Raw genomic sequence first — 57,671 nt, 5'->3', positions numbered from 1 at the left:
GTATAATATTGAAGGAAACCCTATTTCTAAATTCATAGATTTAGTATTGGAGGTAAAGCCCACTCAAGTAACATTGGTGCCAGATGCAATAGATGCTATTACTAGTAATGCGGGATGGGATACAAAAAAGCACAAAGATTTTTTAAGTGAAGTAATTTCAGAGTTTAAAAGAAATGGAATTAGAACTTCGATTTTTGTAGATCCGGTAGTTGAGATGATAGAAGGAGCAGCCAAAACCGGAACAGATAGAATTGAATTGTATACCGAAGAATATGCATCGCAATATGCTTTGGGTAATAAGGAAGCAGTAAAGCCATATTCGGCTTGTGCACAGTTATCGATAGATTTAGGTATGGGAGTGAATGCTGGACACGACTTGTCATTAGACAATATTAAGTTCTTTAAGGATAATATTCCCGGACTATTAGAAGTGTCTATCGGGCACGCGTTAATAAGTGAGTCTCTTTATCTAGGTATAGAGAATGTAATTAATATGTACTTACACCGTCTTAAATAATTTTTTTATGCAATTACACGCTAACGTATTCGGGGAGGGTCAACCGTTTATTATTCTTCATGGCTTTTTGGGTATGGGAGACAATTGGAAAACACTCGGTAAAAAAATTGCCGAGCAAGGCTTTCAGGTACATTTAATAGATCAACGAAATCATGGCAGAAGTCCTCATAGCGATGAGTTTAGTTATGAAATTTTGTCAAATGATCTATTGGCATATTGTGAAGCTTTACATTTGGATGAAATACATCTTTTGGGGCATTCTATGGGAGGGAAAACGGCAATGTTATTTGCGGTAAACCACCCTAATAAGATTCGCAAACTAATCATTGCAGATATAGCTCCAAAGTACTATCCTCTTCATCATCAGGATATTCTTGATGGTTTAAGTGCTTTAGATTTTAATGTTCTGAAATCAAGAGGAGAAGTTGATAAAGAATTAAGTGCATATATACCCGATATGGGGGTGAGAATGTTTCTTATGAAAAACCTATTTTGGAAAGAAAAAGGAGTTTTAGCATTACGCATGAATCTTGAATCTTTAATAAATAATGTATCTGAAATTGGTGTAGAACTACCCGAAAATAATGCGTTCTCTGGTCCTTCATTGTTTTTAAAGGGGGAGAAATCTAATTATATTTTGCCCGAAGACGAAACACGAATACACCAACAATTTCCTTCATCTAACATACAGCAAATTTCTAACGCAGGGCATTGGTTGCACGCCGAAAATCCTACCGAGTTTTTGTATAAAGTATTAGAATTTCTTAAAAATTGAATAAAAAATACTATGTATGCATAATATTTTCCCGATTTCGTTGGATAATTAGTATTTTCTACTATTTTTGGTGATTCAATTTTACAAATCCTAAAAAACAAAAACAATTCTAATTTATTATGAAAAAACTTCTATCGTTAGTTCTATTCATCACGATGACTTCTGTCATTTATGCAGGTGGATATAGAGTTAGTGTGCAGGGTCAGAGGGCAATTGCTATGGGGCACACTGGAGTAGCTGTAGTGAATAGTGCTGAACTTGTATTCTTTAATCCGGCAGGTCTTGTGTATCTGGAAAATAAGCTAAACGTAAGTGTTGGTGCCAGTGGAATTTTTACCGATGTAATATACCAAAATGAAGAATTTGGTACTTCTTTTGAGACCGATAATTCTGTAGGGACACCTCTTAACTTATATGCTTCTTATAAGGTAAATGATTGGATGTCTGTTGGGTTGGGAGTATATACCCCATATGGTAGTGAAGTAACTTGGCCTACAGATTGGTCTGGTTCTCATTTGGTCAATAATATTGATCTTGCAGCTATATTTGTTCAACCTACAGTTTCATTCAAATTATCAGATCACTTTAGTATAGGTGGTGGACCTATTTATGTTACAGGTTCTGTTAATTTTAATCGTAATTTAAATCGTACGCTGTCTGATATAGACGGAAACCGTGCCAATGTTACTATAGATGATTCTGGTGTAAATAACTGGGGATGGACTATTGGAGCTATGTTTAATCCAGTGGAAAATTTACGAGTTGGATTTAACTATAGAAGTGAAATTATTTTGGAAGCCGAAGGTGGAGATGCAACGTTTACAAATGTACCAAACTCTCCTGCAGTTCCTTTTGCAAATGGATCGACGAATTTTAATGCAGAGTTACCGCTTCCGGCTGAGTTAACAGTTGGTCTTTCTTATGAATATAAGAAATGGTTATTTGCTTTTGACTATAATAGACAATACTGGGATGTATATGAGTCGTTGGATATTGATTTTACCAATACTCCTACCGGTCCAGATTCTGTAAACCCTCGTAATTATAAAAACTCTTCCGTTTATAGATTTGGATTACAGTACCAGGCTACCGAGAAAATTACGCTTAGAGCTGGTTATTATAGAGACGAAACACCTGTGCAACCAGGTTTCTTTGCTCCTGAGACACCACGAAATGATTCAGATGGTTTCTCTGGAGGGTTAAGTTTTGCTGTTACTCCTAAGTTAGCAATAGACGCTTCGTTTTTCTACTTAAGATTTGATGAGGTAGATGCATCTTATGATTCTTATTTAGAAAACGGACAAAGTGTTCCTTTTGGTGGAACCTATAAATCAAGCGCTTTTGCGCCAGGACTTGGTTTAACTTATAAAATGTAAGAAATGATGATTAAAAATATAAAATATTTAGCGGTTCTGGCTCTTGGATTAGTAGCGTGTGAGCCTGAATTCGATAATCCGATTGAAGAATCGGCAACTATAACTAGTGGAGAAGCAGATTTTAGCAATTATGTTGCTTTAGGAAACTCTCTTACAGCAGGTTTTGCAGATGGAGCATTATATATCACGGGACAAGAAAACTCTTTTCCTAATATATTGTCTAAACAATTGGCTCTTGTTGGAGGAGGTGAGTTTACGCAACCTCTTATGGCAGACAATGCCGGTGGGTTTAGTAATGATCCTGTAACTTTCCCTACAAGATTTGTATTAGCATTTGATGCAGAAGGAAACCCAGGTCCAGCAAGGTATACCGGTGCGGCTCCTTCTACAGACTTTACAGTCAATTTAGGTAGTTCGTTTAATAATATGGGAGTTCCTGGCGCAAAAAGTTATCACCTGGCAGCTCCAGGTTATGGTAACGCTGCAGGAGTAGCTGTCGGATTGGCGAATCCTTACTTTGCAAGATTTGCGTCTTCACCAGACGCAACAGTAATTGCAGATGCGATTGCTCAAAACCCAACTTTCTTTAGTTTATGGATAGGGAATAATGATATTCTTGGGTACGCTACTTCTGGTGGTGTAGGTGAGGATCATAATGTTACTAACAATTTAGATCCTACTACTTACGGAGGAGATGATATTACCAATAATAATGTATTTGCTTCAGTTTATAATGATCTTATAGGTGCACTTACAGCTAATGGAGCAAAGGGTGTAGTGTTAAACCTGCCAGATGTAACGTCACTTCCATTTTTTACCACTGTACCAAATAATGCTCTAGTGTTAGATGAGGCTACTGCGGCTAGTTTGACAGGGTTTTTTCAAGCCGTTGTGGGTATCGTAACTGCACAGGTTGCAGGAACAGGTGCTCCTCTGGCTCAAGCGCAAGCGTTGGCTTCTCAATATGCTTTTACATTTAATGCTGGACCCAACAGGTTCCTTATTAAAACAGAGGTGACTACTACAAATCCTTTAGGTGTAAGACAAATGACTGAAGAAGAATTGTTATTGCTTACTATAGATCAAGCAGCACTGGCGCAAGGATATGGTTCTGTAGTTCTTACCCCAGAAGTGCTTCAGGTGTTAGGAATTCTTCAGGCTGGAGGTACTCCAACGGCAGAACAAGGAGCATTGGTTATTGCGGCTATTAGTGGTATCGAAGATGCAGATGCGTTAGATGCTCAGGAATTAATGGCAATTTCGACTGCAAGAGATTCTTTTAATGCAACCATAGCAGGTCTTGCTGCTGCAAATGAACTTGCGTTTTACGATGTGGCTAGCGACTTAGCACAGGCTGCAAATGGAGGAATTCCTTTTGATGGGGGAGTTATTACTTCTCAATTTGTTACAGGAGGAGGATTCTCTCTAGATGGAGTGCATCCTACGCCAAGAGCACATGCATTGGTTACTAATGGAATTATTAGCGCAATTCAAGATACTTATGGTGCTAATATCCCTACTGTAAATCCAGGAGAATTTGGAACAGTTACCTTGAGTAATGAAGTTAATTAATACATAAAGTATTATTCTTATAAAAAAACCTGCTAAGTACTTAGCAGGTTTTTTTATCTTCATACTGTAATTTAATATCAGAAAATATGAAGTTTCTTTTAAAATTAATTTTGAGTGCGTTAGCAGTATTGGTTGTTGCTCAAATTCTTCCTGGAGTTCAAGTTGAAGATTATTTTAAAGCTATAATAGTTGCAATTGTATTGGCAATTTTAAATGCAATAGTGAGGCCAGTTTTAGTGTTTCTTACCTTGCCCGCAACCATTGTCACTTTAGGATTATTTTTGCTAGTGATTAATGCTGCTATTATTTTGTTAGCTGATTATTTTATAGATGGTTTTAGGGTAAATGGATGGATATGGGCACTGATCTTTAGTGTTTTATTGTCGATATTTCAATCTATACTACATTCTATTTTAAAGAAAGATAAAAGTTAACTGTTTTTCAGAGAGTTAAAAATTTGTAGTGATCTAAAAAAGTATTACTTTTGCAACCCAATTTTTAGTAGTAAAAGTAGAGATAATGAATATTTCAAAAGAGCAATTAGACGAATTAAATGCTGTAGTAACTGTAGATATAGCCAAAGCAGATTATAGTGACAAAGTAGAAAAAATCCTTAAAGATTATCGTAAAAACGCGAATATTCCTGGGTTTAGAAAAGGTCATGTTCCTATGGGGTTGGTTAAAAAACAATACGGTAAAGCAGTTTTGGTTGACGAAGTGAATAAATTACTGCAAGATGCTTTAAACAAATATCTTACTGAAGAAAAGTTAGATGTTTTAGGTAATCCGTTACCAAAGGAGCAGGAAAACTTTGATTGGGATGCCGAAAACTACTCTTTTGAATTTGAGCTTGGGCTTGCTCCAAAGTTTGAAGTAAAGCTAACTGGAAAAAAAGCAATTACACATTATAAAATTGTTGCCAATGATGAGATGGTGGACAATCAAGTAAAAACTATCCAAAAGCAATACGGAAAATTAGTTTCTAAAGATGCAGCCGAAAAAGAAGACTTGGTTGCTGGTACTTTTATGAATGAAGAAAAAGAGATCAATAATGACACTACAGTCTCTTTGGAGAAGATAAAAGGAAAAAGAAATCTTGATAAGTTTTTAGGAGCCAAAGTAGGAGATGTTATTACTTTGAAAACAAAAGGTCTTTTTGCAGAAGAACACGATCTTATCAGTGCTTTAAAGGTAAGTCATGACGATGCAAAGGATTTAGATGTTGAAGTTACTTTTACAGTTTCAGAAATTAATAAACAAGAACTTGCAGATTTAGATCAGGAGTTATTCGATAAATTATATGGTCCTGGAAGTATAAAGAACGTTACAGAGCTTAAAGAAAAAATCAAACAAGATGCTGAACGTCAGTTCGAACAGCAATCTGATCAGCAATTGCTTAATGCTGTTACTGAAAATTTATTAGAGAATACAAACTTCGATCTTCCTGTTGAATTTTTGCAGAAATGGATTCGTACTACTGGAGAACAGCCTTTAACTGAAGATGAAGCGAAGGATGAATTCGAAAAAAGTGAAAAAGGATTACGTTACCAGTTAATTGAAGGCAAAATAATTAGCGATAATAACCTTCAAGTTACATTTGATGAACTTAAAGATTTTGCCAAAGATTTAATTAAAGGGCAAATGGCTCAATTTGGTCAAACTTCTCCTCAGGATGAAGAATTAGAAGGAATTGCGGCTAGAATATTATCTAATCAAGATGAAGTGAAGAGAATTTCTGAGCAGTTAATGAGTCAAAAATTATTGAATTTCTATAAAGAGAACGCTAAACTTAAGACTAAAGAGGTTAGCTTCGATGAATTTATAAAAGAAGTTTACAAATAATAATAGTTGTAATTTACTAAGGAATTTATACTTATATTTAGGGCGTTAAACATGAAACTGTTTAACGCCTTTTTTATAAATAAAATTTTTAGAAAAAGAAATATGGATTACGGAAAAGAATTCGAAAAATATGCTACTCAGCACCATGGTATTAACAGTAATTATTATGGTAAAATTATTAGTAGTATGTATCCAACCAATATGACTCCTAATATTATTGAAGAACGTCAAATGAATATTGCTATTTTCGACGTTTTTTCTAGATTAATGATGGATCGTATCATATTTTTAGGTACTGGTATCAATGATCAAGTAGCTAATATTGTTCAAGCTCAATTGCTCTTCTTAGAAAGTGTAGACTCTTCTAAGGATATCCAAATTTATATCAACTCTCCGGGAGGAAGCGTTTATGCCGGTTTAGGTATTTATGATACTATGCAGTTTATAAAGCCAGACGTAGCAACTATTTGTACCGGTATGGCTGCCTCTATGGGTGCAGTATTATTATGTGCAGGTCAAAAAGGGAAAAGATCAGGATTGCCTCATAGTAGGGTAATGATTCACCAACCATTAGGTGGTGCACAAGGACAAGCAAGTGATATCGAAATTACAGCTAGAGAAATTCTTATCTTAAAAGAAGAGTTGTATAAAATCATCGCTAAACACTCTGGGCAAACCTATGAGAAGGTCTATGAAGATAGTGATAGAGATTATTGGATGAAAGCTGATAAGGCTTTGGAATATGGGATGATAGATGAAATTCTGACAAGGGAATAAATTCATTTCTTTCGTTAACGATATGGGGCTTTCTTTTTATTAAAATATATGTAAATAGAAGGTCTTATAAACGACTGAAATGTTTAAAATTAGAAACTAAATAACAATGGCTAAAGAAGAATTAGAATGCTCTTTTTGTGGGAGAAAGAAGTCTGAAACAAACTTGCTTATCGCTGGCTTAGATGCACATATTTGTGATAGATGTATAGTTCAGGCGCATGGAATAGTGGTAGAAGAAGCCAAAGATGAAGAAACAGGTGAGCTTACTAATGAATTAATGTTACGTAAGCCAATGGCGATTAAAAAGTTTTTGGATGAATATGTGATCGGACAAGAGTTTACAAAGAAAATAATGGCCGTTGCAGTATATAATCATTATAAGCGATTATTGCAGCCTCAAACCGAAGATGATATCGAAATACAAAAAAGTAATATCATAATGGTTGGGCAAACAGGTACAGGTAAAACATTAATGGCCAAAACCATTGCGAAGATGCTTAATGTGCCTTTGGCAATTGTAGATGCTACTGTGCTTACCGAGGCGGGTTATGTAGGAGAAGATGTAGAAAGTATTTTAACAAGACTCTTGCAAGCTGCAGACTATAATCTGGAAAAAGCACAAAGAGGTATCGTTTTTATTGATGAAATAGATAAAATAGCTCGAAAAAGTGATAACCCTAGTATTACCAGAGATGTTTCTGGAGAAGGTGTACAACAAGCGTTACTTAAATTATTAGAGGGTACTATAGTAAATGTACCACCTAAGGGAGGTAGAAAGCACCCTGATCAAAAGTTTATAGAAGTAAATACTGAGAATATATTGTTTATAGCTGGTGGAGCGTTTGATGGAATAGAGAAAATTATCCAGAAACGCTTAAATATGCAAGCTGTAGGATATAGTGCTTCAAAAAGTGAGGATGCTATAGAAAAAGATAACCTGTTGCAGTATATTATACCTAAAGATCTTAAAGACTTCGGGCTGATACCTGAGATAATAGGTAGATTACCGGTACTGTCTTATATGAATCCCTTAGATGCGGAAACATTAAGGTCTATATTAACAGCTCCAAAAAATGCAATTATAAAGCAATATAAGAAGTTGTTTGAGATGGATAATATTAATTTCTCAATAACAGATGGTGCTTTAGATTATATTGTAGATAAGGCAATGGAGTATAAGTTAGGAGCTCGAGGTTTAAGGTCCCTTTGTGAGGCGATTTTGACCGATGCTATGTTTGAGTTACCGGAGAGCGAAGAAAACGAATTTAGAGTAACTAAGGATTACGCTGAAAAGAAATTGAATAAGTCTACTATTAAAAAGCTAAAAGCGGTTTCTTAAAAGTAATAGACCTAATAATGCATAAAAAAACACCTTTGTTATAAAGGTGTTTTTTGTTGGTTGAATAGTTGGATGTGATTTTCCTTATTTTTAATCAGTATAAGATATTCTTTCTTGATTGTTTTTGATAATGTCTTCGGTATTCTTTAAAACCAAATTAGCATTGTAATCTTTACTGTCTTTTAATTGAATGTCAAAGTTATTTTGACGAATAAGAGCTTCATAAAAAGTAACCTTAGAAATCTCACTATAACATACAGCTCTCTCATCTTCATTCTCTTTGGCTTCTGTAACCGTTTTATCTTTTTGGTCTTTATTATTTAAAGAAGTAGTATTTGCTTCTTGTGCGGTAATTGCAACTGTTGATAAGAATAAAAAAATAAATAAAGATAAAGTAGTTTTCATATTATGGGGCTTTACTTAATTTGTAACTAACTGGTAACAAATTTAATATGAAAAAGGGAGGTCAAAAAACGATTTACAAATTTTTAGATTAAACGCTTTTTTTGAACGATGAAAGACCACATTTTTTGTTAAAAATTGCAATTCTTACATAAAAAAAGTACGGGTAAACCGTACTTTTTTGCATATTTTTTTAAGCGTTTTATCAAAAAAACGTCAGATGATGCTGTTTAGTAGATAGTTAACTTAAGAGAACGAGTTAACATTATTTAATTCTAACAACTCTTCGATATAAGTTCGTTGGTTAGATAACCTTGGGATTTTATGTTGTCCACCCAATTTGTTCTTTTGTTTTAGCCAATCGTAAAACAAACCTTTTCGCGCTTCTCTAATTTGAAGAATGTTCAATGTAGTGTTATTATAACGTTTAGCTTCATAGTCACTGTTAACCTCTTGTAGGTGTTTGTCTAAAACAATGGTAAACTCTTCAATACTTTTCGGATACTTTTTAAATTCTATGACCCACTCATGTGCTCCTTTTTCTCTGCCTTGCATAAATATAGGGGCTACTGTGTAATCAACGATTTCACAATTTGTCGATTTGGTTGCTTTGCGAAGTGCCTCTTCTGCATTTTCTATAATTAGTTCCTCGCCAAATACATTAATATGGTGTTTTGTTCTTCCGGTAACCTTTATTCTATATGGATTGATAGATGTAAAACGAACAGTATCGCCAATTTTATATCTCCATAGTCCAGCATTGGTAGTAATTACTATGGCATAATTTTTATCAACTTCAACCTCGCTCAATGGAATGATCTTTTCGCTCTCGCTGCCATAGGTGTCCATAGGAATAAATTCATAAAATATTCCATAATCAAGCATCAATAATAATTCTGAAGAGTCATTACGATCTTGAATAGCAAAGAATCCTTCAGAAGCATTGTAAATCTCATAATATTTGAAGGAACTTGAAGGTAAAACCTTATGATATTGATCTCTATAAGGCTCGAAACTTACACCACCATGAAAGTAGACTTCTAGGTTGTTCCATATTTCAAAAAGACTTTCCATATCTGTAGTTTCCAGTACTTCATTTAAAAGTACTAGCATCCATGAAGGTACACCGGCTAGACTGGTAACGTTTTCCTGAATCGTTTCATTAACGATTGCTTTCATTTTAAATTCCCAATCACTCATTAAAGAGATTTCACTGTTGGGAGTAGAACTAAAATCTGCCCAAAATGGCATATTGTCTATAATAATCGCCGATAAATCACCAAAAGAGGTTCCGTTTTCTTTATACAGTTCTTTACTACCACCAAGTCTGAGACTTTTACCTGTAAACAATTTAGAGTTTTCATTATTGTTTAGGTACATGCACAACAAATCTTTGCCAGCAGCAAAATGACAATCTTCTAGTGATTCTTGACTTACTGGGATAAACTTACTTTTGGCATTAGTGGTACCGCTAGACTTTGCAAACCATTTAATTGAGGTTGGCCAAAAAATATTATGCTCTCCAAGCCGACTTCGCTCAATCATAGATTCATAATCCTCATACGATCGCACGGGTACGCGCTCTTTAAAAGTTTCATAATTATTTATAGATGCAAAATCATACGTCTTTCCAAATTCGGTGTTTTTTGCCGTTTCCAATAATATATGTAGTAATTCTAGCTGTACTTCATTAGGGTATTTAAGAAAAAGTTCCATTTGGTGGAAACGTTTTTTTAAGAACCAGCTGGCAATAGAATTAACTAGTGGGATTGGCATTTTTTGATGTATATTTATGCGAAAATTGTGTTATTTTATTTTAAAAGATGATTGACATCTGAAAACTAAAATAATAAAAAAAATTACATTCTTCTTAGAAGCTTAATTTATTACTAAACTTTATGCAGTATCAAGGGGTGCTTACCAAAATGCAAACTGAAATAGGGGATCCTATTCAATATTATCTTGTTTTTGATTCAGATTTTATTCATGTTAATCAATTATTGAATAAACATTTGACTATTTCTTTTGAAAGATATCAATGCCTGGGTTCTGGAGAGAATAAAAAGATATATAGACAAGGATATTGCTATGAAGAATTTTATAAGCAACCCGCCACAGGTGATTGGGTAATGCGCCCAGAGCTAAGTAAAGCACACTTAGATATTGAAGATAGAGATCTTGAGTATGAAAAAAAGGTACAATTACAGCCTCATATCGTGTATTTGGCAAATTCTAGTAACGTTAAAGTAGGTGTGACTAGAAAAACCCAAGTGCCTACCAGATGGATTGATCAAGGCGCACATGAAGCTATTGAAATTGTAGAGGTACCTAATAGATATTTGGCAGGAATCACAGAGGTTGCTTTGAAAGAACATGTTGCAGATAAAACTAATTGGAGATCGATGCTTAAGAATGATATTAAAGACGAAGACTTGGTCATCCATAGAGAGCAATTAAAAGACTTTATCCCCGATGAAGTAAAAGAATATTTTATCGACAATGGAAAGGAAACAGCATTGCATTTTCCAGTACTACAATACCCAGATAAATTGAAAAGTTTAAACCTGGAAAAAACACCCGAATACTCAGGTGTTTTAAAAGGTATAAAAGGTCAGTATTTAATTTTTGAAGATGGTACGGTTTTTAATGTTCGAAATCACGAAGGGTATGTGGTTAACATAACGGTACTTTAGATAGAACTAGTTTTTTCAGTTTTTTGAAGCTCTAGTTGGCCATATTCTTCACATTTTTGTAAGGTGTCTTGTATGTGCTTAATGGTGGTTCTCGGATTGATCAAACACATTCTAAGAACCACTTGATTTTGAAGCACGGTGGTTACCAAAAGTGCTTCTTGAGATGCAATTATTTTTTGGGAAATATTTTGATTTATTTGATCCAACTCTTTTTCAGAAAGATTTTCTCCAATAGGGTTGTACCTAAAGTTTATGATGGCAAGCGTCGCCGGAGAAACGATTTCCCATAATGAACTTTTTCTTAAAATAGATTCTGTTTGTTCTGTGAGATCAATATTATAGGCAATAGCACTTTTGAAAGATTCTAATCCAAATGTCTTTAACGACATGTAAAATTTTAAAGCTCTAAATCTTCTTGTAAGCTGTATACCGTGGTCGTAGAAATTAATTTCAGATTCGTTTCCTTCGATATCCCTTAGGTACTCTGGCTTTTCTGTGAATGTACTACTTAGCCAATTATGATTTTTTACCAGCAAGCAGCCCATTTCATAAGGTTGATAGAACCATTTATGTGGATCTACGGTTAAAGAGTCTGCTCTTTCTATGCCTTTCAAAAGTTTCTTTCCTGAATTTGATAATATTGCTGCTCCACCATATGCTCCATCAATATGAAACCATAGATTTTCTTGTGCACAAATAGTTGCAATTTCATCTAGCGGGTCTACGGTTCCTGTATTGGTAGTCCCTGCAGAGGCGATAATGCAAAAAGGTTGCAATCCTTCTAGTCTATCACGAGCAATTATGTTTTTGAGTTTGTTTAATGATATTTTAAACTCTAAATCTGTAGGGATGATTCTTATTTGTTCTTTTTTAAATCCAATAACCTTTATGGCTTTAATGTTTGAAGAATGTGCCTGATCTGAAAGGTAAATTGTAGCTTTCGAAAAATCATCTCCACATTTTATTCTTCTGGCAGTGACTAGTGCAGTAAGATTTGCCATAGAACCTCCGCTGGTAAATATACCACCTCCGTCTTTTTCAGGAAACCCAAATATTTCTAATAACCAATTCATGGTCACGATTTCTAATTCTGCTGCTGCAGGAGAAGCAGCCCATCCCCCAGAAAAAATATTAAAACCAGTGGCAATGGTATCGGCCATGGCGCTAATGTAATTGCTAGGACCTGGAACAAAAGAAAAGGATTTAGGATGAGAAACAATATTACTATGTGGAATGATTTGTTCCATTACAAAATCTAAAACTTCATTGGCATCAGACGGTAGATGAGGTATCTGTTCTGCAAGGAGAGCATCCATTTCTTTTCTAGATGCATGAGTTACTGGAGTTTTAGTGTTCTGATTTTCAAAGTGCTCAACAATATGATCCACAATCTTGTAACCATATTGTTGCATTTCTTCCTTAGATAACTTTAACTGACGATTAGGGCTAATCTTGCTCACATTTGTATTTTTTAAGAGGTACATCACAAAAATATGAGCTGTAAATTATAATTTACTTGTATATTTTATTAAAAAAATAGTATTCTTATTTACTTTCTATTCAATGATAAATTTTAAACCCTGAAATACAGAAATGGTAATTAAAGCGATACCAATAATTTTATGCAGTTTGGTTTCTGATCCCTCTTGTTTTTTAGATAATTTGTTGCCCCAACGTCCATAAAAGTATAATGTTCCTATTTTTCCTAAATAAATACCTAAAAGGAAAAGAGATAACGAAGAGACCGGATTTTTAACTGTTAATTCAAAAATATATTTATTGGTGAGGGAGATGGCAACGATCCAATATATAATTACTGGTGGATTAAGAAGTGCCAGTAAGAAACCGGTTATAAACTTTGAGTTGGGAAGCTTTATTTTGGGTTTTGGGATTGTTTTGTTTCTAGTTTTAAACATTGCAAAATAAATCCCTATGCTAAAAAAGAGTGCTATAAACAGCATTTGTATCCATTGGTTTTTCTGAAAAAAATCAGATAACTCCATACTACAGTGTAATGCGAATAAAGCTAATAAGACTTCTCCAATTCCCGCTGCAAGGGCTACATAAAATGCTTTTTTAAGGTTTTCTTTGATGGAAGTGTTTATAACCGCAATATTTACAGCTCCAATAGGTATTGCTCCTAATGATGCGGTTAAAATTCCAAAAAACAGATACAATATAATCATGTGGCTTTAGTAGTATTGAGTTGTATTATCTTACAAAATTGATTCACAAAAAATAAAGAAGCGGCACAAAGCCGCTTCCTACCCTAAGTAACTAATGATAATTTAAAACACATTACAATATCTTTAAAAACTTCCATTTACTCCGATTCTCATTTTTTTAATGATTTCTTCGTAGTAAAGTATCGTCCAAATAATTTTTTCGGTATCTGCATAAGGAACCAGTTCTTCTATAGCTGTTTTTGTGGTTTCTAAACCTTTTTCTACAGCTTCGGTATTACTTCTTAGTACTTTAAGATGTCTAGAATCTTCTTTGATTCCAATATCACTAAGTCGAACACCAGCTTCATTGGTAAGAGAAAGAAAAGGGAGGATGGTCATAATCTCTTCTACTCTGTCTGCGTATAGCTTTATTAGTTCTCCTTTTTTAAGCGATTCTAAGTCACTAATAGTATGAAATTTTCCTATTTGCTTATTTTGGGTAAAGAATATAGCTTCATTGGGTTTTTGCGCGAATATGGTCTGTGAAACAAAAAGTAAAATGAAACTTAAAAGTACTCTCGATGTCATTTGTAATTATTAAATTGATTTTTGACTAACTATCTGTATCAATCTACTGCATTACCATATAGGTATTCATAGACTGCTTTAATTTAAACTTTGGCATCAAATTATCTTTGGGGTTTTCAAACAGGTCTGCTACATCGATAAAATCTTTGGTGAATCTGTTATATTTTAGAATATCTAAAGAACCTTCTTTAATCAACTTATGTGCTACTTGCACTCCTTCGCTATGAATATTGAAAAAGCTATTATCCATCATAAATGCTTTTTGTATCATTGGCAAAGATGTATACGACTTGTCGAATTTAACGACATCAGAAAATCCTGATATTTTTGAATTATGAATATAGGTAAGTGCAGAATTTGCTGAAAATACCGCAGAACCAGTATGTTGGTAATTAGACTTGTCAGATAAATTAACAAGAGTAGCGTTGGTAATGGTTACATCGGTCACATTGCTTGGATCTACATATCCTGATTTATTATTGTACCCATCTACTTCAATAGCATGAGAACCTGCAGGACTTGTTATATATGGGTGACGTATAGCAAGTATATTGTTTAAATTTCCTTTAAAACCTTCAGAAACTTGATAATCATCTTCATAAGCTTTAAGAGAGATTAAATGCTGAATGTTATTTTTTCCTCCTTGAAAACTGTAAGAGTCTTGACCCGAATAGCTTATCATAATATGGTCTATAAGTGATTCAGATCCAATGCTATATAGAGAAAGCCCATCAGTTCCTTTTGATGCATTACCTGGGTATTCTATTCTTACATATCTTAAAATAGTAGTTTCTTCATAAGATTGATTTCCACCATATAATGAATATTGTGGATTAAAGTTGCCTTTAATAGTTCCATTACCAGATACGGTATTGGTTTTTCCTGCTCCTGCAATGATAATTCCTCCCCAATCTCCACTATTTCTTGATTTTGGAGCTTTGTTAGAAGTAAAAACTATTGGATATGCTTTGGTGCCTGCGGCAATAAGCTTTGCGCCTTGAGTAACTATAAGGTTTGCAGGATTGATATGATCACATCTTATAACGGTTCCTTCTTGTATAGTTAAAGTTGCTCCGTTAGTTACATATACATCTCCAGACATGAAATAAACCACATCATTTCTGAGATAGGTATTATGAGCAATAACATTTGGTAATTTTTCGTCTGCTTCAGGATAATCAGTTTTGTTGGGAGAGAAATTAGTCCATCCTTTGGTCCAATTATTTGGGTTATCACTAAAATCTTGCGCAGAGATTGTCATTGAAAAAAATAATAAAGTAAAAGCTGTAACTAGTGAACATCTTTTTATCATGGTAGCATATTTTGGGGTTAAAAATTTGGAAGAAATTTCTTCCTCCTGATTTCGGGATCACTAAGTTATGAGAGTTTTGTTAAAGTTGGTTACGTGTTTACCGTAAACTTTGTACGTTCGTCGTTTTTTTAACTTAAATTAGTAAAACATTATAAGTAATTTTCCTACTTTATTAAATATACTTCATTGAAAATCAAAAAATTAATAACTGTTCATTTGTTTAGGTTAAACGTTAAACAATAACGTTAATTTTTTATGGTTTTCCTCAAAAAAGGGGATTTTTCCCCTGTAAAATGGAGCTTTTTTAGACCGTTTTAAATGCTGAATAAATCATTTAAACGATAGCAGCTAATCAATTAAGCTTCAATTTTTTGTGAAAAACGCACTAAATTTTGAATTTTTGGGTCCAAAATTGAACTGAGAATTATCGTGTAATTTTAACATGAAACACAAAAAAAATCAGCCAAATGCTGATTTTTTTTGTGTTAATTAGAGGGTGGTTTTAAAAATTTCCACTGGTCCCAATTCTTATTTTTTTGATTACCTCTTCAAAATACAGGATAGACCATATGATTTTTTCCGTATCTGCATAAGGTATAAACTCTATAATTAGATCACTGGTGTTTTCCAGCGCTTTTTCTGTAGAATCGTGATGTTTGTCTAAAGCTTTTAAGTTATCAGAACTCTCTTTAATGCCTATGTCAGATAATGTAACATCGGCTTCATTGGTAAGAGCAAGATAGGGAAGTATGGTAATAACTTCATGAACCCTTTCTGTGTATAACTTGATTAAATCTCCCTTTTTCAATTCTTCTAATTCATCAATAGTATGAAACTTTTTGATTAAGCTGCTTTGGTCAAAAAAAACGTTCTTTTCGGACTGTGCATGATTGTAGGTTAGGAATAAGAGGGTGAAAAGGATGCTAAATGTAAATTTCATTATTGTAATTATAATTAGAATATTCGATTTGTTTTTTATTGCATTACGGTATGATTATTAGGGTCTTTAATATTGAATTTCGGATGTTTTTTGTCTAACGGATCCGTGAAAATATCTGTGACACTCTTAAAACTATTTGTGTACATATTGTATTTCAATAATTTTTCGGGATTTGCGTTAAGTTGCACTGCGGTTTTTACAGCTTTATCATGAACATTAAAAATACTGTTCTCTAAAAGAAAGCACTTTTCTATATCTGCATATGAGGTAAAAGATTTATCAAACTTTATAATATTGGCAAACCCAGATATTTTTGATTCTGTAATGTGTAAACGAGCTATGTTTTTTGAAGATATCGCTGCAGTGGTGTGCATATAGTTTTTTTGATCTGATAAGTTGATTAAAGAAGCATTCTTAATTTTGATCTGAGATAATGATGCAGGGTTTAGAAAACCATCTTTTTTATCATATCCATCTGCTTCTATAGCATAAGAACCACTAATATCACTAATATAAGGATGTCTAATCGCAAGGATATTATTAAGCTCTCCATTGTATCCTAATGTAAAATCATAGTCATCGTCCTTAGCTTTATAAGAAATTAGGTTATTCATATCTACACTTCCTCCAAAGTATTCAAAAGAATCATCTGCAGAATAACTTACCATAATATGGTTTAAAATAGAGTTTTTACCCAGTGCATAAAGTGAAAGGCCATTTAGTTCTTTAGATTGATTAATTTTTTTTCCTGCATACTCAATTCTTACATAAGACATCTCTACGGTCTTTTCATTTTCCTGGTAACCTCCGTAGAGTGAATATTGAGGTAAAAAATTACCTTCAATAATTTTTGAAATTGCGGGAGAGTTAATTTTGCCAGAACCAGCAATAATAATTCCTCCCCAATCGCCTGCTTTTCTAGATTTTATTTTTTCATTAGAGGTAAAAACTATAGGGAACCCCTTAGATCCATTTGCTATTAACTTTGAACCTTTTGTAATTATCAGACTTGCAGGATTTTCAGAATCACATCGTATAATAGTGCCTTCTTCAATGGTTAACGTAGCATTGTTAACAACATAAACATTGCCAGACATTAAATAAACCACATCGTTTTTTAGATAGGAATCATTTTCGATAATATTAGGTAAAATTTCTTCAGGTTCGGGATAATCCTCAAGATTTGGGTCAAAATTTGTCCATCCTTTTGTCCACGCCATTTGACTTTCTGAACTGGTTGAGGTTTGGGAGAACAAAGCTATTGAATAGCAGTATAGGAATACTGAGAGCAGTACATACAATTTCATAACCGGGGGGTATTTAGTTCAGTATTAAAAGTAAAGGTATAATGTTACTTTACTTACAATATTGAGTTTACTAAAATGTTAACCCGGTTTTAACATTTTTATTGCCTATGTCCTTTCAGTTTTGTTAACAATCTAGGTTTTTGAGGTGAGCAAAATGATATAATAAATTGAGGTTTGGTAAAATCATTAGATATACCAACTAGTTTCCCGATTTTGTAGAATCTTTCTTCTTCTTTTTCCCTCCTAAAAATCCTCCAAGAATATTCTTAGCCGTATTTTTTATCGCATCCTCTGTATTTGTTTTAGTAGAATCACTTTGTTTTTTTGAACCACCTAACAAGTCTGTGAGTACTTTTTGACCTTGACCTACAATTTGTTCTTTGGCTTTGTCTTTTTGCTTACTTATGATCTGTTGTGTTAACTGTTTAATTGCATTACCAGTATTTAGATTTACTTTGGGGTTTGTAAAGTTTCCGGTGATCCCTACTGGAAGGCCTACAGTCATTGATTCGGCTTCTTTCGGATTAAGTTGAGATAATAAGTTGTTGGCCTCAGAGCCTAAATATTTTGCAGGAACATCTAGAGTAACGTTGTAATTCATACTTTGATCGAAGCTGTGTTCTCCTCCTGCAGTTATTTTAATTCCTTCAACATCAAATTCGAATGGCTTTACATTTATTTTTCCGTCATCAAAACTTAGATTAGTCTTAATATCTTTTAAATTTAGTTTGTCTATATCCACAAAGTTAAGTTGGCCATCTAATTTTGATAAAAGTGGTGTTTTCGATGTTGAAACCTGTGCATTTAATATTTCAGCTAGTGCTTTTCCTTTCAAAGAAGTTAATACGGGTACTAGACTGTTATTAAGTTTTCCGTTAAGATTGATCTGCGTTGTAAGGTCTCCGGTTAGAGCTCTGGCGATAGGAGCAAGGCCTTTCATAAGCTCTAGATTGTTAAAAGATTCGACAATATCAATTTTACTTAAGTCCAAGGCCATGTCAAAAGTGGGAACTTCAGATTTGGTAGATACATTACCGTTAAAGGCAAGTCCACCATTAAAAATATTTGAGGTTACATTTTGTAAATACGCAGTCTCATCCTTGATTTTTACACTTCCCTTGGTGTTTTGTAGCTCTAAGTTGTCATATACTACTTTTTTAGTATCAAAATTAAGGGTAGCATCCAAAAACGAAGGGATTTTCATACTTTCCTCTTCTATAGATTCGGTAGTGCCCGAGTTTTCTTCTTCAGACTCACCTGTAACCATAAAATCATTTACTGCAAATACATCCGAAGTGACATCAAAATTTCCTTTCAGGTCTTGTTTTGCAAATAAGAATCCCATAAGATTATCTATAGTGCCTTGTGCAGAAATGTCAGATTTCCCACTATTTGCTTTCATATTGTCTAATGATATGGTTTGAGGGTTAAAACTAACATTAGCAGTTTTTATGTGAATTTCATTAGGCAAATCATCTGATGCATATGTGAAATCAGAAATACTTGCGGTACCCGAGCTTTTTACATTTTGATATTGCTCTTTTTCCAAGGACTCCATATCAAAATGAGTATTAATGTTTGCTTTTACAATACCATTGATTTTTTCTTCAAGTTCTAGGGGGTAGGCTTGATCAAGATGAGCAAGGTTTAGGGTTCCTTTCATCATCATATCAACAATCATATTTTTAGTAATATTCCTTAGGCTGCCATTTGCGGCAAAAGAATCTTGATCAATTTTAAAGGTTAGATTCCCAATTTTGATATAGGTGTCATCTACAAGGCCGGTTTCATTTTTTATTTCTGTATCTATGTTTATGTTTTTTACACCTTTTGGAAGATCGGGATATTTAAAAGAAGCATTTTGCGATAGTATTTTAATATCCATTTTGGGAATGTACGTGTCGTCGGTTTTTCCTTTTATTTTTCCGTCTATAGAAAAATCTCCTGTTGTGGTAACACCATCAAGATTTTTGGCATATACTTCTGGTATCACAGCAAGGAAATTTTTAAAATCTGAAGTCGGTGTTTTGAAAGTAAGGTCAACATCGGTAAATTTTTCCTCGAGTTTAACAAAACCAGCGAATTCTAGTGGTAAGCGGTTGATTAACGCTTTATTTTCTTTAAAAGTGTATTGTTGGTTTTTAAGATCTAACTCAAGTTGAGCATCGAGTTCAAGCTTATTTTTATTGAGATATTTAGTTCCATCAAGTTCAAATGAAGCTTCTGTGTTTGTCTTAGTGTCTAATAGTACCTTTTCTCCTGAGACCGAACCATCTCCGCTGTGATTAAGATGTGTCATGATAAGTAAAGTTTTACTTACATCATCTTTATACAAAATCTTACTATCATTAATTTCGTAATGTTCAAGAGCAAAGGTAAACGATTCTTCCTCTTCCTGAACCACGGGTTTTTCTTCTGTACCTTGCGTTTTTGCGATATCAAAGTTTGATCTTCCTAAGGAGTCAGTTTTAATTGCAATGTTGGCTTGATCGATAATTATTTTTTGAACACTTATTGCTTCAGTTTTGTCTTTAAATAACTCATTGATAGACATGTCTAAAGCAATCTTTTTTGAATAAGCGAGTGTGTCCCCTTCAAATGGGGCGTTATTTATAATAGATAATTCATCTATAACTATAGATGCTTTAGGAAAACTTCTAATCAAGCTAATGTCTAAATCTGTAAAATCGACCGTAGCAGTAACATGTTGATTAATGAGATAGCGAACTTTTTCTTGTATAGTTCCTTTAAAAAGAAAGGGAATAGAAATTATGGCTATTATGCCAAATAGTAGAACAATACCGAAGATTTTAAGGGCTTTTTTCATTCGTTTACATTTAATAATGTGACTTAGCGGCTATAAAGTAACGATTTACAAGGGTGGTATGTTACTTTTTTTAAGTTAACTATTTGTTAGATTTTAAACATCTAGGGACAATTCTTCTCCTAGTTTTAACCCAAATCGTCTTCTAAACATGAAAACAGTAAGATAAAGAATTGGAGTATCCAGAGCAGCTACCAGAACCTTAAATAGAAATCCGCTTAATAAAAGAACCCCAAAACGATCCCAGGCAATTGTTCCTGCCATACATAAAAGCAAAAGTACAGTAAGGGTATCAATAAATTGAGATAAGAAGGTAGAAAAGTTATTGCGAATCCAAAGATGCTTTCCTTTAGTAATGCGTTTCCAGAAATGATAAATTTGAATGTCTATATATTGGGCAAATAAATATGCCAGCATAGAGGCAAAAACAGCTATGATCGTATTACCAAAAACCTTGTCGAATATTTCATTATTAATAGGAGACCATGACGTTGCAGGAACAAGTGATGACACGGTTACGATTAACAAAGAGAAAAAGGAAGCAAATATTCCTGCCGTTACAATTTGATTCGCTTTTCTTTTTCCAAAAATCTCGCTAATTAAATCAGTGATTAGAAAGGTAACCGGGTAGGGTAGGATTCCAACAGATATCTCAAAGGTGTACAATCCAAAAAAATCCCAATGAAAGAACTTCTGAAAAATGAGATTCGAAACAACTAGAGAGCAGATAAAAAGTGAGCCAAGTATAAGATATATTCGATAAGCAGCTCTTTTATCTTTTAGGTTCAGTGAATTTTCGTTCAAAATAGAATAGTTAATAATACTTCTTGCAAAAATAGGTTGAAGTGGTTTTGTTTTACTTAATTTGCTCTTAAAAATAAGGAGTTCTTATTAGAATGTAAATCTCTCATATTGAAAACACCAAATCTTATACATATATCTTTAGGTAGTAATATCGGAAATCGGCTCAATTTTCTTGAAAAAGCTATAACAAGAATTTACCAAAACATAGGAGATGTAGTTAAAATTTCGAGAGTATATCAAACTCCGGCATGGGGATTCGAAAGTGATGATTTTTATAATGCATGTATTTCAATTCATACTTTTTATAATGGCCAAGAGGTGTTGGCTAAGCTCATGGATATTGAAGTTGAACTAGGTAGAAATAGAACAGGTGCAGAAGGATATGAAGCCAGAACTATTGATCTTGATATTCTCCTTTCTTCGGAAGGTATACTAGAAACTAAAGAATTGATTGTTCCTCACCCCGCGATGCAAAAACGAAAGTTTGTTTTGACACCTTTGGTTGAAATCGCTAACGATGAAATTCACCCTAAGTTTGATAAAACTATTGGAGATTTATTAAAAGAGGTAGAGGATGACTCTGAAGTGGAGCGATTAGATGTAAAAATTATAGACCCTAAAGATAAATACACCTTGGCAAAGTACCAGTATTTAACAATAGAAGGGAATATTGGAGCGGGAAAAACAAGTCTTGCTCAGCTTGTTTCAAGAGAATTTAATGCAAAGTTGATTTTGGAGCGCTTTGCAGATAACCCTTTTTTGCCAAAGTTTTATGAAGACATGGAACGTTACGCTTTTCCGTTAGAAATGTCATTTTTGGCAGATCGTTATCAAAGGTTACAAGATGATATTGCTCAATTTGATCTTTTTAAAGACTTTGTGGTTAGTGATTATGATGTTTTTAAATCTTTAATTTTTGCTAAAGTTACCTTGCAGTCTGAAGAATATACCCTTTACAAAAGAGTATTTGATTTAATGTATAGAAATCTTACCAAACCAGGGATGTATATCTATTTGTATCAAAATACAGAACGTTTACTTCAAAATATTAAGAAAAGAGGTAGAGACTATGAACAAAAAATCCCACCAGAATATCTTAATAAGATCAATCAGGGGTATTTGCAGTTTATCAAATCTCAACCTGGCTTTAATGTTAAAATAGTTGATGTTTCTGAAAAGGATTTTATTGCCAATCGAAGTGATTTTATCGCAATTCTTGACGAAATATGCTTTTCTTAATGAAGTTGCTGAAGTTCTTTTGCTACTTGTTGCACTCTGTCAAGTACACGAAGTAAATTACCGCTCCATAATTGCTCAATCTCTTCTTTAGTATATCCTCTTTTTACAAGTTCTAAGGTAACGTTGAACGTTTCTGATGCATCACTCCATCCCTCTATGCCGCCACCGCCATCAAAATCTGAGCTAATACCTACATGATCAATACCAATTTTATCGACCATGTAATCTATGTGGTTTACAAAATCAGCAACATCGACTGCTGGAGGAAGATTAGTCAGTTTCTTTACTTTTTCTCTACGTATTGCGGCCATAGTGCCTAGAAAATCGTAGTACTTTTCTTTTTCGTCTGCACTAAGTTTCATCACTTCTTGGCGTTCTAACCATTTCACCCCCATAGAATCAGCAATTTGTTTGCCGATTTCGATTTCTTTTACAACCCGTTTCTCAAACTTTTCAGTATTTAGATAAGAGGTAAAAGCAACAGTTTGTACAACGCCACCATTTTGTTTTAGCCATTCTAGTTGCTCGTCGTCTAAGTTTCGACTATGATTACATAATGCTCTTGCCGAAGAATGTGAAGCTATAATTGGAGCCTTAGAAAGTTCTATCATTTGTCTCATCGATTCTTTTGATGGGTGTGACACATCGATCATCATTCCATATTTATTCATTTCTGTAATAACTTCTTTGCCGAGTTCACTTAAACCATTATGCAGCCAAATTTCATCTGCTTCACCGGTATTAGAATCACAAAGCTGACTATGTCCATTATGTGAGAGGGACATGTATCTTGCACCAAGATCATAAAATTTCTTGACGTTGCCCAAGTCTGTACCAATAGGGTATCCGTTTTCGATACCAATCATTGCTATTTTTTTACCTTTTTTATGTATTCTTCTTACATCGTCAGAATTTAGTGCTAATTCAATTTGATCAGGAGCGATGTCTTTGATAAGTCTATGTATAGCATCAAATTTTGACATTGCAGTATGATATGCTTTTTCATACCCAGAAGGAGTTAGAGAATCTTGCCCGGTATAAACAATAAACCACGCTACATCCAAACCTCCTTCTTTCATTTTTGGAAGGGTGACTTGAACACTTAAATCTTGTGTATAGTTTATAGAATCGGTGAAATTCTTTACATTAATATCACAATGAGTATCTAGCGTAATAATATTGTTGTGAATTTCTTTTGCTTTCGCAATCAACTGTTCTTTAGATGATGTTTCTTTGGTTGATGTTTCTTGTTTGCAAGAAATCACGCAAACCATAATTAGACTTATAACCGAAAAGTATTTCATAAGAGGGAAATTTAATCCACCCTAAACTTACAAAACAAATCCCAAATTACTACTCCAGCACTTACCGAAATATTTAGTGAATGTTTGCTTCCAAATTGAGGTATTTCGATTACGGTATCACTTTCAGAAACTACTTCCTGTTGTACTCCTTTTACCTCATTTCCAAAAATTATAGCATAAGTTTGTTCAGTTTTTGGAGTAAAATCATTGAGCATAATCGCATCTTCTGCCTGTTCAATAGATAGAACTTTAACCCGCTCCTCTTTTAGCTTTTTGATTAAGGTTAGCGTGTCGGGTTGGTGTTCCCACTCTACGGTATCTGTTGCGCCAAGCGCTGTTTTTTGTATGTCCTTATGTGGTGGGGTAGCAGTAATACCACAGAGATAAATTTTTTGCACCAAGAAAGCATCTGCCGTTCTAAACACAGACCCAATATTATTTAAACTTCGTATGTTATCTAGAATAATAATTAAAGGCGTCTTTTGAGCATCTTTAAATTCTTTAATGTTTTTGCGATCAAGTTCGCTATTTTTAAGTTTCCTGTTTTTCATTGCTGCAAAAATATTACTTATTGTCGTTTTAGAATAGCTCAATGTTCAAAATCATGAATAATCATAGTGAGGAGATACGAATTCGACTTAATTGCTTAAAGTACTGATCTTATATTGTGAATAAAAATGAATAACTCCTCGGAGTGTTATTTCAAAAAAAAATAGAGATTACCTACTTTAGCCACATTGTAAACGTATATCTGAATGGCAGGAAAGAAAGGTAAAAAAGTGACCCCATTGATGAAGCAATATAATGCGATTAAGGTTAAATATCCTGATGCGCTATTATTATTTAGAGTAGGAGATTTTTATGAAACTTTTGGGGCAGATGCAATTAAAACAGCCGCTATTCTAAATATTGTTTTGACAAAACGGGGAAATGGGAGCGACCAGGAAACTGCTTTAGCTGGGTTTCCTCACCATTCTTTAAATACATATTTACCCAAATTGGTGAAAGCGGGTGAGCGTGTTGCTATTTGTGATCAACTTGAAGATCCAAAGCAAACCAAAACCATTGTTAAACGTGGTGTTACAGAACTGGTAACACCGGGTGTAGCACTCAATGATGAGGTGCTGCAAAGCAAAACCAATAATTTTTTATGTGCCGTACATTATGGTAAAAAAGAATTAGGTATCGCATTTCTAGATGTATCTACAGGTGAGTTTTTAACTGCTCAAGGAGATGTGGCACATATCGATAAGTTGATGCAAAACTTTGGCCCTAGCGAGGTTTTGGTAACCAAACCCAAAAAACAGACCTTTTGTACTGATTTTGGTCAAAATCATCATGTCTTTTTTCTTGAAGACTGGGTATTTAAAACCGATTATGCTCATGAAACATTAAATGATCATTTTGGTACAAACTCTTTAAAGGGGTTCGGGGTAGATCATTTATCAGAAGGGATTATTGCTGCAGGGGTGATTCTTCATTATTTGGGAGAAACCCAACATCATAAACTACAGCATATAACCAGTATACAACGTATCGCAGAAAATGAATATATCTGGATGGATAGATTCACGATACGTAACCTTGAGCTGTATCATGCAAATGCAGCAAATGCAGTTACGCTTTTGGACGTCATAGATAAGACGATCTCTCCCATGGGAGGGCGAACCTTAAAACGTTGGTTGGCATTACCTCTGAAGAATATTTCTGGTATACAAAAACGACATGAAGTGGTTCAGTATTTTTTAAATACACCCGTGTTACATCAAAAAATTCAACACCAAATTAAACAAATAGGAGATATTGAGCGTCTTATTTCAAAGGTAGCTACTGGTAAAGTAAACCCGAGAGAAGTAATTCAACTTAAAAATTCTTTGGAAGCTATAGTTCCTATAAAAGCTCAAGCTTCCAATAGTGATAATGAAGCTCTAAAAGTAATTGGCGACACATTGAATGATTGTGAATTGTTGCGGAATAAGATTAAAGAGACGCTCAATGAAGAAGCTCCTGTAAATGTGCTTAAAGGAAATACGATTGCGAGTGGATATCTAGATGAGCTTGATGAATTGAGATCTATTGCATTTTCAGGGAAAGATTACTTAGATAAAATGTTAGAAAGGGAGACCGAAGCTACAGGTATTACCTCTTTAAAAATTGCTTCAAATAATGTTTTTGGATATTACATTGAGGTTCGAAACACCCATAAAGATAAAGTTCCAGATAGCTGGATCAGAAAACAAACACTAGTAAGTGCAGAACGTTACATCACCGAAGAACTTAAAGAATATGAAGCTAAGATTTTAGGTGCCGAAGAAAAGATTTTGGCTCTGGAACAGCAGCTTTTTAATGATTTGGTGATCTGGATGAATGAATATATAAAACCAGTACAGTTAAATGCAACTTTGATAGGGCAATTGGACTGTTTGAGTTCATTTGCACAACTAGCTCAGGAAAATCAATATGTAAGACCATTGATAGATGAATCGTTTGATCTTGAAATTAAAAACGGTCGTCATCCTGTTATAGAAAAACAACTACCGCCTGGAGAACAATATATCGCCAATGATGTATCCTTATTTCGAGATGAACAGCAAATGATCATGATTACCGGGCCAAATATGAGTGGTAAATCTGCTATTTTGAGGCAAACTGCGTTAATTGTTCTATTGGCGCAAATGGGATGTTTTGTTCCTGCTGAAGAAGCAAAGATTGGTGTTGTAGATAAAATATTTACAAGAGTAGGTGCAAGTGATAATATATCTATGGGAGAATCTACTTTTATGGTAGAAATGAATGAAACAGCCAATATTTTGAATAACATATCTGATAGAAGTCTTGTATTGTTAGATGAAATAGGAAGAGGGACAAGTACCTACGATGGTATTTCTATAGCTTGGGCGATTAGCGAGTTTTTACATGAACACCCTGCAAGACCAAAAACCCTATTTGCAACTCATTATCATGAATTAAATGAAATGTGTGAAACTTTTGGGCGCATTAAAAATTATAATGTCGCTGTAAAAGAATTAAAAGATACAGTGTTGTTTCTTAGAAAATTGGTGCCAGGTGGAAGTGAGCATAGTTTCGGTATACATGTAGCTAAAATGGCAGGAATGCCGCAGCAAGTGTTACATCGTGCAAATAAAATGCTCAAGAAGCTTGAAAAATCACATAGCAGTGAAGAGTTAACAGATAAAATTAAAAGTGTTCAGGAAGACGATGAACTACAATTAAGTTTTTTCAATTTAGACGATCCATTATTAGAAGAAATTAAAGAAGAGATACTCCATATCGATATAGATACGTTAACTCCGGTCGAAGCATTAATGAAATTAAATGAGATTAAACGTATGTTAACCAGGAAGAAAGCGTCACAGGTATAATTTTTTTTATTCTTTTTCTTAAAAAGACTTTGGTATTACTAGAATTGTTTTAAATTTGCATCCGCAATAACGAGTTGCGACGATCATAAAATTAATGCGAAAGTAGCTCAGGGGTAGAGCATCACCTTGCCAAGGTGAGGGTCGCGGGTTCAAATCCCGTCTTTCGCTCTGAGATATATATAAAGTCTATGCTGAAGTGGTGGAATTGGTAGACACGTTGGACTTAAAATCCAATGGCCATTTAGGCCGTGCGGGTTCAAGTCCCGCCTTCAGTACTTAAAAACCCTCTTAATATTTATATTTTGAGGGTTTTTTTATACCTAATTACTACCTTAGTATTGTTATCTCCAATCGAGATAAGAATATGAACTCTTAATGCTTTATTCTTTTAGTGGTTACCATATTATATACTAAGCTTACAGAAACGTTTTCCGAACGTTTATTCGACCGTTATTTGGATGAGCTTCCTCTGTTTCTAAAAGAGAAAATTAGTACATATAAAAGCGTTGCATCAAAATACGCCTCTCTATTGGGATTTTTACTTTTACGAAAAGGTTTGGACGATTCAATATTGAATGAGATGTATTATGACAAATTCGGAAAACCTCATTTGAGAAGTAATACCACGAATTTTAATATTTCTCATTCTAATGAATATGTATTATGCGCTTTTAGTGACACATATAAAATAGGTATAGATATAGAAGAAGTAAGACCAATTGAGGTAGAGAATTTTAAACATCATCTAACTCAACATGAATGGGAGACTATTATTCGTGATACAAATAGTTCCATTGCCTTTTTAGATTACTGGACCCAAAAGGAAGCAGTGATAAAAGCAGATGGTAGAGGTTTGCAAATACCCTTACATACATTTGAGATTAATAATAAACATACCAAAATTGATAATTCAGATTGGTACATATACCATTTAAACGATTTCATGCCCAACCAAAGTGCACATCTGGCTTTGAATAAAAAGATAGCTCAAGACAAAATAAAAATTCGGTTTATAGATTTTGAACGATAAGAAAAAAAAGTCATGTATTTACATGTTTTTTCCTTACGTTCTTTTTGATAGTACCTACCTGTTTTAAAGGTCTATAACAGGTAGATACTTTTCAAAACACATAATTGATCTTTCCAATATTGATGCGAGCTTTGTTAAAAAGATACTGTAAAAATCGACAGATTAATGTGTCTCCAGCATAGTTTTTACATCCTGGGGAATTTCAATGATTTCACGAATTTCAACGTTTCCATTGATCTTAAGTGTTGGGCATTCCTTGGCGATAGCTGTGATTTCATCTAGGTTTTCGCATTTAGCAATTAAATAACCACCAACAATTTCTTTCATTTCGGTATAGGGACCATCTGTAAAAGAGCTATCAGCTTTTACGACTCTACCATTAAACCCTAGTTGGTTGGTTGCAATAAATTTTCCTTGTGCAGCAATTCCTCCTATCCAATCTTGCCATTCTTTGATGGTTGATTGCATTTCTTCTGGTGTAGGCTGGTAATTAGGATCAGCTTCACTTCTAAAAATCATCATAAATTCTTTCATAGTGTAAAAAATAAAGGTTTATATATATAACGATCGAATAATTCCAAATAGGACAGAAAAAGAAAAAAAATATTCTAAATCTTTAATTTGTCAAAATATCAAAAAAAGCGATCTGTGCAAGGGGATAAGCACTTAAATTCTGTTTAATCAAAAGAGTGTAACATAGAACAAATTCAAAAAAACAAATTTTTTTTGTTAAAAATTTATTAACAATAAAAGATATAAATAACTGAATATCATTCATTTAGGTAATTTGCATCTTGTAAAGCAATTGTTAAATTTGAAATTTATGTTTGGATTAAAGTTTTTTTTTGATTTACCTTTACATCAGTTTAGAAACGGTTATTCTGTAACCAATTTGAAGAATAAACTTAACAAAAATAGACTATGTAAGTCTAAGAGGCGAAGCCGTAGCCAGGCGTGACTCTAACCTATCCCATCCAATTTTTTTTCATTTTTTTGATTGAAATCAACATTCTCTTAACGTTGATTTTTAATATCAGAATTTATAGTTCGAAATGAATTGCAAAACATGTAATTAGTTACATGAGTATGTGATTCAGAAGGCGTAGCTATTGATTAGTTTTAAGATTATTAACCAATATATATACACAATAATGAATAAAACAAAATCAACCTGGTATGTCCTTTATGTTAGGTCAAAACAGGAAAACAAAGTCCATCAAGTTCTTTGTGAGCATGGTTTAGAGAGTTTTCTTCCTCTTGTAAAAACTATACGAAAATGGAGCGATAGAAAGAAGGTGTTATACCAGCCATTATTTCCATCTTATATTTTTGTAAACCTGAAAAGTAAAAACGAGTTTAATCGAGCTTTATCCATAAAAGGGGCATGTTCCTACATAAAATTTGGTAGCGAGTATGCAAAAGTTTCGAATGATGAGATACGAAAAATAAAAATTTTAAATAACGCAAATGATCTGGATCATATCGAAACAGATGGTACCAGATTTCTCAAAGGAGATTATCACAAAATAACTTATGGTGCTTTAAACGGATTAGAATGTGAGATATTAAACGGAGATAACAACAATAAAATTGTTGTGCGTATAGACTCTATTCGTCAAAACATCATAGCAACCTTACCTAAAGTATTCTTATCTAAGCAAAACCTCAAAAAAATTGCTTAGTCACATCTTTGGGTTTAAATTCTTTTCATTGTTCTACTAGCACACAATAATAAATTTATATGGGGCATTAAGTCATTCTATAGTAGCGACAATACTCTTAAAACGATAACTTATGATTTATAACTTTAAAACACTCAGAAAGCAAATATTGGGTTTGTCACTTTCTGAAGGAAACTTTTCAAAAAGAGGTTTTGAAGAAGGAAGCAAAGCGCAAAAGCGCTTGGAAGATGTTGGAAAAACCGTCATGATGGGGTATAATGTGGCGGTTGAAAATGGTAGAGGCGACGATATGCAATCTATCATTAGTGCTATCAAAAGTGAAAAAATTGGGTTTTTTCATGAAGGAATAGCAATGGGGTTATACACTTTAGATTTATTTTCAATAACAAGGAAAAATCACTTTTGGAACTTCGTCAAGGAAGAAGGAAATCACCATGAATATATGGCCTACATAGGTGCCGGTTTAGCTATTGGGGTTTTTAATAAAGGTTTTGAAAAATTTATTGCGAAAGCCTGTCCTATGTGTGGATGTTTAGTGCTTGACGGAATTGGTTTTTACCACGCTTTTTTTAAACCTAAGAGAACATTAAAACAATATAAAATTCCAAAATCTATCGAGAAAAATAGATTTTATCTTGAACGATTTGATAATGGAGTAGGAAGAGCAATTTGGTTTTATGATTCAGGTAACCCAGAGGCTATTGCCAAAACAATACATAGTTTTCCAGCCGATAGAAGAGGAGATATCTGGTCAGGTGTTGGACTAGCGGCTGCTTATGCAGGGGGTGTGCCTGAAGAAGATATTTTTAAATTAAAGAAATTATCGGGGAATTACTCTGTTATGTTGGGACAAGGAGCATTTCTTGCTGCTCATACCAGACATAAAGCAGGAAACCCAACCAATGATGAATCTACAGTTGAAATATTGGTTGGCGAGTCTGCCAAAAGTTGCGACGAATTGGCAAATCAAGTTATCGAGCAACTCGATAAACGTAATAGATATGTTGACAATAAACCTTCATTCCAGGTTTTTCTGGAGTATGTTCAGGATTGGGTAAGCGCCAATATTTCTTATCAAGAGAGTAAAGTACTCTCACTTAGTTAGTATTTTTTTAATCTTATAAAACAAGTTTTTATGAAAAAGAGTAGTTTAAGATTCTTTTTTATAGGGATCACTATATTCTTTTCTTGCAAAAGAGAAAGTTATACCATAGGTATTTCCAGTAATAAAGAAGAAATTGCAGATAATGGGTATCGATATACACCATCTACCCAGTCTTTCCTTCGAGGACATCATATTCTGGAAGACACAGATCAAATAAAAATAGAAATAGATAAAGATCTTTTGGCAGATATATCATTTGGTTTGAAAGATAGTCAAAAAGATAATTTATTTTTTGAAGCAAAGAACATTCCGTTACGGTATCTTGTACCAAGATTACATTACAAGTTTGGAAGTCAACCTGATGATTTCGATTTTTTTAATCTCATGATGGCAGAATACTCTCGGAACGGACTAAGTTTTCCGTATGGTCATGAAAATGATGTGTTTACTCATTTTGAAACCAATCTAAGTGCAGAAATGCCCTGGAGGCTAGAGGATGATTACGGTTTTCAGCCCAATACTCGATTTAAACCTATTCGATTGAGTGTTGTGAACAATTGCTTAAGCCCAGGACTATGGGAATTAAGTGCATCAGATAAAACTGGTGAAATGTATCACTCATGGTTTAATTTTCCCATGGATAAGTACTATGAAATGACTGCAAAAGTGAATAAATTATCCTATGAAGATGTAAAAAATGCATTAGAATGGCGTGAAGGTAGAACCAAAATAGATCTTAATAGGTTAAGGACACTTAATAGTACCTCTCGTTCAGAATCCATATCAGTAATAGATGAAGAAATAAGTTATTCTTCTCAAGGATCAAGAAGAAAGCTAGCCAAAAATTTCGTTGTTGCCAAGCAAGAAGAAGGGTATAGACCTCCGAAGAAATTGTCTGATGTATTAGAGAACCCAGTAAAAATGGCAGAGTTTATACCTCCAGGGATTTATTCGATAAAAAGTAAAAAAGATTTTGATTTTAAAGAATACCTAAGTCCAAAATCTGTAGATATTAATAGAGTTAAACCTAAAACTTCATTCAACTTTGATCTTGGGCAACTAAAAGATGATAATTTAGACTATTTAGAACTCAAAATAAATTTAGAAGGAGGTAAAAGCCTTATCGTTGGAAATCTTCCTTTGAATCTCTTGGTAAATCAAGAAGATTTTACCCTTCACGGTTTTGGAGTAGGGATTTTATCTGCCAGCGGCTTGGCAGAAAGGAGAAAAATGTTGATCGATCAGGGTTTTTGTCCTAGTTATGCTTACCTGGCAGAGGAAAAAAATGGAGATTTAATTGCACTTAATTCTCATAATGAAGGATTAGAACAAGTATTTATACGAAGTTTTCCATTTGCAGAAACGCCACATTGGGATGTTACATTTACATCATATGAACGTATTACAGATATAGTAAAGTATAGAATTCCTATTCCTAACAATTTAATAGAGCAACAAAAGAAGTCTACAGATAATTACATCACACCTGTATATTTTTCTTATCGAGATGATAATCTACGATAAATTCAATCTTCCTTTATAATTTAAATTTATTCATGTTCCCGTAGCTGTAATGCCTTATACAGCAGGGTTATGCAAATTATTTTATGAATTTAAGTGTCTGATTTTCAGTGTTTTTGAAAATACAGACTAGGAGGAGTATTGCAAATTTTTAAATCAACCACAATAACCGATTAATTCACAAAACCATGAGAATTAAGTATAACAAAAAGAAATTTATATTCATTACAGCGCTGGTTTCATTAGTCATTTTTGCTATTGTATTCCATAACATTGTGTTGTTTAAAGTAAGTCAGGTTACCAATGTAACCGCAAAATTCGATAACGAATTTATTCAGTCTGAAGATGATATTCTATTCGATATTGAAAAGAAAGAATATCAGGCATTAGACAAATCTTCATTTGAGTCTTTAGATACACCGCAACCTTTCAAAGAAATTGAACCGTTTGATGATGAAGCCAAACATTGGGGAACTTTTGCGGGGCAATATGGATCATGCGGGTTACTCTTATTTGATGCAAATGGAGATGAAAAAATCGATGCTTACTTTCTTAATCCTGGCGATAACTGGGTGAGACCAACTACCGATAAAGGCGTAATACTAGACAAAGCGCGTTTACAGCATAATGCCTTATACATCAATATGGGTAATGATAGTTTGGGGGCACCAGTGTATAAAATAGCATCAGAATTGGCAGCAGAAAATGAAACCTATCAAGAAGAAGAGCTGTTAATCGAAAATTACCTATATCCTAGAAAAAGTGTTCTTGATAGTAAAGAACGAAAAGGACGAAACGCGCAAACTGCTGTTTCAGTAGACCTTAATGGAGATGGGCTAAATGATCTAATTGTCGGAAATGGTCTAGAAGGTATGGTTTGGTCTTCTCCAGAAACGCAAAGGATATTAGGGCAGTTTGTGAGACCAGTAGGACGACAGGCAAATAATGTAAAGGTGCCAATGAAAAGTCAAGGGTTAGGTTTTGTAAAAGGCTATACTCCAAGAGATAATACACATGATAAACATCAAACCGGAAGAGGAGAAGAGTTTATGGGGGCTAATTCTATCTTCTTAAATATGGGAGATAAAGATAACGATGGATTGCCCGAGTGGAAGGATATATCTGTTGAAAGTGGACTTTCAGGGCAAAGAAATACTTTCTCGGTTTTGGCAGCAGATTTTGATCTCGATGGGGACCTGGATATTTTTGAGGGAAATGCTATGGATGAAGACTACTGGCCTGGTGGTTCACGAATGAATTCGGGTGGGGCGAACCAATTATATATTAATCAATTAGTAGAAACTGGAGAGTTAAAATTTATCGAAAAATCTGGAGAGATGAACGTAGATGGGGTGTATGATGAAGATAATCCGATGCCGTATTACTATAGATTAAAGCGATGGCCTATACTTCCCAAAGAATATTCCTTGGCTTTTATGCATTTTGAAAAATATCAGCCAGAATGGTTAAAAATTAACGGACAAGAGTCTGAACATGGGCAATTGTCATGGTCATCTGTAACACAAGATGTGAATAATGATGGGTATCCTGATATCTGGGTAGCTAATGATCTGGGTTGGATGCGTCTTTATATTAATGATAAAGGAAAACGCTTTGTACAACCAAAAGAATATGCAAGATCAGATAAAACAGGATACTGGATGACATTCTCTCCTGGTGATTACAATAATGACGGGAAAGAAGATTTGTTTGCGGGTAACTTAGGCGGATCATCAATGAATTTTGCGTTTTCTTATCCAGATGCCAATATGATTTTAAATCCAGTAATGACTGTGGGGACCATGGCGCAACAATACTTTGCCAATAGGCATAGGGCAATGCATGCTATTGTAGATGGACAAGATTTCAAAAATGAAATGAAAACAAAGGTTGAACACTCAACCATTCTTCCGCCAGATGCGTCCCTTCCAAATAATGTGAGGCCATTTATTCCCGGTGGAGAATTGGTGCCTTACGATATTAATAGCCTAGATCCATACGAATTTGCCTGGGGGTCTACTCCAATTGATGTTCAAAACGACGGAAAATTAGACCTCTATTGGATCGGTTGCCTTTATGGAAGAGGTGGAGGGATATTTCCTATCATGGGAACTGGCCCCGGAAGATTATTGGTTAATGCTACAAAGCCAAATGAGGTGTTGAGTTTTAAAGATTATACTGCAGAATACAATTTATTTAATATTCATGAGCTCAAGTATGATAAATTAGACTCCGATGGGTATATGTATCGTAAATCTCCAACAAAAAACTGGGGAAAACGTAGTATGGTTTATAGCTATGATGCAGATGTATGGGGATTACAAGGCCCCGAAGTTTTGCAAAAAGTATCTAATCAATCTATGATACAATTGGCAGAAGAAGGAAGAGCTGTAGTGGCTGCAGATCTTAATAATGATGGTTATGAAGATTTAGTCGTTAGAAATATGGGAGGTTATGATTCCAGAAGGTCTAATGCTGTGAACTTAAAAGCAGAGATTGATGGTAAAATAAGGGTGTTGCCTGCTCATGATGCTAATTTTCCAACGCCAACCAATTTTGAACCGGGAAGTTCCAGAGTGTTTTTAAATACACATAAAGGTGGAAACTACATAAAAATTCAAATAGAAGATACTACCAAAGATACCTTTAATAGAAATGCAGTTGGGGCAAAAGTGTTTCTAAATGATAAACAAATGAGAGTAAAACGAGTTGGAGGAGGAGGTTTTCTTTCAAACTACTCTGGGCATTTGCATTTTGGACTGGGTACAGAAACAGCTACCAAAATAAGAGTAGAATGGCCTGATAAAAATCAAACTGTCGAGGAGTTTAATGTAGAAAACCTGGCAAATGGGGTGTTACACATCTCAAAAGGAAACAAAGAGGTAACCTGGAAACCAGACTCAAATTAATTATCACACTAAGATTTCTTCTGTTGCTGCTGCTAATTCTGCTGGATCCCCTCGCATAGCACAATAGAAATTTTCAAAAACAATTTTTATTATGAAAAATAGAGAAGGAATTGCCATAGTTGGTATGGATTGTAGGTATCCTGGAGCCAATTCTATTCAAGAGTATTGGGAAAATATATTGTCACTACGAAGACAATTTAGAGAAATGCCTAAAAAGAGACTTGATTTGGCATACTATGGTTCTGATGATGTCGATGAAGATACTACCTACTCCAAGAAAGCCGCTGTGTTAACTGGGTATCATTTTGATAGAGTCAAATATAGAATATCTAAATCTACATTTGAACAAACAGATATGGTACATTGGTTGGCTTTAGATGTTGCATATGGGGCCTTAAAAGATGCAGGATTTGAAAATGGCGAAGGACTAGTAAAGGAACGAACAGGGGTAATCATTGGTAATTCTTTAAATGGGGAATTCACTCGGGCAAATCAAATGCGTTTACGCTGGCCTTATGTGTCAAAAGTATTAGAATCAACATTAACCGGAATGAAATATGGTTCTCAAGAAATCACTTCGATTATTGAGAATATGGAAAATATCTATAAAGAACCTTTTCCGGTTCCTGATGCAGATACGTTGGCGGGGGGCTTAAGTAACACAATTGCAGGGAGAATTTGCAACTACTTCAATTTTAACGGTGGCGGATATACTGTAGATGGGGCATGTTCTTCATCGCTTTTGGCAGTAACCAATGGTTGTAATGCCATTTTAAATGGAGAAATGGATGTAGTCTTAGTGGGAGGAGTAGACCTCAGTATCGATCCGTTTGAAGTAATTGGTTTTGCTAGAAATGGAGCACTGGCAAGAGATAATATGGAAGTTTTTAGCAATAGATCACAAGGTTTTTTTCCTGGTGAAGGATGTGGTGTTGTTGTTTTGATGAAAGAATCTGAAGCAATTTCGAAGGGAATCCCGATGTATTCTGTAATAAAAGGTTGGGGAATATCATCAGATGGAAAAGGAGGGATGACTCGTCCCAAACCAGAAACTCAAAGACTAGCTTTAGAAAGAGCATATCAAAATGCTGGATATAACATTACAGATGTCGATATGTTTGAAGCACATGGTACCGGAACACCATTGGGTGATCAGGTTGAGCTTACAGCACTGGTAGATGAGTTAAAGAAATTTGGGGAGCAGAAATATAAAATGCCTTTGGTGGGTTCTGTAAAACATTTAATTGGTCATACCAAAGCTGCAGCTGGTATAGCAGGAGTAATTAAAGCTGCTCTTGCTGTTAAAAATGGAATAATACCTGGATCTAAGATCGATAACGAGGTTCACCCTATACTACAATCAAATACAGATACTTTAGCCTTGGCCAAAACTCCAAAATATTTGGAACATAAAGGAGAGAGAAGAGCATCTGTTTCATCATTTGGTTTTGGAGGAATCAATGTGCATCTCACTATGCAAAGTGAAGAAGTTGCCAAAAAACTACCGAAGATTTCTTCTAAAATCAAAAGTATTGCAAGAACAAGTAGAGATTATGAAGTTTTTCCCGTCGCAGCACCAAACAAACAGACCTTAATAAATCAATTAAAGGTACTGTTAACCAAAGTAGGAAAGCTTTCATTTTCAGAACTTACCGATTTATCGATAACCTTAACTTCTCAATTTAAGAATGCAGGAACCTGGAAAGTGTGTTTTGTAAGCCACAGACCAGAACAGTTGTTAGATCAAATATTAGAAGTATTGCCCTTAATAGAAAAGGAAGAAGTGTTTTGGGTAGATTCAGAAAAGGGAATTTATTTCACTACTACTGATGAAAGAAAACCTATTACATTTTTATTTCCAGGCCAAGGGGCTCCTATTTATAATAATCTTGGTGGTTTTGAAAACTTAATGGAAGCCATTGGGCGTCAAAAACATGAAGAAACCTCACCGTTAAAAGATACCGTTTGCTGTGATCACATTGTTGATACCAAGGTGGCGCAATTCTCAATTGTTTCAAAAACTCTCGAATCTATAGAGTTACTTTCAAGTCTTGGAATACATGCAGATCATGCTATTGGTCATAGCCTTGGTGAAATATCGGCTTTGGCTTGGGCAAATTCCATTAGTAAACAACAAGCTTTGGAGATTGCAAAGGTAAGAGGTAATGCAATGTCAGAATATGGAGAACCCAACGGAGCTATGTTAGCATTGCAATGTGGGGATAAAGAAATATCTAAACTTTTAAATGGCAGTAATGCAGTGATTACTGGATATAATGGAGTAAATAATTATGTAGTAGGAGGAAACAGAAAAATTATTGATCAGATAGAAGCATCTGCTTTTGAGAATGAGATTCGAAGTACGAGATTAAAAGTCTCTCATGCGTTTCACACACCTATGATGCAAAATGCAGCTAAAGAATTCAAAAAGGAACTGGAAAGATTAGAATTTAATCCTCTTACAAAATCTGTCATTTCTACGGTTTCTGGTCAAAGTTTGGATGAAAATGTAAATATTAAAGAACATCTATTTGAACAAATAGAAAAGCCAGTTCGATTTACTCAAGCTATAGAAAACATAAAGAATGAAAAAGGAATATTTATAGAAGTTGGACCTGGGAAAACGCTCACCAAATCTTTGAAAAATGACAAAGAAGTACATATAGTAGGGATAGATTTTGGAAACTCTTCTACCAAAGGATTACTAAATGCGCTTTCACTAGCTTTTGTAGCAGGAGAAGATGTATTGTTTGAAGAGTTAGCAATTAACAGATTTTATAGAACTATAGATATTGGCAACTGGGAATTAGATGTTTTAGAAAATCCCTGTGAGAAAAAAGATGTTGGGAGCTCTTCACCTTTAGGTGCTTCGAGAACAGTAAAAAAATCAAAGAAAGTTACTTCAGATACTACAAGTAGAGGAACAAACTTGGAAGTTGTAGATTCTGAAGAAGGTGTTCTATCTTACATCAAAAACCTGATTAGTGCTAAAACAGAGATTCCATCATCCGAAATTACCGATGACGATAGAATTTTGTCACAGTTACATTTAAATTCTTTGGTGATCACAGAAATAGTTTCGCTCGTAGCAAAAACTTTTAATCGAGATCATAAAGTATTCTCTGAGGCTTCACTTTTGGCAAATGGAGATGGTACTTTGAAAGAACTAAGCCAACTAATTTTTAAGGGTGAAGTAAATACAAGAAATGGAAAAGCAAATAACGATGTTTCTTTTGAAAATGTGCATCATTGGACTCATGTTTTTAAGAGAAGCGCGGTTTCAAGAAAATTAATTAAAACCAACTTAAAAAAATCACAAGGAGAAATTGTTGTTAAAGACATTTCAGGAATTGCAAAGGATTGGGCAACTAAATTAAAGTCGAAGAAACTACAAATAAATGATGGAATCATATTTGTGTACAGGTCAGATTCAAAAGATAATATTCTTGCTCATTTTCTTGATTTTATCCACAATTTGCAAAACGATAAGTACACCACTTTTGTATTGGTCGAAATTGTAGGTCAAGAAACTACAAAGGATTTAAAGCCGGTATTTAAAACCTATTTACAAGAAAATTCTCAGATAGATCTTGCAATGACATTGAGTCTTGCAGAAGATATTGATGATAACTTAAAGATTGTAGAACAAGAGCTTTCATATATAGGGAAATACAAAGAAGTGCATTATGATAATCACGAAAGTCGAACAGAATCTGAGTATAGCGTTTACTTTCCTAAAAGAGGTAAAAAGACAAAGGCCATTTCTGAAGGAGATGTGATTTTGGCTACAGGAGGAGGAAAAGGAATCACCTTCGAATCAGTTCTGGCATTGTCAAAATCATATGGTGCTCAAGCAATATTAATCGGAAGAGCTCAACCAGATAAAGATGCATTGTTATCAAAAAATTTAGAACTTTTAAAAGAGCATAATATAAGTTTTGAATACTATGCTGTAGATGTTTGTGATACCATAAAAATGCATAAAGTACTCAAAGAAGTACATGACAAATGGGGAGATGTACATCATATTCTTCATGGGGCAGGAATTAATAGACCAAAACCTATTCAGGAGTTAACATTAGCGCATTTTAGGGAAACTACTAAGGTTAAGATCGAAGGACTTGATAATATCATCACTGGCCTGCAAAATATCGATGAGGTAAAAACAATTGTAAGTTATGGATCTATAATTGCCCAAAGCGGAATGCAAAGAAATGCAGATTATGCCTGGGCCAATGATCAGTTAGCAATTTATACGACACAACTTCAAAAAGAGTTTCCTCGATGCAAATGTATGACCTTAGAATGGTCGGTTTGGGATGAAACCGGTATGGGGGTTGCATTAAATAGTATAGAGCATTTAAAAGCTCAAGGAGTATGGCCAATTCCTGTAAAACAAGGCATTGAAAAATTACAAAGCCTGTATGCAGATAATGAGGCTACTGGGCGATTTGTGATCACTAGTAGATTCAATAACATTGGAACTATCATATTTTCGAAACAACGATTTTCTCTGGGGAGATTTATTGGCGATGTGAGAGATTATATTCCCGGTGTTGAGATGGTTTCAGAAGTATCGGTTAACCTTGATGATGATAAGTATTTAAAAGATCACGTGTTCAATGGTCAATATGTGTTTCCTACGGTAATGATTCTTGAAGGAATGGCGCAATGTTGTCAGGCATTATCTCAACAGGAAAATACGGTTTGGGAATTTGAAAATTTGAAGATTGACAAATCGATATTTATTCCTGAAAAGGGTAATAATATTGTGAGATTTATAACGACACGACTATCAAAAGATAGTTTTAAAGTTGTCGTACAAAGTGAAGATTCTGATTTTGCGGTTACTTGCTTTGAGGCTACTGTAAATTTAAAACAAGAATTACATCAGAAAACACTTTCGATAGACCTGCCAAAAGATCAAAGTTTAGACTTTGATGTACAAGAGAAGTTTTACGACGATTTGTTATTCCATCACGGAGCGTTTAGAAGAATTCAAGAATTTCACGTTTTGCAATCCATAAAATCTTTGGCAAAGGCACAAACAAATGATACAGATAACTGGTTTGGTTCTTTCGTTTCAGATCGTCTTGTTTTAGGAGATCCAGGATTAAATGATGCAGCGATTCATTGCCATCAAGCTTGTCGACCAGCTCAACAATTATTGCCTACGGCTGCAACTCGCATAAGTATAAATACTAGTAATTCTGAAGAGTTTGTATACATCAAAACTATGGAAAGATATGAAGATAACGATCATACTGTAATCGATGTGTTTATTTATAATCACGACAAAAAGCTACTTCAGTTATGGGAAGGATTGGTACTCACCAATGTAAAGGGAGTTACTCGTTCACTCGAATGGAATTCTAACTTTCTAACTCCCTTTTTGGAATATCAGATCTATAAAAAAGCTGCAATTCGGATGTATATCAGAGAGGAGCAAGTGCAACAACTTATCATTAATCTCATGGAAAACAAAATCTCTGAATTACAGCTCTTGGATAATCTAATTATTGAATTATTACGTGAAGAAGAGATGAATCAGTATCAACCCTTAGAATATCCATTACTGGTAGACTCAGTAATACGTATTCAAAATATACCAGGAAAAGTTCGTCTTAAGGTATATCAGATATCAGAAAAAGAAAACTTAAATATAAAAATAGAAGGATATGCCAATGATTAAAACCAACGAGAGTGCTTATTATGAATATAATTTTAATACTACTTTCGAAGAGACCAACCTGGTTGGCAATATTTATTTTGCAAATTACATTGTTTGGCAAGGCAAATGCAGAGAGATGTTTCTCTATGAAAATTGCCCAGATGTAATTGAAGAAATTAATAATGGGTTGGCACTTATTACACTAGATGTAAGTGTAAAGTATCTTGGGCAACTTCGCGCCTTTGATAGGGTAAGTATGCATATGACCCTCGAAGCTCAAAACGAGAGTCGATTACTCATGGGCTTTCGCTATTACAAAAAAGAAAATTCGCAATTACATCTGGTTTGTGAAGGAACTCAAGCCACTGCAGCTATGAAAGAAATAAATGGCAAAATGGTTCCCGTTCCTTTTCCCGAATCAATGTTCGAAATCTTTTCACAATATCAAATCATTTAATCTGCTTTTAATATCTAACTTTTAAAACTTTAATCAATATGAAAAATTTACAAACCAGGAATTATGTATTCCTGAACGCTAAAAGCTTTTTAATCTTATTAAGCGTCTTAATTTTTGCATCGTGTGCCGATGATGACACAAACATCCCAGATGACACGGTCTTTCTAAAAGATGTACTTAGAGCCGTAGGAGGTGTAGACGCTGTTAAAAATGCAGTAACTTTATCGTATCATACCGAGGGAAATACATTTGAATATGAGCAGGATATTCCAACATTTCCTAGCCCTTTGACTAGTAACTTGTATCACTATGATTTTTATACTGAGTTGGCAGAACGTAAAATACGATTCGATTACCATTCCATAAGCTTCAATCACCCAGCAGTTTATGATACTGAAGGACCGTTAATCATCATTAATGATAAAAAGGGGTCTACTTCGAATTATTTTTATTGGGCTTCTTACTATTTTGATATTATTGATCCACATGCGTTGTTTTCTACCGAAATCGAGGCGCATATCAAAAATCAGAAGATGGCCAACCCAATAGCGTTGCTAAAAGAAATATTAGAGAATGAAGGAGTTGATGCAAGCACTAGAACGAACACTTTTTCTGTAAATACCAGAGTAGAAGGTCTAACCATTGATTTGGTAATTGATCCTGATACGAATATGCCTGTAAGTGCTAGAATTAAAGAATCAGACTTTTTACAAGGAGATTCAACATTTGAAGTATTTTATGAAGATTGGACAAAAACTGGAAGGTTAAAATATCCAGCAACGGCAGATTACCAACTTAATGGTGATACGTTAAAAAGAGAAAAATTTACCGATATCAAATTTAACCCGCCTTTACCAGAAGATACCTTTACTCCAGAACAGGTAAGTTTAGAAATCGCTTTTGACGAGGAGCAAGCAGATTTTGGGATATTAAACTCTCAATTCTATCATAGATGGAGTGCTTGGAATATTCCTTGGCCAGAACCGACGAACAATGGGGCTCTAGATCTTGGTAATTTTGATCTTACTTCGGTAGGAGTAACAGATCAATATATAGGTCCTAAAGTTAAAATTTTTGGAAGACCAGATAACCGCCTCTGGAATGTAGGGATAGAAACTCCAGAAGGAATTGTTTTGGTTGATGCACCCTTAAATCAAAGATGGACCAGAAGTCTAATTGATGAGGCAAAAAAGGCTTTTCCCGGTAAAGAAATTATTAGTGTAATAGCTACTCATACACATCATGATCATTTTGGAGGCATTCGCGAAGCTGTATACGAAGCGGACAAGGTATATATTGCTGAAGAAGGAAAAGAATTCTTAGAAAATACATTAAAGAGAAAATTCACTTTACAACCAGATAATTTAGCTAAGAGTCCGAAAAACGTAGATATCGAAGTGGTAAGTGATGTAACCTATTTAGACAATGGGAATATTGAAATTCATAGATTGCTTCCGCAGAACACTTCTTTTGTGCCGCATGCAAAAGATATGTTATTTGTCTACATGCCAGAATATGAACTACTCATACAAGCAGATCAACTATGGAACGGGATATTTTCTGCGATTTGGAATGGGCAAAGTGTAAGAGGTTTTACTCCTAAAACTAAAGAAGAATTGAGCAATAATGCCGCATATCTTTTGGATTATATTAAAGAAAAAGACTTGAAGGTTAGCAAAATTGCTGCCATGCATGGAGGATTAGGACCATATCAAGATCTTCTAAATGTAGCTGCATATCTTGGCGGAAATTAAAAAATAATCTTACCCCCTTTTTTAGACTACTGTTTGTGATTATTTGTTCAGGAAAAGATGCTTTGTATAAAAGTGTGGGTCATCCTGTGATAGCAAAAAAGGGGGGTAAGTAGTATTACCTAGAGGTATAATAAGGTTTCTTCACAATGTTCTTGTGTACCAAAACCTAAACCTAGTAAAACATACCAGAGATGAATTATAATCAAAAAATTATTGAATTAACCAATGTTGATAAAACATATGCATTAGGGAATCAAGAATTAAAGGCTTTAAAAGAAGTTAATATCTCTGTGGAATCTGGAGATTTTATGGTCGTTGCTGGTCCTTCTGGTAGCGGAAAAAGCACCCTTTTAAATCTTATCTCTTTAATTGATGTTCCAACTTCTGGGGAGGTGCATTTTTGTGGGGAAAACATTAAGAACTTTTGTGATAATAGGATTACCGCTTTGAGAAGTGAAAAAATAGGAATTGTATTTCAACAATATAATTTAATACCAGTTTTGTCTGCTATAGAAAATGTTGCTTTCCCGTTACAGATACAAAAAAAATCAAAGAAAGAAAGTTTTGAAAAAGCTGAAGCCATATTGGAAGAAGTAGGGTTAAAAAATTATATCCATCAGAGGCCAAATAATTTGAGTGGCGGTCAGCAGCAAAGGGTTGCAATTGCTAGAGCCATGGTTACCGAACCAGAAGTAATTATTGCAGATGAACCTACATCGGCATTGGATAGTAAAACAGGGCAGGAAATTGTCGAGTTGATGAAGTATTTCAACAGATCAAAACATATGTCATTTTTATTTTCTACTCATGATCCAAAAATTATAAATACAGTAGATAAAGTGATTCATATGGAAGACGGTTACATTATGAATTAATACGCTAAAAACGATATGAACTATTTAAAATTGGCTTTACGCAATATTGCCAGACATAAAAAAAGATCTATAGTCACTATAATGACAATTGCTCTTGGATTTACAGCACTTGGAGTAATCGGCGGGATTGTAAATAATATTTTTTCTCGTCTAAAAGAACAAGCGATAATTGGCGAAAAGTTAGGGCATCTCACTTTAGCCAAAAAGGGGTATTTTGAATATGGAAAAATGAATCCTGAGGAGTATGTATGGGGAGCAGAAGATCTTAACAAAATACTTTCTATCATAAATAAAAACCCTGAGGTAACCATATCTACACCACGTTTAAGTTTATTTGGCGTTGTGAGTAATGGGAAGTCTTCTACAATTTTTATTACTGAAGCCATTGTGCCTCAAGATGATAAAAAACTGGTGATTACCGATGTAGATGGTAGATCAGGAAGCTTACAAACCGTTTCATTGGATACAGAAGGTAAAGACAGAGCTGTTGTAGCGATAGGGTCAGAATTATCAGAAAATTTGAATATAAAAAAGGGCGAGAATCTCACATTATTGGTATCAACTATAGATGGTATAACCAATGCGGTTGATGTTGAGGTTGGGCATATTTATAACACAGGTAACCCGGCGACTAATGATAAATTTATCTTGTCCAATTTCTATATGGCACAAGAATTATATGATACCAAAGGAGCAGAACGTATTATTGTCACAATTAAAGATCCTGAGAATATTTACAAGGTAAAAGAACAGCTTATCCAGGATTTAAATGTGGCAGGATACGAAGTGTCTTCTAAGGTTTGGTCTGAAGTATCTCTTACGTATTCTAAGGTAAAGAAGATGTTCGGAATTATTTTTAGAGTCCTGACCATAATCATAACAGTCATTGTATTGTTGACATTATTGAATACCATGCAAATGTCTGTAGCCGAGAGAACCCGTGAAATTGGTACTCTAAGAGCAATTGGATTAATTAAACGAAGAATAATTTATTTATTCTGCCTAGAAGGCTTGATCATGGGAATTCTCGGTTGTGCAATAGCCGTACCTATTCTATTGCTAATAACCTTTATTCTTAAATCTTTAAAAGTTTCTTTTATTCCACCAGTTGCATCAACAGAAGTGCCTATAGAACTTATTATTAAAATGAAAAGTGTATTGCCGGTATTACTTCTGTTTTGTTTGGCCTCACTGGTATCTTCATTTATCGCTTCTAGAAAAATTACCGGACAAAACGTGGTTAAATCACTAATTACTATCAATTAAAAGCTTATTATGAAAACAACTACAGTATCACTCAAGTTCCCGACTCAATTTTCAAAGTTTATAGATGATCAAAAATCTATTCAATTTAAAGGAAATAGAGTGGCCGACCTTTTGGATCATTTAGATATCGAATACGGAAGTGTTAAGGAACGCTTATTAGAGGAAGACGGGCAGGTAAAGCCTTATATCAATTTGTTTTTAGAAAATAAAAACATAAATGTTCTTAAGGGACTTGAAACAGAAGTGAATGACGGATCTTGTATCTCTCTTTTATTGTCGAGAGCGGGAGGATAAGTATTAGAATTTATGGTAGAGAAAATAATTTTATCAATTCATTTGGTAGCCGGAATCGTTTGGATTGGGTCTGTTTTTATGGGGACATTTATCGATTGGCCATCTGCCAAAGAAAGTGTACTCGAAGGACGTTTTCCATTTCGATTTATAATAGGGCAGGGGAAACGAGTATACTACAGTGTGTATTTTGGGATATTTCAGCTTTGGGGCTCAGGAACGGCATTGACCATTGTTCATCCTCCAGAAGGGAGAGTAGAAGTAGTGTTTTTTGCACTTCGAGTATTATGTCTATCTATTATGACACTTTTTACCTTATACGGAACCTTAGTTACTTGGCCAAAAATACAATTAGCTACAAGTGAGGAGGCATTTCATTACTATAAGGACTATAAAAACAGGGCCATAGGGACATTTGTTTGTGGTATTGTGGGAGCAGTACTTACACTTTGGTCTTTTTAGAAACCATTAACCATAGAAATATTGAAACATGCCATGATGAAGTTTTTGATGCGTATTGAGAATAGTTCCTTGGCAAATTCTATACCTGTAAAATATTATAACACATGAAAACAATCATATTTAGAACCGTAGCGTTAGTGGTAATGATTATAACGATTTCTTCAAAACCCATACTCGAAACAGATTATGATACTATACTCAAAAGAGCTGATCAGTATCGTGGAGGACAAGTTCCTGGAATAAGTTGGGAAGTACAAGTACAGAATATAGAAGAAGGTGCTATTAGAAATGAATTAAATCTGAAAGTAGAGGCTTCAACCACAGATACTCAGCAGTTTGCATTAATAACTTTTTTGAAGCCTAAAAAATATGGAGGCCAAAAGTTACTACTTCGAGGTAATAATATGTGGTTTATCAAAAAAGGATTAAGTAGACCTGTTCCTATTTCTGGAAGGCAACGTTTGTCTGGGTCTGCTTCTAATGCCGATGTTGCTTCTGCAAATTATTATCAGGACTATGATATTAGTGAAGTAAAAGAAACAGAAATTGATGGTCAAGAGTATTGGCTCTATGAGTTAGTGGCTAAGAACAATTTGGTGAGTTATTCAAAAATCAAATACTGGATAAATAAGGAAGATTACCATGGAGTGAAAGCCGAGTTCTACGGAAAATCAAAAAAACTCATTAAAACCGCTTTTTTCAAATATCAAAATGAGATGCTCTATGAAAATGAAAAAGATAAATATATCTCTGAGGTAAAAATCGTTGATAATATCAATACTGAAGATAGTACGATACTTAATATGACTAGCCCAGAGTTTAAATCCTTTAGCAACTCAAAGTTTCAGAAGAGTGTTTTAATGGATTAATTCAACTTTTCAAACTAGCAATAAACATAATAACCAACTAAATACCACTACGAGGCAATTCTTCTATTGCTTCTAAGCGTTTTTACCTTAAAAACAATTGTCTTTTGAGAACTATTAGCATTTGCCTTTTGGCAATATCGATATCATTTCTGGGGATAGGTCAGGAAAAATCATCTATAAAATCATGGTTTTTTGAGTCTACAACTGTCGAGGCAGATATTTTACCATTTATGCGATTTAGAGATTTTGTTGATGAAGATGGGACTTTAAATCCAGACAATAGAATCGCTAATCTGAATGAAACAGAAGGGGGAGTATTTGTGCGCCCTGAATTAAAGTTTGATAAGAATAAATTCTCTTTAAAAGTAAGTCCGAGATTCAATATGATTTTGGCCGAAGGACGAAAACCAGATACAGAATTTTATTTTCAAGCCTTAAAAGGGAAAATACTCATTGGGGAATCATTCTATGCGGCTGGAGGTAGATATTTGAAACCATTTGGGACGTCAATATTTATCAATCCTAGTAATCCATTTTTTTTGGATGCAGGTAGATTAAATCCTAAAATAGAAGTACGTCCAATGGATTTTGTAGAGTTTAATTGGTCTACAAAAAAGAATATAGATTTTACTTTGATAGCCAATATTGGTAAGGGCGAAGTTCAAACGGTTTTTGATGAGCCATTCTTCGAATTTTCACGCCGTTATGGTTTGCTTACAGAGTATTATGGAGATTCTTACAATGTAGGGGCTATAGCTTCTGTTTCTGAAGAAGAACAATATCATTTAGGAATTTATGCACAAAAGAATATTGGTGAAGCAATGGTAATTTGGGTAGATAGTGCTTTTGAGCATGGTATAAATAGATTCTATCCGGTAGAGGGGCATCCTACAGAACTAATTTCATTTAATATGACCAATGGAGAGCAAAATGATGATTTCTTTTTTTCGGGATTAATTGGAGCATCATATACTTTGAAAATTGGCCCGACCATTAACCTTGAATATTATCACAATAGTAAGGGGTATAACAGTGATGAGGTTGATGTATTGAATGCTATGATTACTTCGTCTGTAGAATACAATTTTGATGTTACCCGTGATTTATCAGACCGAAATTTAGGTCGTGCCATAAATACCGGAATGCCATATTTACGCAAAAACTATATGTTTTCTCAGCTTGGAGAGAATGATGTCTTTGGCAAGTTGAATTACAACCTCAGGTATTTTTATTCTTTCGATGATGGAGGTAGTCAGATTTCAGGAGTAATTGAATGGAACTTGCTGGATCAGTTAGAAATCTTCACAGTAGGGTTAGTAAATATTGGAGATGAGAAATCCGACTTCAAAAGGTTGATTTCAAATAACGTAATGGTAGGAATGAGCTATCGATTTTGAATTTAATGCAGTGACCTGTCCAAAAAAAATGTTTTGGATCGTCTTAATTATAAAGCGTAAAATTTTTTAACTAGATAATATTATAATTTATGAAAGAATTTATGATGATTTTAAGGGCTTCTTCAGATTTCCGTGATTACAAACCTACTCCGGAAGAGATCGAAGTAAATACAAAAAAATGGCAAAGTTGGATTGGCAACATTGCAGAGCAAGGAAAACTTATCAAAACCAATGAAATAGGAGTAGATTCAAAAGTTATTAATTCAGATAATGCAGTTTCTCAAGGACCTTATGTTGTAGATGGAGAAGTGGTGACTGGTTTTATGTTATTAAAGGCAGATTCTGCAGAAGATGCTGCTTCATTGGCAGATGGATGCCCAATTTTGGATATGGGAGGAAAAATCGAAATAAGAGACCTTGTAGTATATTAAAAAACACAACTAACTAATATTAAAACCTAAATTTAAATTATGAAAACAATCGCAAAATTAATTACTGTAGTAATTGTTGGCCTTTTCACCTTTTCTTCTTTGGCCGCAGCAGAATTAGATAATGATCAACCCAAAAAATACATGCTTCTTTTCAGAAGTGAAAACATCGATCATTACAAATTAACTCCTGAGCAAATTCAAGAAAGTATTAAGCAATGGCAGACCTGGATTGGGGGTATAGCTGCTCAAGGAAAGTTAGTAAGTACACATCAAATCGGTTCTGAGGCCGCTGTTCTCCTACCAAACGATAAGGTTGAGAAAAAACCTTACGAAGCATTGAACCAGATTGTAGGAGGATATATGATTCTTAAGGCGAGCTCTATGAAAGAAGCGATGGAATTTGCCAAAGAATGTCCAGTGTTTCAAATTGGCGGAAACGTAGAAATTAGAGACATTATGGAAGTACCTGAAAATAATTAATATTCAGGTAGAAAAAGGAAACTTTAATCAAATATATTTAGTAGCTTTATTAAAGTTTCTCACAAGATATTCCTGTTGTTTGCTTATCTATTTTGGGAGCTAATATGTAACAATGTTTCTTACTACTAAATAGTGAATGTTCATGAGCCAAAACGAACTAATATCAGATTTATTTAGAACGGAGTTTCGAAAAATCATTGCGGTATTGATAAAAACGTTTGGTATTGATCAAATTAAAACTGCCGAAGATATAGTAAGCGACACCTTTTTGGTAGCCACCAAAACATGGCAAACAACAGGAATTCCAAATAATCCAAAAGCCTGGTTGTATAAAGTAGCGAAAAACAAAACGCTCGATGTACAAAAGAGGAATGATATTTATAGAAATAAGGTAGTTCCAGACGTTTTAAACAGCAGTAAAACCGATTTTTCTTATGAGATTGATATTGATCTATCGAAAAAAGGTATTCTTGATAGCCAGCTCAAAACCATTTTTGCCATTTGTAACAAGACCATTCCAGAAAATGCTCAGATTGCTCTAGCATTACGTATTTTATGTGGATTTGGAGTAGAGGAAATTGCAAATGCTTTTTTAGTAAGTAAGGATACTATTAATAAACGATTGTTTCGAGCAAAAGAAAAGCTAAGGGCTGCAGATTTAGATTTAAAAATACCCAAGGATTCCGAACTTGAAGAACGATTAAATACGGTATTAAAGATTATTTATTTACTGTTTAATGAAGGGTACTATTCTCAATGTAAGAAATCAAGTTTGCGAAAAGATCTGTGTTATGAAGCGGTACGATTAAATTATTTACTTACCAATTGTGAAACTACCAACAAACCTTCAGTAAATGCTTTACTCTCGCTTATGTGTTTTCATACGTCGAGGTTTGAAGCCAGAATGGATCAGGATGGAGAATTTATTTTATATGAAGATCAAGATATAGCGCTTTGGGATACATCTTTGATAGAGAAAGGAAGGTATTATCTTAGAAAAGCTTGTACAGGAGATAAAGTTTCAAAATATCATCTCGAAGCTGCAATTGGGTACTGGCACACTATACGTGACAAAGATAAAACCCAAGAGAAATGGGATCAGATTTTACAATTATATAACCAACTATTACAAATAGAATACTCAACCGTAGCTGCATTAAATAGAACTTATGCTTTATCTAAAGTAAAAGGGAAAAGAACAGCTATAAAGGAAGCCGAAAAATTAAAATTATCAAATAACCACCTATACTATTCTCTGCTTGGAGATCTATATGAAGGGATAGATGAATTAGAAGCGAAACGCAATTATAAGCTAGCTTTGAGGTTAGCAAGAATTAAAGCTGATAAATCATTATTATCTAAGAAGATAGATAATCTTATGGTATCTACACCAGAGAAAGAAGAAAACCTAGAAAAAAAAGGAGTTAAGAGTTTTTAAGGTACCGTTTTACACTACATTTTGTTGTTATATAGTGATGCCATGATTTTTTTGTGGCCAGCCTTTTTTTGTCTTTTTTTAGGGAGATTTAATTTTAATTATCTGTAAATCAATTAATTATTTTTTAGGTTAAAGTATTCTTTTATAAACTCAATCTTATTTAATAGTAACACACAACATCTTAAAACCTAGTATTATGCAGATAAGTCAAAGAGAATATCAAAATGAATTAGATACCTTTTTATCATATTTAAATTTCGAAAAAAAGAAGTGTTTTGGTATCCAAATGAATCAAGAAAATCAAGATTGTCTAGATTTTGCTCCTTTCTTAGAGCATACCCTTAATAATTTGGGAGATCCGTTTTGCGGAGAAGGAGGGCATCTTGAAACTTTTAAATATGAAAGAGAACTTGTTCGTATAGTGTCAGAGATATTACAATTAAATGCGGAAGATGTATGGGGTTATTATACTTCTGGCTCAAGTATTTCAAATTTACAAGGTGTTCATCTTGGACTTAGAAAAATGGGAGAAAATACGATTTTAGTTACATCAGAAGACGCACACAATAGTATAACTAAGGCGGCTTATATTACAAGAGTAAAACAAATAGTGCAGTTGCCAACAAACAACGAGGGGCAGATAGATCCCGATGCATTATCTGAATTTTTATCAAATACAGATAGAAGTCAAAATTTTGTTTTTTGCTTTTGTTCTGGGACTGTGTCCAAAGGAGCTTACGATGATGTAGAGTTACTAGTTTCTGTTATTGATCAGTATATAACCAAAGAACAATATTATGTACATCTCGATGCTGCACTTGGAGGTATGATAACTCCTTTTCTGGAAGGAAGACCTCTAAAACTAGATTTTAGTGTTCCAGAAATAGACAGCCTTTCGGTTAGTTTTCATAAACGAGTAGGTATTCCCGTTCCTGGATCTTTATTTCTCATGCGTAGATCTAGTCTTATGACTTGTAATGCAAATTCGTATGTAGAAGATTACGCATCTTTTGACACTACAATTCCTGGTTCCAGAGATGGTTTAACACCCTTTATTACTTTAATGAAACTCAAAAAAATAGGGATACAAGGAATGGTAGATAGAACAGAGAATGTATTACAAAAGGCGAAATGGTTTCATGAAAGGTTGTTGTCCTATGATATTAAGTCCCTACGTAATGATTTTTCTCCTTGTGTTTATTTTGAAGTTTCTTCTCCAGATATGCTTAAAGAGTTTCATATGCCGACGTACCGGAAAAGTGATGGTAAAATTTATACCCATATTTTTACTATGGAGCATGTTTGTCAAAATGAGCTCAACAACTTATTAAACAAAATAGTATCGTATAAAAAGAAAGATATACCGGTTCTCACGGTTTCCAAATAAACAACTTCATGGTATAAATGGTGATTCAAAAAAAGCACACCACATACCAACGCTAAGAGTGTTGAGCCTAATTAAATTTAGTGTTTCAATAAAAACCTATACAAGGCAAATAGCAAATATTTTAAGAATCAGTTTACTCTTTGGGTCAATATGAATTTAATATTCATATGAATCCCTCTCAGTTTGTAATGTCATCCAAATATTAGGGGTGCATTACTATCACACACATCATTTTAAGGCAAAAGTCTAATTATAACTTAATAAACAAATCATGAAACAAATCACAATTTTAGGGGTGGCTCTTTTGAGCTCAGTAGTTACATTTTCTCAAGAAAATAAGGGAGAGGTCAATCAAGAAGGAAATGATAATCTTGCGACCGTTGATCAAATTCTTACTCAGAACGATGCCAAAATTGAACAATTTGGAGATGCTAACATTGCGTCTACACTTCAATCTGGAGTTTTAAATGCGAGTAATGTATATCAATTAGGAGCGAATAACGCTGCATTTACAGAACAAATAGGAAGTGGTAACGCTAACCAAACCGATCAAAATGGAGTAGCAAACACTTCTTATATATCGCAAAAAAGTGATATTAACTATGCTAGTGTTACTCAAATTGGAGATGAGAATTCTTCGAATATAGATCAGCTATCCATGGGAGCTCCGGCAATTCACCCATCAGGATTCACCAATGGAGCCATAGTTTCTCAAGAGGGAAATAATAATGTCTCAAATATCGCCCAAGCAGGAGATGACGATATCGCATTAATAGTACAACAAGGAAACGCGAATAGCTCAGACGTTTTACAAGAAGGCGATAGCCACGGTAGTTGGATTACGCAGGTTGGAGATAATAATTTAAATACAGCTGTTCAAACAGGTGGTTTTCAGGCAAATTTTGTTACTCAGTTAGGTAATGGTAATGGAGCAGAAGTATATCAGTCTGGCAAGGCAAATTATTCAGAAATCATTCAAAACAACGATATTAACTATTCTAGTATTTTGCAAGATGGAGCCAATAACCAATCTTTTGTAAGTCAAACCTCGCTAGGTGCTCCTGCGGTGCATCCATCAGGATATAGCAACGGTGTAATACTAGAACAGAGAGGTGAAGGTAATGCTGCAAGCACGGTACAAGTTGCAGATGATGCAATATCTTTAGTTATTCAAGGAGGAAATGGTAATCTTTCTGATATCGTACAAGAAGGGTACGGTCAAGGAAGCTGGGTAACTCAGTTTGGAGAAGGTAACCAGAATACTATCTATCAAGGAGGAACATTCAATTCTGCAGTAGTAAACCAACTCGGGAATAGAAATGTATCACAGATAAACCAACAATAATTTATTACACAAGATTGCGAGGAGTACGAAAGTATTCGACATTAGAAAGTAATTATAGAGTTTCTTGTAGGTTGTGCGAATTCATGAATACGTTTCACCATTCCTTGCAATCTTTTTTACAATTTCAGCTATGAAAAAAGATAAATTAGTACTAGTTATACCGTTAATGTTCTCGTTGCTTTTTGGAGTATATTCTTGTAACGACTCTGATGATGAACCTGAAGCAGATACGAAAAAGTTTTTAAGTGAGATTCGCCCTATGTTTTTTGATAATCTAGACTTTACATCTTCTGAAATAGTTTCAGATATTCCATCATTCTTACAAAATATTAAAGAAACATTTGATGATGTAGAGACTCAATACAATGCGGGAGTATTTCAAAGTGTTAGTGATTTGGAGAATATGCGATTATTTAGTCAATATTTCTCTTTTTACATGCTGGGACTCACAGGAACCTATCTGGATGGAGGACTTACTTTTGAACAAATTAATGGAAACAGGCAAAAAGGGTTATTTTCTGGCTTAGATGCCAGTACTATTGATTTTGAACAGAAGGAAATGGAAGCGATGATGAAAAGAGCAGAAGCTGTTATAGAAAGAGGCTATAATATCAATGGATATAATGATAAAGCATATGGGTTTTATGTTGCAGTACGACAGGTACATGAACGACTAAAAAATAATAATTTGGCAAACCCCGAAGCTCACAATGATGCTATCGATTATGTGGGGGTGCGATTAATTAATTATGATGTCATCGCCAACTGGAACGTATTAATGTCGATGGTGACAATGACCAATTACGATGATCCCAGAAACACTTTTGGTAATCCTAGAATGGACGAATTACTGTTTCATGTAAATGCAAGATTAGTGCCTGGATCACTGGCAGATCTTGGTGGTCGATACCCCGAGATTCTTGGACCGCTCTATCGGTTTGATTTGAACTTGAAAAAACTAGATTGGATCATACAAACCAACGATCAGTTTTCTGAAACTGAACTTGAAGCGCTAGACTATCATATCCAAATTTTAGAGACCGCAAGTAACTTTATTAAGAATGAACGTACAGCACTTTTAAATTCCTGGGACGATAAAAACACATTTGATGAACGTGTTGCCAAAATGGAACAAATAAAAGCATTTAGACAAAATATAGAACAAACCAATCAACTGTTGGGGAAGCCTGATTTAAAGTCTTTTATAAACTCCGGAAGTTTTAAAAGAGCATATCAATGTTATTCCTGTCATAAACCATCAGGCTTATAAAACTTAAAATTATGAATGTAGAAGCTTACCTGGAAAAGATAAAAAAACATATCCCAGAGATTGATGTACAATTTGCATTTGAACAAACTTCTAAAGGTGCAATCTTAATAGATATAAGAGAAAAAGATGAGGTAAAACAGGGTAGTCCAGAAGCTGCTTTGCAAATTCCAAAGGGTCTTTTGGAGATGCAAATAATGAATGAAACTTCAAATTCGGAACAGCATATTTTCTTACTATGTGCTTCTGGACGAAGATCTCTCGTAGCCGCTTCAAATCTTAAAGCCATGGGATATGAGAATGTATTTTCGGTGAAGGGAGGATTTAAAGAGTGGAAAAATCAGGTGCTACCTGTAACTGTCCCTAAAATGCTAGATGAAGATAAAGCAGAACGATATAAAAGACATCTTTTAATTCCTGAATTAGGAGAAAAAGGACAGCTTAAACTATTAGAAAGTAAGGCTTTGATTGTTGGTGCTGGAGGGATAGGTTCTCCTGTAGCTCTTTATTTGGCAGCTGCGGGTGTAGGAACTATTGGAATTATAGATAACGATGTTGTAGATAGAACAAATTTACAACGCCAGATTCTTCATACCGAGGCCACTGTAAACACTCCAAAAGTTGAGTCGGCCAAAAAGACACTTCGGCAACTTAATTCAGATATTACCATCAATACATATAACGAAAGGCTTACCAAAGATAATGTAGAGGAAATAATGAGTGGCTATGATATTGTTTTAGATGGAACCGATAATTTTAATACACGGTATTTGATTAATGATGCTTGCGTTAAATTGAAAATACCCAACGTACACGGTTCGGTATTTAGGTTCGAAGGTCAGGTTGCGGTATTTTGGCCCGCTTATGCAGCAGAAGAGACACCTTGTTACCGATGCTTATATCCTACACCTCCGCCAGCAGAGTTCGCGCCTTCTTGCGCAGAAGCAGGAGTGCTTGGGGTGCTACCAGGCGTAGTTGGTGTATTATGTGCCACTGAAGCGATTAAAATTTTAGCAGAATTTGGCAAACCAATGCTTAAAAAACTATTAGTTTATAATGCATTAGATAGTGAGTTTTTTACCTACGATATCGAAAAACGTCCAGACTGTACTTACTGCAATTGCGACGATGTATCTCACTATCCCGATTATCAAAATATTGACTCTTTGTGCGCTGTGTAAGTCGCAGCTATTAGCCACATATACTATCCATAATTAGATGATACGAAAATTTTTCGTTCTTGTCTCTGTTTTTTGTGCTTTTCATTCGTCTGCACAATTAATAGAGAAGGATGCATTACGCTTTTCTGGAGATTTCAGATTTAGAGTAGAACAAGATTGGGATTCGAATAAATCCGACGGAACAAAAAGAGACGATAGAACACGCTATAGATATAGATTTCGTCTGCAAACAGTATATAATTACAAAGATTGGATTCAAGCTGGTGCTAGGATTCGAACCGGAAACAGAAATGATCAACAGGGGCCTCATGTTACTTTAGGGGGTAATGGAGGTGAGTTTTCGTTAATCGAACTTGGACTGGAAAAGGCTTATGTTCAATTTTATAATAAAAACTGGAAGGCTTGGTTAGGGAAAAATGTTTTTCCTTTTTATAAACAAAATGAATTGTTTTGGAATGATAACGTTTTTCCCGAAGGAATATCTGTTCAGTACAAACATTTTTTTGAAGATAAAACTGTGAGTGAGATCGATGTTAATCTTGGACATTTTGTAATCCTATCTCAAAACAAGTCTTTAGATGAAGATAGCTATTTGGTTGCGGGGCAGGTAAAAGCAAATTTATTCAATGATCGACTTATACTTTACCCTGGGATCTTTTATTTTAATGACATTGCCGATGTTCCAGATGGGAAAGGTACTTTTTTACAGAACTATGCTATTCTTAATGTTGGCGCTAAGTTTTCTATTTCCAAAAAAAGAAATATTTCTTTAGGAATAGACCTTTATTCTAATTTTGAAAGTTTAGACAATGAAAATATACCTGTAGGATTTGAAGATGAAAAGTTGGGGTATGTAGTAGGCTTACAAATGGGGAATATGAAAAAGGAAAAAACCTGGAAATTAGGCCTGTTTTATACCTACCTTGAAAAATATGCCATTGTCGATTATTTTGCACAAAATGATTGGGCGCGATGGGATTATTCTTCTTTTGAAGCTACCGGATCTAGATTGTCAAACTTTAAAGGGGTCGAACTATGTATTGGCTATCAAATCAATCGTAAATTGAATCTGATCTTCAGAGGTTTTAGAGTAGAACAAATTAAAAAACTGGGAGAGGAATTAGAAACTGGTAGCAGGGCCAGGTTAGACTTAAATTTCAAATTCTAATCTTAATATTTAATAGTTCAAGTATATTTCTTTTGTCGTATTAATATAAATAATCAACAAGAAACAAATGATGGGAGTTTATGACCTTCTTAATTTTTTAACAAAAAAGTCTTAAAAATCAAAAGATTAAGAATACTTTTTTGGTTTTTACTAATTCGTTTTTTTTATTTGCGACAAGGGAAATTTTGATTATTGGAATTAGCCAAGATGTTCCGTATTCAAAGTCCGTATATATAATAAGCCTTAAAGCATTTGCTTTGAGGCTTTTTCGGTTTTAGTTGGGTGCCAATACTCTATTGATAACGGTTGGAGAAAGTTTGACAAGCTCTATTCCATATTGGGATAGTGAAGAGTTTAGCTTAGTAATATCGATTTGATCTTTAAAATTTTTTAGATCGTCCTTTTGGGTATTTGAGATCACATTGCGAATATATTTGTTTACTTCAGGTTTAATTATAGTATTGTTTAGCTCCGTGATTTTGTCTTTATTTTGATATAATGAATCTTTTTTCTCAAGAGTGAACCT

The 57,671-nt window shown here is 34.3% G+C and carries 47 protein-coding genes and 2 tRNA genes (2 of these 49 cut by a window edge); 35 read left to right on the top strand and 14 right to left on the bottom strand.

From position 1 onward, the window contains the following. From M0D21_RS12500 to clpX, 8 genes are all read left to right on the top strand, one after another. Positions 1–517: the 3' portion of a pyridoxine 5'-phosphate synthase gene (locus tag M0D21_RS12500; RefSeq protein ID WP_248329966.1), read on the top strand. Its footprint begins 197 nt before the window's first position; only the last 517 of its 714 coding nucleotides appear in the window; its start codon lies beyond the left edge, outside the window; it ends in the stop codon at positions 515–517. Between the two features lie 7 nt (positions 518–524). Then, positions 525–1,292: an alpha/beta fold hydrolase gene (locus tag M0D21_RS12495; RefSeq protein ID WP_248329964.1), complete on the top strand. Its 768-nt coding sequence runs from the start codon at positions 525–527 to the stop codon at positions 1,290–1,292. A 119-nt stretch (positions 1,293–1,411) separates the two neighbouring features. Next, positions 1,412–2,668: an OmpP1/FadL family transporter gene (locus tag M0D21_RS12490; RefSeq protein ID WP_248329962.1), complete on the top strand. Its 1,257-nt coding sequence runs from the start codon at positions 1,412–1,414 to the stop codon at positions 2,666–2,668. 3 nt (positions 2,669–2,671) lie between these two features. Beyond that, complete coding sequence (locus tag M0D21_RS12485; RefSeq protein WP_262922107.1) at positions 2,672–4,240, top strand: SGNH/GDSL hydrolase family protein; 1,569 nt, start codon at positions 2,672–2,674, stop codon at positions 4,238–4,240. Positions 4,241–4,326: 86 nt separating this feature from the next. Next, positions 4,327–4,674: a phage holin family protein gene (locus M0D21_RS12480; protein ID WP_248329960.1), complete on the top strand. Its 348-nt coding sequence runs from the start codon at positions 4,327–4,329 to the stop codon at positions 4,672–4,674. Positions 4,675–4,759: 85 nt separating this feature from the next. Further along, positions 4,760–6,082, top strand: coding sequence for a trigger factor (gene tig, locus M0D21_RS12475; protein WP_248329958.1), 1,323 nt, complete (start codon positions 4,760–4,762; stop codon positions 6,080–6,082). Positions 6,083–6,184: 102 nt separating this feature from the next. After that, a complete protein-coding gene (gene clpP / locus M0D21_RS12470) occupies positions 6,185–6,859 on the top strand; it encodes an ATP-dependent Clp endopeptidase proteolytic subunit ClpP (protein WP_248329956.1) in 675 nt (224 codons plus the stop codon). Positions 6,860–6,965: 106 nt separating this feature from the next. Next, positions 6,966–8,198, top strand: coding sequence for an ATP-dependent Clp protease ATP-binding subunit ClpX (clpX, locus tag M0D21_RS12465; protein WP_248329954.1), 1,233 nt, complete (start codon positions 6,966–6,968; stop codon positions 8,196–8,198). A 90-nt stretch (positions 8,199–8,288) separates the two neighbouring features. Here clpX and M0D21_RS12460 read toward each other — a convergent pair whose 3' ends face one another. Both M0D21_RS12460 and M0D21_RS12455 read right to left on the bottom strand, forming a co-directional pair. Next, positions 8,289–8,603 (bottom strand): hypothetical protein, encoded by a 315-nt coding sequence (locus M0D21_RS12460; protein ID WP_248329952.1) that lies wholly within the window; start codon positions 8,601–8,603, stop codon positions 8,289–8,291. 243 nt (positions 8,604–8,846) lie between these two features. Beyond that, positions 8,847–10,376, bottom strand: coding sequence for a GH3 auxin-responsive promoter family protein (locus M0D21_RS12455; protein WP_248329950.1), 1,530 nt, complete (start codon positions 10,374–10,376; stop codon positions 8,847–8,849). A gap of 122 nt (positions 10,377–10,498) precedes the next feature. Between M0D21_RS12455 and M0D21_RS12450 the strand changes: the two genes are divergently transcribed. Further along, positions 10,499–11,293, top strand: coding sequence for a DUF2797 domain-containing protein (locus M0D21_RS12450; RefSeq protein WP_248329948.1), 795 nt, complete (start codon positions 10,499–10,501; stop codon positions 11,291–11,293). Here the strand turns inward: M0D21_RS12450 and M0D21_RS12445 are convergent. The 8 genes from M0D21_RS12445 to M0D21_RS12410 form a co-directional block, all read right to left on the bottom strand. Continuing rightward, positions 11,290–12,705, bottom strand: coding sequence for a pyridoxal phosphate-dependent decarboxylase family protein (locus M0D21_RS12445; protein ID WP_248330448.1), 1,416 nt, complete (start codon positions 12,703–12,705; stop codon positions 11,290–11,292). The two genes, M0D21_RS12450 and M0D21_RS12445, sit on opposite strands and share 4 nt — an antisense overlap. Positions 12,706–12,849: 144 nt before the next feature. Beyond that, a complete protein-coding gene (locus M0D21_RS12440; protein WP_248329946.1) occupies positions 12,850–13,479 on the bottom strand; it encodes a LysE family transporter in 630 nt (209 codons plus the stop codon). Between the two features lie 123 nt (positions 13,480–13,602). After that, the gene (locus M0D21_RS12435) at positions 13,603–14,046 is read right to left on the bottom strand and encodes a hypothetical protein (RefSeq protein WP_248329944.1); all 444 of its coding nucleotides are present in this window, start codon (positions 14,044–14,046) and stop codon (positions 13,603–13,605) included. A 43-nt stretch (positions 14,047–14,089) separates the two neighbouring features. Then, positions 14,090–15,358: a hypothetical protein gene (locus M0D21_RS12430; protein WP_248329942.1), complete on the bottom strand. Its 1,269-nt coding sequence runs from the start codon at positions 15,356–15,358 to the stop codon at positions 14,090–14,092. A gap of 502 nt (positions 15,359–15,860) precedes the next feature. Next, positions 15,861–16,298, bottom strand: coding sequence for a hypothetical protein (locus M0D21_RS12425; RefSeq protein ID WP_248329940.1), 438 nt, complete (start codon positions 16,296–16,298; stop codon positions 15,861–15,863). 35 nt (positions 16,299–16,333) lie between these two features. Next, the gene (locus M0D21_RS12420; RefSeq protein ID WP_248329938.1) at positions 16,334–17,605 is read right to left on the bottom strand and encodes a hypothetical protein; all 1,272 of its coding nucleotides are present in this window, start codon (positions 17,603–17,605) and stop codon (positions 16,334–16,336) included. A 199-nt stretch (positions 17,606–17,804) separates the two neighbouring features. Continuing rightward, positions 17,805–20,432, bottom strand: coding sequence for an AsmA-like C-terminal region-containing protein (locus M0D21_RS12415; protein ID WP_248329936.1), 2,628 nt, complete (start codon positions 20,430–20,432; stop codon positions 17,805–17,807). 93 nt (positions 20,433–20,525) lie between these two features. After that, positions 20,526–21,233, bottom strand: coding sequence for a queuosine precursor transporter (locus M0D21_RS12410; RefSeq protein WP_394802459.1), 708 nt, complete (start codon positions 21,231–21,233; stop codon positions 20,526–20,528). A 108-nt stretch (positions 21,234–21,341) separates the two neighbouring features. Between M0D21_RS12410 and folK the strand changes: the two genes are divergently transcribed. Beyond that, positions 21,342–22,472 (top strand): 2-amino-4-hydroxy-6-hydroxymethyldihydropteridine diphosphokinase, encoded by a 1,131-nt coding sequence (gene folK / locus M0D21_RS12405; RefSeq protein ID WP_248329934.1) that lies wholly within the window; start codon positions 21,342–21,344, stop codon positions 22,470–22,472. Here the strand turns inward: folK and M0D21_RS12400 are convergent. Next, entirely contained in the window at positions 22,469–23,776 is a 1,308-nt protein-coding gene (locus M0D21_RS12400) for a dipeptidase (protein WP_248329932.1), read from the bottom strand. The genes folK and M0D21_RS12400 overlap by 4 nt on opposite strands. Positions 23,777–23,787: 11 nt before the next feature. Next, on the bottom strand, positions 23,788–24,327 hold the full coding sequence (locus M0D21_RS12395) for an RNA methyltransferase (protein ID WP_248329930.1): 540 nt from the start codon (positions 24,325–24,327) through the stop codon (positions 23,788–23,790). A gap of 204 nt (positions 24,328–24,531) precedes the next feature. Between M0D21_RS12395 and mutS the strand changes: the two genes are divergently transcribed. From mutS to M0D21_RS12375, 4 genes are all read left to right on the top strand, one after another. Continuing rightward, positions 24,532–27,159: a DNA mismatch repair protein MutS gene (mutS, locus tag M0D21_RS12390; RefSeq protein ID WP_248329928.1), complete on the top strand. Its 2,628-nt coding sequence runs from the start codon at positions 24,532–24,534 to the stop codon at positions 27,157–27,159. A gap of 96 nt (positions 27,160–27,255) precedes the next feature. Next, positions 27,256–27,327: transfer RNA gene (locus M0D21_RS12385), tRNA-Gly, on the top strand. A gap of 22 nt (positions 27,328–27,349) precedes the next feature. Continuing rightward, positions 27,350–27,434 (top strand) — tRNA-Leu (locus M0D21_RS12380). Between the two features lie 116 nt (positions 27,435–27,550). Further along, positions 27,551–28,189 carry a 4'-phosphopantetheinyl transferase family protein gene (locus tag M0D21_RS12375; protein WP_248329926.1) on the top strand — a complete coding sequence of 213 codons (639 nt, stop codon included), beginning with the start codon at positions 27,551–27,553 and terminating at the stop codon, positions 28,187–28,189. A 162-nt stretch (positions 28,190–28,351) separates the two neighbouring features. Here the strand turns inward: M0D21_RS12375 and M0D21_RS12370 are convergent, their stop codons facing one another. Next, positions 28,352–28,723 (bottom strand): YciI family protein, encoded by a 372-nt coding sequence (locus M0D21_RS12370; protein WP_248329924.1) that lies wholly within the window; start codon positions 28,721–28,723, stop codon positions 28,352–28,354. Positions 28,724–29,340: 617 nt separating this feature from the next. On the opposite strand from M0D21_RS12370, the gene M0D21_RS12365 reads away from it, so the two are divergent. The 21 genes from M0D21_RS12365 to M0D21_RS12265 all read left to right on the top strand — a co-directional run bounded on the left by M0D21_RS12365 (position 29,341) and on the right by M0D21_RS12265 (position 57,145). Next, a complete protein-coding gene (locus M0D21_RS12365) occupies positions 29,341–29,871 on the top strand; it encodes a UpxY family transcription antiterminator (protein WP_248329922.1) in 531 nt (176 codons plus the stop codon). Between the two features lie 112 nt (positions 29,872–29,983). After that, complete coding sequence (locus M0D21_RS12360; protein WP_248329920.1) at positions 29,984–30,976, top strand: DUF1702 family protein; 993 nt, start codon at positions 29,984–29,986, stop codon at positions 30,974–30,976. Positions 30,977–31,006: 30 nt separating this feature from the next. Next, on the top strand, positions 31,007–32,500 hold the full coding sequence (locus M0D21_RS12355) for a hypothetical protein (RefSeq protein WP_248329918.1): 1,494 nt from the start codon (positions 31,007–31,009) through the stop codon (positions 32,498–32,500). A 185-nt stretch (positions 32,501–32,685) separates the two neighbouring features. Beyond that, positions 32,686–35,406, top strand: a complete 2,721-nt coding sequence (locus M0D21_RS12350; RefSeq protein WP_248329915.1) for an FG-GAP-like repeat-containing protein — start codon at positions 32,686–32,688, stop codon at positions 35,404–35,406. Positions 35,407–35,497: 91 nt separating this feature from the next. Beyond that, positions 35,498–41,098, top strand: coding sequence for a type I polyketide synthase (locus M0D21_RS12345; RefSeq protein ID WP_248329913.1), 5,601 nt, complete (start codon positions 35,498–35,500; stop codon positions 41,096–41,098). After that, entirely contained in the window at positions 41,085–41,534 is a 450-nt protein-coding gene (locus tag M0D21_RS12340) for an acyl-CoA thioesterase (RefSeq protein ID WP_248329911.1), read from the top strand. The genes M0D21_RS12345 and M0D21_RS12340 overlap by 14 nt, the downstream gene beginning before the upstream one ends. A 38-nt stretch (positions 41,535–41,572) precedes the next feature. Next, on the top strand, positions 41,573–43,288 hold the full coding sequence (locus tag M0D21_RS12335) for an MBL fold metallo-hydrolase (protein WP_248329909.1): 1,716 nt from the start codon (positions 41,573–41,575) through the stop codon (positions 43,286–43,288). Between the two features lie 191 nt (positions 43,289–43,479). After that, positions 43,480–44,163 carry an ABC transporter ATP-binding protein gene (locus M0D21_RS12330; RefSeq protein ID WP_248329907.1) on the top strand — a complete coding sequence of 228 codons (684 nt, stop codon included), beginning with the start codon at positions 43,480–43,482 and terminating at the stop codon, positions 44,161–44,163. Between the two features lie 15 nt (positions 44,164–44,178). Next, complete coding sequence (locus tag M0D21_RS12325) at positions 44,179–45,429, top strand: ABC transporter permease (protein ID WP_248329905.1); 1,251 nt, start codon at positions 44,179–44,181, stop codon at positions 45,427–45,429. A gap of 9 nt (positions 45,430–45,438) precedes the next feature. Continuing rightward, the gene (locus M0D21_RS12320; protein WP_248329903.1) at positions 45,439–45,723 is read left to right on the top strand and encodes a ubiquitin family protein; all 285 of its coding nucleotides are present in this window, start codon (positions 45,439–45,441) and stop codon (positions 45,721–45,723) included. A 12-nt stretch (positions 45,724–45,735) separates the two neighbouring features. Beyond that, the gene (locus M0D21_RS12315) at positions 45,736–46,182 is read left to right on the top strand and encodes a hypothetical protein (RefSeq protein ID WP_248329901.1); all 447 of its coding nucleotides are present in this window, start codon (positions 45,736–45,738) and stop codon (positions 46,180–46,182) included. A gap of 104 nt (positions 46,183–46,286) precedes the next feature. Then, positions 46,287–47,051, top strand: coding sequence for an outer membrane lipoprotein-sorting protein (locus M0D21_RS12310; RefSeq protein ID WP_248329899.1), 765 nt, complete (start codon positions 46,287–46,289; stop codon positions 47,049–47,051). Between the two features lie 104 nt (positions 47,052–47,155). Further along, positions 47,156–48,448: a hypothetical protein gene (locus M0D21_RS12305; RefSeq protein WP_248329897.1), complete on the top strand. Its 1,293-nt coding sequence runs from the start codon at positions 47,156–47,158 to the stop codon at positions 48,446–48,448. An 89-nt stretch (positions 48,449–48,537) separates the two neighbouring features. Next, positions 48,538–48,879 carry a YciI family protein gene (locus M0D21_RS12300; RefSeq protein ID WP_248329895.1) on the top strand — a complete coding sequence of 114 codons (342 nt, stop codon included), beginning with the start codon at positions 48,538–48,540 and terminating at the stop codon, positions 48,877–48,879. Positions 48,880–48,918: 39 nt separating this feature from the next. Beyond that, positions 48,919–49,359: a YciI family protein gene (locus tag M0D21_RS12295; RefSeq protein ID WP_248329893.1), complete on the top strand. Its 441-nt coding sequence runs from the start codon at positions 48,919–48,921 to the stop codon at positions 49,357–49,359. A 142-nt stretch (positions 49,360–49,501) separates the two neighbouring features. After that, positions 49,502–50,797: an RNA polymerase sigma factor gene (locus M0D21_RS12290; protein ID WP_248329890.1), complete on the top strand. Its 1,296-nt coding sequence runs from the start codon at positions 49,502–49,504 to the stop codon at positions 50,795–50,797. Between the two features lie 196 nt (positions 50,798–50,993). After that, positions 50,994–52,184 carry a pyridoxal-dependent decarboxylase gene (locus M0D21_RS12285; protein WP_248329888.1) on the top strand — a complete coding sequence of 397 codons (1,191 nt, stop codon included), beginning with the start codon at positions 50,994–50,996 and terminating at the stop codon, positions 52,182–52,184. A 271-nt stretch (positions 52,185–52,455) separates the two neighbouring features. Next, positions 52,456–53,529 (top strand): hypothetical protein, encoded by a 1,074-nt coding sequence (locus M0D21_RS12280; protein ID WP_248329886.1) that lies wholly within the window; start codon positions 52,456–52,458, stop codon positions 53,527–53,529. Between the two features lie 130 nt (positions 53,530–53,659). Beyond that, complete coding sequence (locus M0D21_RS12275; RefSeq protein ID WP_248329884.1) at positions 53,660–54,799, top strand: hypothetical protein; 1,140 nt, start codon at positions 53,660–53,662, stop codon at positions 54,797–54,799. Positions 54,800–54,810: 11 nt separating this feature from the next. Continuing rightward, on the top strand, positions 54,811–55,977 hold the full coding sequence (moeB, locus tag M0D21_RS12270) for a molybdopterin-synthase adenylyltransferase MoeB (RefSeq protein ID WP_248329882.1): 1,167 nt from the start codon (positions 54,811–54,813) through the stop codon (positions 55,975–55,977). Positions 55,978–56,014: 37 nt separating this feature from the next. Beyond that, on the top strand, positions 56,015–57,145 hold the full coding sequence (locus M0D21_RS12265) for a putative porin (RefSeq protein ID WP_248329880.1): 1,131 nt from the start codon (positions 56,015–56,017) through the stop codon (positions 57,143–57,145). Positions 57,146–57,419: 274 nt separating this feature from the next. Here the strand turns inward: M0D21_RS12265 and M0D21_RS12260 are convergent, their stop codons facing one another. After that, positions 57,420–57,671, bottom strand: the 3' portion of a protein-coding gene (locus M0D21_RS12260) for a hypothetical protein (RefSeq protein ID WP_248329878.1). The gene runs 198 nt beyond the window's last position; 252 of the gene's 450 nt are visible here — the last part of the coding sequence; its start codon lies off the right edge, out of view — the gene reads right to left on this strand; its stop codon occupies positions 57,420–57,422.

It is taken from the genome of Aquimarina acroporae (genome assembly GCF_023195925.1).
Lineage (GTDB): Bacteria > Bacteroidota > Bacteroidia > Flavobacteriales > Flavobacteriaceae > Aquimarina > Aquimarina acroporae.
Note: the sequence above shows the minus strand (reverse complement) of the source record. Positions and strands in the feature narration are given on the sequence as shown.

Coding starts and splice junctions, on each gene's coding strand:
- M0D21_RS12495 (WP_248329964.1), top strand. CDS start 525: ATGCAATTACACGCTAACGTATTCGGGGAGGGTCAACCGTTTATTATT.
- M0D21_RS12490 (WP_248329962.1), top strand. CDS start 1,412: ATGAAAAAACTTCTATCGTTAGTTCTATTCATCACGATGACTTCTGTC.
- M0D21_RS12485 (WP_262922107.1), top strand. CDS start 2,672: ATGATGATTAAAAATATAAAATATTTAGCGGTTCTGGCTCTTGGATTA.
- M0D21_RS12480 (WP_248329960.1), top strand. CDS start 4,327: ATGAAGTTTCTTTTAAAATTAATTTTGAGTGCGTTAGCAGTATTGGTT.
- tig (WP_248329958.1), top strand. CDS start 4,760: ATGAATATTTCAAAAGAGCAATTAGACGAATTAAATGCTGTAGTAACT.
- clpP (WP_248329956.1), top strand. CDS start 6,185: ATGGATTACGGAAAAGAATTCGAAAAATATGCTACTCAGCACCATGGT.
- clpX (WP_248329954.1), top strand. CDS start 6,966: ATGGCTAAAGAAGAATTAGAATGCTCTTTTTGTGGGAGAAAGAAGTCT.
- M0D21_RS12460 (WP_248329952.1), bottom strand. CDS start 8,603: ATGAAAACTACTTTATCTTTATTTATTTTTTTATTCTTATCAACAGTT.
- M0D21_RS12455 (WP_248329950.1), bottom strand. CDS start 10,376: ATGCCAATCCCACTAGTTAATTCTATTGCCAGCTGGTTCTTAAAAAAA.
- M0D21_RS12450 (WP_248329948.1), top strand. CDS start 10,499: ATGCAGTATCAAGGGGTGCTTACCAAAATGCAAACTGAAATAGGGGAT.
- M0D21_RS12445 (WP_248330448.1), bottom strand. CDS start 12,705: ATGCAACAATATGGTTACAAGATTGTGGATCATATTGTTGAGCACTTT.
- M0D21_RS12440 (WP_248329946.1), bottom strand. CDS start 13,479: ATGATTATATTGTATCTGTTTTTTGGAATTTTAACCGCATCATTAGGA.
- M0D21_RS12435 (WP_248329944.1), bottom strand. CDS start 14,046: ATGACATCGAGAGTACTTTTAAGTTTCATTTTACTTTTTGTTTCACAG.
- M0D21_RS12430 (WP_248329942.1), bottom strand. CDS start 15,358: ATGATAAAAAGATGTTCACTAGTTACAGCTTTTACTTTATTATTTTTT.
- M0D21_RS12425 (WP_248329940.1), bottom strand. CDS start 16,298: ATGAAATTTACATTTAGCATCCTTTTCACCCTCTTATTCCTAACCTAC.
- M0D21_RS12420 (WP_248329938.1), bottom strand. CDS start 17,605: ATGAAATTGTATGTACTGCTCTCAGTATTCCTATACTGCTATTCAATA.
- M0D21_RS12415 (WP_248329936.1), bottom strand. CDS start 20,432: ATGAAAAAAGCCCTTAAAATCTTCGGTATTGTTCTACTATTTGGCATA.
- M0D21_RS12400 (WP_248329932.1), bottom strand. CDS start 23,776: ATGAAATACTTTTCGGTTATAAGTCTAATTATGGTTTGCGTGATTTCT.
- M0D21_RS12395 (WP_248329930.1), bottom strand. CDS start 24,327: ATGAAAAACAGGAAACTTAAAAATAGCGAACTTGATCGCAAAAACATT.
- mutS (WP_248329928.1), top strand. CDS start 24,532: ATGGCAGGAAAGAAAGGTAAAAAAGTGACCCCATTGATGAAGCAATAT.
- M0D21_RS12370 (WP_248329924.1), bottom strand. CDS start 28,723: ATGAAAGAATTTATGATGATTTTTAGAAGTGAAGCTGATCCTAATTAC.
- M0D21_RS12365 (WP_248329922.1), top strand. CDS start 29,341: ATGAATAAAACAAAATCAACCTGGTATGTCCTTTATGTTAGGTCAAAA.
- M0D21_RS12360 (WP_248329920.1), top strand. CDS start 29,984: ATGATTTATAACTTTAAAACACTCAGAAAGCAAATATTGGGTTTGTCA.
- M0D21_RS12355 (WP_248329918.1), top strand. CDS start 31,007: ATGAAAAAGAGTAGTTTAAGATTCTTTTTTATAGGGATCACTATATTC.
- M0D21_RS12350 (WP_248329915.1), top strand. CDS start 32,686: ATGAGAATTAAGTATAACAAAAAGAAATTTATATTCATTACAGCGCTG.
- M0D21_RS12345 (WP_248329913.1), top strand. CDS start 35,498: ATGAAAAATAGAGAAGGAATTGCCATAGTTGGTATGGATTGTAGGTAT.
- M0D21_RS12340 (WP_248329911.1), top strand. CDS start 41,085: ATGCCAATGATTAAAACCAACGAGAGTGCTTATTATGAATATAATTTT.
- M0D21_RS12335 (WP_248329909.1), top strand. CDS start 41,573: ATGAAAAATTTACAAACCAGGAATTATGTATTCCTGAACGCTAAAAGC.
- M0D21_RS12330 (WP_248329907.1), top strand. CDS start 43,480: ATGAATTATAATCAAAAAATTATTGAATTAACCAATGTTGATAAAACA.
- M0D21_RS12325 (WP_248329905.1), top strand. CDS start 44,179: ATGAACTATTTAAAATTGGCTTTACGCAATATTGCCAGACATAAAAAA.
- M0D21_RS12320 (WP_248329903.1), top strand. CDS start 45,439: ATGAAAACAACTACAGTATCACTCAAGTTCCCGACTCAATTTTCAAAG.
- M0D21_RS12315 (WP_248329901.1), top strand. CDS start 45,736: ATGGTAGAGAAAATAATTTTATCAATTCATTTGGTAGCCGGAATCGTT.
- M0D21_RS12310 (WP_248329899.1), top strand. CDS start 46,287: ATGAAAACAATCATATTTAGAACCGTAGCGTTAGTGGTAATGATTATA.
- M0D21_RS12300 (WP_248329895.1), top strand. CDS start 48,538: ATGAAAGAATTTATGATGATTTTAAGGGCTTCTTCAGATTTCCGTGAT.
- M0D21_RS12295 (WP_248329893.1), top strand. CDS start 48,919: ATGAAAACAATCGCAAAATTAATTACTGTAGTAATTGTTGGCCTTTTC.
- M0D21_RS12290 (WP_248329890.1), top strand. CDS start 49,502: ATGAGCCAAAACGAACTAATATCAGATTTATTTAGAACGGAGTTTCGA.
- M0D21_RS12285 (WP_248329888.1), top strand. CDS start 50,994: ATGCAGATAAGTCAAAGAGAATATCAAAATGAATTAGATACCTTTTTA.
- M0D21_RS12280 (WP_248329886.1), top strand. CDS start 52,456: ATGAAACAAATCACAATTTTAGGGGTGGCTCTTTTGAGCTCAGTAGTT.
- M0D21_RS12275 (WP_248329884.1), top strand. CDS start 53,660: ATGAAAAAAGATAAATTAGTACTAGTTATACCGTTAATGTTCTCGTTG.
- moeB (WP_248329882.1), top strand. CDS start 54,811: ATGAATGTAGAAGCTTACCTGGAAAAGATAAAAAAACATATCCCAGAG.
- M0D21_RS12265 (WP_248329880.1), top strand. CDS start 56,015: ATGATACGAAAATTTTTCGTTCTTGTCTCTGTTTTTTGTGCTTTTCAT.